The sequence below is a fragment of the Paracoccus sp. SCN 68-21 genome (assembly GCF_001724535.1).
Classification (GTDB): Bacteria; Pseudomonadota; Alphaproteobacteria; order Rhodobacterales; family Rhodobacteraceae; genus Paracoccus; species Paracoccus hibiscisoli.
Genome location: NZ_MEES01000011.1, coordinates 1 through 55111 on the forward strand (window position 1 = coordinate 1; position 55111 = coordinate 55111).

54 protein-coding genes and 2 tRNA genes (1 of these 56 cut by a window edge) are annotated in these 55111 nt (G+C 67.7%); 35 read left to right on the plus strand and 21 right to left on the minus strand.

All coding sequences use genetic code 11. The features are described 5' to 3' along the window. Nucleotides 1–63 precede the first annotated feature (63 nt). Complete coding sequence (locus ABS73_RS05440) at nucleotides 64–870, plus strand: SDR family NAD(P)-dependent oxidoreductase (protein WP_136855826.1); 807 nt, start codon at nucleotides 64–66, stop codon at nucleotides 868–870. A 4-nt stretch (nucleotides 871–874) separates the two neighbouring features. Here the strand turns inward: ABS73_RS05440 and ABS73_RS05445 are convergent, their stop codons facing one another. Next, the gene (locus ABS73_RS05445) at nucleotides 875–1291 is read right to left on the minus strand and encodes a hypothetical protein (protein WP_136855825.1); all 417 of its coding nucleotides are present in this window, start codon (nucleotides 1289–1291) and stop codon (nucleotides 875–877) included. A gap of 63 nt (nucleotides 1292–1354) precedes the next feature. On the opposite strand from ABS73_RS05445, the gene hemF reads away from it, so the two are divergent. Then, on the plus strand, nucleotides 1355–2221 hold the full coding sequence (hemF, locus tag ABS73_RS05450) for an oxygen-dependent coproporphyrinogen oxidase (protein WP_277023517.1): 867 nt from the start codon (nucleotides 1355–1357) through the stop codon (nucleotides 2219–2221). Between the two features lie 6 nt (nucleotides 2222–2227). Here hemF and ABS73_RS05455 read toward each other — a convergent pair whose 3' ends face one another. Then, entirely contained in the window at nucleotides 2228–3772 is a 1545-nt protein-coding gene (locus tag ABS73_RS05455; RefSeq protein ID WP_277023519.1) for an NAD(P)H-hydrate dehydratase, read from the minus strand. Between the two features lie 155 nt (nucleotides 3773–3927). On the opposite strand from ABS73_RS05455, the gene ABS73_RS05460 reads away from it, so the two are divergent. The 3 genes from ABS73_RS05460 (at nucleotide 3928) to ABS73_RS05470 (ending at nucleotide 6158) form a co-directional block, all read left to right on the plus strand. Continuing rightward, complete coding sequence (locus ABS73_RS05460) at nucleotides 3928–4266, plus strand: P-II family nitrogen regulator (RefSeq protein WP_136855822.1); 339 nt, start codon at nucleotides 3928–3930, stop codon at nucleotides 4264–4266. A gap of 78 nt (nucleotides 4267–4344) precedes the next feature. Continuing rightward, nucleotides 4345–5751, plus strand: coding sequence for a type I glutamate--ammonia ligase (gene glnA / locus ABS73_RS05465; protein WP_136855821.1), 1407 nt, complete (start codon nucleotides 4345–4347; stop codon nucleotides 5749–5751). 152 nt (nucleotides 5752–5903) lie between these two features. After that, nucleotides 5904–6158, plus strand: a complete 255-nt coding sequence (locus ABS73_RS05470) for a hypothetical protein (RefSeq protein ID WP_277023520.1) — start codon at nucleotides 5904–5906, stop codon at nucleotides 6156–6158. A gap of 3 nt (nucleotides 6159–6161) precedes the next feature. Here the strand turns inward: ABS73_RS05470 and ABS73_RS05475 are convergent, their stop codons facing one another. After that, complete coding sequence (locus ABS73_RS05475) at nucleotides 6162–7673, minus strand: YifB family Mg chelatase-like AAA ATPase (protein ID WP_277023522.1); 1512 nt, start codon at nucleotides 7671–7673, stop codon at nucleotides 6162–6164. A 105-nt stretch (nucleotides 7674–7778) separates the two neighbouring features. Here ABS73_RS05475 and coaBC point away from each other — a divergent pair, with 105 nt between their 5' ends. From coaBC to uvrB, 10 genes are all read left to right on the plus strand, one after another. Further along, complete coding sequence (gene coaBC, locus ABS73_RS05480; protein WP_277023524.1) at nucleotides 7779–8981, plus strand: bifunctional phosphopantothenoylcysteine decarboxylase/phosphopantothenate--cysteine ligase CoaBC; 1203 nt, start codon at nucleotides 7779–7781, stop codon at nucleotides 8979–8981. Next, nucleotides 8978–10033: a cysteine desulfurase family protein gene (locus ABS73_RS05485; RefSeq protein WP_277023526.1), complete on the plus strand. Its 1056-nt coding sequence runs from the start codon at nucleotides 8978–8980 to the stop codon at nucleotides 10031–10033. Before coaBC ends, ABS73_RS05485 begins: the two co-directional genes overlap by 4 nt. 16 nt (nucleotides 10034–10049) lie before the next feature. Then, complete coding sequence (sufB, locus tag ABS73_RS05490) at nucleotides 10050–11570, plus strand: Fe-S cluster assembly protein SufB (RefSeq protein ID WP_277023528.1); 1521 nt, start codon at nucleotides 10050–10052, stop codon at nucleotides 11568–11570. 75 nt (nucleotides 11571–11645) lie between these two features. After that, on the plus strand, nucleotides 11646–12401 hold the full coding sequence (sufC, locus tag ABS73_RS05495) for a Fe-S cluster assembly ATPase SufC (RefSeq protein WP_136855815.1): 756 nt from the start codon (nucleotides 11646–11648) through the stop codon (nucleotides 12399–12401). Further along, nucleotides 12401–13735 (plus strand): SufB/SufD family protein, encoded by a 1335-nt coding sequence (locus ABS73_RS05500; protein WP_277023531.1) that lies wholly within the window; start codon nucleotides 12401–12403, stop codon nucleotides 13733–13735. The genes sufC and ABS73_RS05500 overlap by 1 nt, the downstream gene beginning before the upstream one ends. Then, the gene (locus tag ABS73_RS05505; protein ID WP_277023533.1) at nucleotides 13708–14226 is read left to right on the plus strand and encodes a hypothetical protein; all 519 of its coding nucleotides are present in this window, start codon (nucleotides 13708–13710) and stop codon (nucleotides 14224–14226) included. Before ABS73_RS05500 ends, ABS73_RS05505 begins: the two co-directional genes overlap by 28 nt. Continuing rightward, nucleotides 14223–14813, plus strand: a complete 591-nt coding sequence (locus ABS73_RS05510; protein WP_136855813.1) for a Yip1 family protein — start codon at nucleotides 14223–14225, stop codon at nucleotides 14811–14813. Before ABS73_RS05505 ends, ABS73_RS05510 begins: the two co-directional genes overlap by 4 nt. Next, nucleotides 14810–16018, plus strand: a complete 1209-nt coding sequence (locus ABS73_RS05515) for a cysteine desulfurase (RefSeq protein WP_277023536.1) — start codon at nucleotides 14810–14812, stop codon at nucleotides 16016–16018. The genes ABS73_RS05510 and ABS73_RS05515 overlap by 4 nt, the downstream gene beginning before the upstream one ends. A gap of 102 nt (nucleotides 16019–16120) precedes the next feature. Next, nucleotides 16121–17338, plus strand: a complete 1218-nt coding sequence (locus ABS73_RS05520; protein ID WP_277023537.1) for an NAD(P)/FAD-dependent oxidoreductase — start codon at nucleotides 16121–16123, stop codon at nucleotides 17336–17338. A 55-nt stretch (nucleotides 17339–17393) separates the two neighbouring features. Then, complete coding sequence (uvrB, locus tag ABS73_RS05525; RefSeq protein ID WP_277023539.1) at nucleotides 17394–19580, plus strand: excinuclease ABC subunit UvrB; 2187 nt, start codon at nucleotides 17394–17396, stop codon at nucleotides 19578–19580. Here the strand turns inward: uvrB and ABS73_RS05530 are convergent. Then, a complete protein-coding gene (locus tag ABS73_RS05530; RefSeq protein ID WP_169306227.1) occupies nucleotides 19577–19867 on the minus strand; it encodes an I78 family peptidase inhibitor in 291 nt (96 codons plus the stop codon). The two genes, uvrB and ABS73_RS05530, sit on opposite strands and share 4 nt — an antisense overlap. 147 nt (nucleotides 19868–20014) lie before the next feature. Here ABS73_RS05530 and ABS73_RS05535 point away from each other — a divergent pair, with 147 nt between their 5' ends. From ABS73_RS05535 to ABS73_RS05555, 5 genes are all read left to right on the plus strand, one after another. Then, complete coding sequence (locus tag ABS73_RS05535) at nucleotides 20015–20326, plus strand: ETC complex I subunit (RefSeq protein WP_277023542.1); 312 nt, start codon at nucleotides 20015–20017, stop codon at nucleotides 20324–20326. 90 nt (nucleotides 20327–20416) lie between these two features. Beyond that, a complete protein-coding gene (locus ABS73_RS05540; protein WP_277023543.1) occupies nucleotides 20417–21337 on the plus strand; it encodes an MYG1 family protein in 921 nt (306 codons plus the stop codon). Between the two features lie 93 nt (nucleotides 21338–21430). Next, nucleotides 21431–22777, plus strand: coding sequence for a voltage-gated chloride channel family protein (locus tag ABS73_RS05545; protein ID WP_277023545.1), 1347 nt, complete (start codon nucleotides 21431–21433; stop codon nucleotides 22775–22777). Continuing rightward, the gene (locus ABS73_RS05550; RefSeq protein ID WP_277023546.1) at nucleotides 22777–23340 is read left to right on the plus strand and encodes a histidine phosphatase family protein; all 564 of its coding nucleotides are present in this window, start codon (nucleotides 22777–22779) and stop codon (nucleotides 23338–23340) included. Before ABS73_RS05545 ends, ABS73_RS05550 begins: the two co-directional genes overlap by 1 nt. A 54-nt stretch (nucleotides 23341–23394) precedes the next feature. After that, nucleotides 23395–23469: transfer RNA gene (locus ABS73_RS05555), tRNA-Val, on the plus strand. 19 nt (nucleotides 23470–23488) lie between these two features. Here ABS73_RS05555 and ABS73_RS05560 read toward each other — a convergent pair. Beyond that, on the minus strand, nucleotides 23489–23617 hold the full coding sequence (locus ABS73_RS05560) for a hypothetical protein (RefSeq protein WP_277023548.1): 129 nt from the start codon (nucleotides 23615–23617) through the stop codon (nucleotides 23489–23491). 264 nt (nucleotides 23618–23881) lie between these two features. Between ABS73_RS05560 and ABS73_RS05565 the strand changes: the two genes are divergently transcribed. Together ABS73_RS05565 and ABS73_RS05570 are read left to right on the plus strand one after the other, a co-directional pair. Continuing rightward, nucleotides 23882–25048, plus strand: a complete 1167-nt coding sequence (locus ABS73_RS05565) for an efflux RND transporter periplasmic adaptor subunit (RefSeq protein WP_277023550.1) — start codon at nucleotides 23882–23884, stop codon at nucleotides 25046–25048. Next, complete coding sequence (locus ABS73_RS05570) at nucleotides 25045–28158, plus strand: efflux RND transporter permease subunit (RefSeq protein ID WP_277023552.1); 3114 nt, start codon at nucleotides 25045–25047, stop codon at nucleotides 28156–28158. Before ABS73_RS05565 ends, ABS73_RS05570 begins: the two co-directional genes overlap by 4 nt. A 57-nt stretch (nucleotides 28159–28215) precedes the next feature. Here the strand turns inward: ABS73_RS05570 and ABS73_RS05575 are convergent, their stop codons facing one another. The 7 genes from ABS73_RS05575 to aptA all read right to left on the minus strand — a co-directional run bounded on the left by ABS73_RS05575 (nucleotide 28216) and on the right by aptA (nucleotide 35936). Beyond that, on the minus strand, nucleotides 28216–29199 hold the full coding sequence (locus ABS73_RS05575) for an ABC transporter substrate-binding protein (RefSeq protein WP_277023554.1): 984 nt from the start codon (nucleotides 29197–29199) through the stop codon (nucleotides 28216–28218). A 50-nt stretch (nucleotides 29200–29249) separates the two neighbouring features. Further along, a complete protein-coding gene (locus tag ABS73_RS05580) occupies nucleotides 29250–30083 on the minus strand; it encodes an ABC transporter permease (RefSeq protein ID WP_277023555.1) in 834 nt (277 codons plus the stop codon). Further along, a complete protein-coding gene (locus ABS73_RS05585; protein WP_277023557.1) occupies nucleotides 30080–30994 on the minus strand; it encodes an ABC transporter permease in 915 nt (304 codons plus the stop codon). Before ABS73_RS05585 ends, ABS73_RS05580 begins: the two co-directional genes overlap by 4 nt. Then, complete coding sequence (locus ABS73_RS05590; RefSeq protein WP_277023559.1) at nucleotides 30987–31760, minus strand: ABC transporter ATP-binding protein; 774 nt, start codon at nucleotides 31758–31760, stop codon at nucleotides 30987–30989. The genes ABS73_RS05585 and ABS73_RS05590 overlap by 8 nt, the downstream gene beginning before the upstream one ends. A 1-nt stretch (nucleotide 31761) precedes the next feature. After that, nucleotides 31762–33213 carry a dihydropyrimidinase gene (hydA, locus tag ABS73_RS05595; RefSeq protein ID WP_277023603.1) on the minus strand — a complete coding sequence of 484 codons (1452 nt, stop codon included), beginning with the start codon at nucleotides 33211–33213 and terminating at the stop codon, nucleotides 31762–31764. Between the two features lie 66 nt (nucleotides 33214–33279). Next, nucleotides 33280–34545, minus strand: a complete 1266-nt coding sequence (locus ABS73_RS05600) for a Zn-dependent hydrolase (protein ID WP_423805191.1) — start codon at nucleotides 34543–34545, stop codon at nucleotides 33280–33282. A gap of 65 nt (nucleotides 34546–34610) precedes the next feature. Further along, entirely contained in the window at nucleotides 34611–35936 is a 1326-nt protein-coding gene (gene aptA, locus ABS73_RS05605; RefSeq protein ID WP_277023561.1) for an omega-aminotransferase AptA, read from the minus strand. A 164-nt stretch (nucleotides 35937–36100) separates the two neighbouring features. Between aptA and ABS73_RS05610 the strand changes: the two genes are divergently transcribed. Next, nucleotides 36101–36694 (plus strand): TetR family transcriptional regulator C-terminal domain-containing protein, encoded by a 594-nt coding sequence (locus ABS73_RS05610; protein ID WP_277023563.1) that lies wholly within the window; start codon nucleotides 36101–36103, stop codon nucleotides 36692–36694. On the opposite strand, the gene ABS73_RS05615 is transcribed toward ABS73_RS05610, so the two are convergent. Then, complete coding sequence (locus ABS73_RS05615; protein ID WP_277023565.1) at nucleotides 36691–37287, minus strand: TetR/AcrR family transcriptional regulator; 597 nt, start codon at nucleotides 37285–37287, stop codon at nucleotides 36691–36693. The genes ABS73_RS05610 and ABS73_RS05615 overlap by 4 nt on opposite strands. 129 nt (nucleotides 37288–37416) lie before the next feature. Continuing rightward, nucleotides 37417–37980 (minus strand): peptidoglycan L,D-endopeptidase MepK, encoded by a 564-nt coding sequence (gene mepK, locus ABS73_RS05620; protein ID WP_277023567.1) that lies wholly within the window; start codon nucleotides 37978–37980, stop codon nucleotides 37417–37419. Nucleotides 37981–38380: 400 nt separating this feature from the next. Here mepK and ABS73_RS05625 point away from each other — a divergent pair, with 400 nt between their 5' ends. From ABS73_RS05625 to ABS73_RS05640, 4 genes are all read left to right on the plus strand, one after another. Continuing rightward, on the plus strand, nucleotides 38381–39910 hold the full coding sequence (locus tag ABS73_RS05625; RefSeq protein ID WP_286693413.1) for a L,D-transpeptidase family protein: 1530 nt from the start codon (nucleotides 38381–38383) through the stop codon (nucleotides 39908–39910). Between the two features lie 70 nt (nucleotides 39911–39980). Continuing rightward, nucleotides 39981–41081: a UDP-3-O-(3-hydroxymyristoyl)glucosamine N-acyltransferase gene (gene lpxD, locus ABS73_RS05630; protein ID WP_277023571.1), complete on the plus strand. Its 1101-nt coding sequence runs from the start codon at nucleotides 39981–39983 to the stop codon at nucleotides 41079–41081. Nucleotides 41082–41093: 12 nt separating this feature from the next. After that, nucleotides 41094–41360 (plus strand): acyl carrier protein, encoded by a 267-nt coding sequence (locus ABS73_RS05635; protein ID WP_277023573.1) that lies wholly within the window; start codon nucleotides 41094–41096, stop codon nucleotides 41358–41360. A gap of 86 nt (nucleotides 41361–41446) precedes the next feature. Further along, nucleotides 41447–42655 (plus strand): beta-ketoacyl-[acyl-carrier-protein] synthase family protein, encoded by a 1209-nt coding sequence (locus ABS73_RS05640; protein WP_277023606.1) that lies wholly within the window; start codon nucleotides 41447–41449, stop codon nucleotides 42653–42655. A 62-nt stretch (nucleotides 42656–42717) separates the two neighbouring features. Here the strand turns inward: ABS73_RS05640 and ABS73_RS05645 are convergent, their stop codons facing one another. After that, nucleotides 42718–43446, minus strand: a complete 729-nt coding sequence (locus tag ABS73_RS05645) for an invasion associated locus B family protein (protein ID WP_277023575.1) — start codon at nucleotides 43444–43446, stop codon at nucleotides 42718–42720. Between the two features lie 510 nt (nucleotides 43447–43956). Here ABS73_RS05645 and ABS73_RS05650 point away from each other — a divergent pair. Then, on the plus strand, nucleotides 43957–45495 hold the full coding sequence (locus ABS73_RS05650) for a helicase HerA-like domain-containing protein (protein WP_277023578.1): 1539 nt from the start codon (nucleotides 43957–43959) through the stop codon (nucleotides 45493–45495). 3 nt (nucleotides 45496–45498) lie between these two features. Here ABS73_RS05650 and ABS73_RS05655 read toward each other — a convergent pair whose 3' ends face one another. Beyond that, nucleotides 45499–45834, minus strand: a complete 336-nt coding sequence (locus ABS73_RS05655; protein WP_136855790.1) for a DUF6477 family protein — start codon at nucleotides 45832–45834, stop codon at nucleotides 45499–45501. A 215-nt stretch (nucleotides 45835–46049) separates the two neighbouring features. Between ABS73_RS05655 and ABS73_RS05660 the strand changes: the two genes are divergently transcribed. From ABS73_RS05660 to ABS73_RS05685, 6 genes are all read left to right on the plus strand, one after another. Next, nucleotides 46050–47207, plus strand: coding sequence for a DUF6456 domain-containing protein (locus tag ABS73_RS05660; RefSeq protein WP_277023580.1), 1158 nt, complete (start codon nucleotides 46050–46052; stop codon nucleotides 47205–47207). A 99-nt stretch (nucleotides 47208–47306) separates the two neighbouring features. Beyond that, the gene (locus ABS73_RS05665) at nucleotides 47307–48215 is read left to right on the plus strand and encodes a hydrogen peroxide-inducible genes activator (protein ID WP_277023582.1); all 909 of its coding nucleotides are present in this window, start codon (nucleotides 47307–47309) and stop codon (nucleotides 48213–48215) included. 93 nt (nucleotides 48216–48308) lie between these two features. Further along, the gene (lipA, locus tag ABS73_RS05670) at nucleotides 48309–49265 is read left to right on the plus strand and encodes a lipoyl synthase (protein WP_136855787.1); all 957 of its coding nucleotides are present in this window, start codon (nucleotides 48309–48311) and stop codon (nucleotides 49263–49265) included. 102 nt (nucleotides 49266–49367) lie between these two features. Next, a tRNA-Leu gene (locus ABS73_RS05675) sits at nucleotides 49368–49451 on the plus strand. Between the two features lie 112 nt (nucleotides 49452–49563). Beyond that, nucleotides 49564–49995: an ElaB/YgaM/YqjD family protein gene (locus tag ABS73_RS05680; RefSeq protein WP_277023583.1), complete on the plus strand. Its 432-nt coding sequence runs from the start codon at nucleotides 49564–49566 to the stop codon at nucleotides 49993–49995. Between the two features lie 10 nt (nucleotides 49996–50005). Beyond that, nucleotides 50006–50662 (plus strand): hypothetical protein, encoded by a 657-nt coding sequence (locus ABS73_RS05685; protein ID WP_277023584.1) that lies wholly within the window; start codon nucleotides 50006–50008, stop codon nucleotides 50660–50662. Between the two features lie 54 nt (nucleotides 50663–50716). On the opposite strand, the gene grxD is transcribed toward ABS73_RS05685, so the two are convergent. From grxD to ABS73_RS05700, 3 genes are all read right to left on the minus strand, one after another. Next, nucleotides 50717–51079 (minus strand): Grx4 family monothiol glutaredoxin, encoded by a 363-nt coding sequence (gene grxD, locus ABS73_RS05690; protein ID WP_136855784.1) that lies wholly within the window; start codon nucleotides 51077–51079, stop codon nucleotides 50717–50719. A 32-nt stretch (nucleotides 51080–51111) separates the two neighbouring features. Continuing rightward, nucleotides 51112–51354 carry a BolA/IbaG family iron-sulfur metabolism protein gene (locus tag ABS73_RS05695; protein ID WP_136855783.1) on the minus strand — a complete coding sequence of 81 codons (243 nt, stop codon included), beginning with the start codon at nucleotides 51352–51354 and terminating at the stop codon, nucleotides 51112–51114. 121 nt (nucleotides 51355–51475) lie between these two features. Continuing rightward, complete coding sequence (locus ABS73_RS05700; protein WP_277023587.1) at nucleotides 51476–51643, minus strand: hypothetical protein; 168 nt, start codon at nucleotides 51641–51643, stop codon at nucleotides 51476–51478. Nucleotides 51644–51900: 257 nt separating this feature from the next. On the opposite strand from ABS73_RS05700, the gene ABS73_RS05705 reads away from it, so the two are divergent. Further along, a complete protein-coding gene (locus tag ABS73_RS05705; protein ID WP_277023589.1) occupies nucleotides 51901–52782 on the plus strand; it encodes a polyprenyl synthetase family protein in 882 nt (293 codons plus the stop codon). Here ABS73_RS05705 and ABS73_RS05710 read toward each other — a convergent pair. Both ABS73_RS05710 and ABS73_RS05715 read right to left on the minus strand, forming a co-directional pair. After that, nucleotides 52758–53687, minus strand: a complete 930-nt coding sequence (locus tag ABS73_RS05710) for a phytoene/squalene synthase family protein (RefSeq protein ID WP_277023590.1) — start codon at nucleotides 53685–53687, stop codon at nucleotides 52758–52760. The two genes, ABS73_RS05705 and ABS73_RS05710, sit on opposite strands and share 25 nt — an antisense overlap. Then, nucleotides 53684–55111: the 3' portion of a phytoene desaturase gene (locus tag ABS73_RS05715; protein WP_277023592.1), read on the minus strand. 78 nt of this gene lie beyond the right edge of the window; 1428 of the gene's 1506 nt are visible here — the last part of the coding sequence; the start codon falls outside the window, past its right edge; it ends in the stop codon at nucleotides 53684–53686. Before ABS73_RS05715 ends, ABS73_RS05710 begins: the two co-directional genes overlap by 4 nt.

The window sequence follows — 55111 nt, forward strand, 5'->3', positions numbered from 1 at the left end:
CAAGGTGATCGAGGCCAGCGCCGCCGGCAAGGGCAGCGCCGCACCCCGCAAGGGCGCCCGCCGATGACCATGTCGATTCAGGGCAAGGTGGCCATCGTCACCGGCGCGGGCAAGGGCGTCGGCCTGGCCATCGCCCGCCACCTGGCCGAGCGTGGCGCCTCGGTCATGTTCGCCGATAGCGACGAGGCCATGCTGCAGTCGGTCGTGTCCGATTACGCCGATGACCAGAGCCAGGTGCGCCATTTCGTCGGCGCCATGTCGGAAAAGCTGGCCATGGCCAACCTGCTGTCGGCGACGCTGGACGCCTTCGACCGGGTCGACATCCTGGTCAATGCGCACCGCTTTGTGCGGGGCAGCGACCCGTTGGAAACCGACATGGACGCGCTGGAGGAGATGCTGCGCCAGAACATGCTGGCCGGTCTGCGCCTGTCGCAGATGGTGGCCAAGCGCATGATCCGGCAGGCGGAAACCGAAGGCCCCTCGGCGCAAAGCGGGGCCATCGTGAACATCTCGACCCTGGCGGCGCGGCGGCCGATTCCCTCGATGCTGGGCTATTCCATCGCCTGCGCGGCGCAGGAACAGGCCACCCGCGGGCTGGCTTTGGCGCTGGCACCGCACCGCATCCGCGTGAACGGGGTCAGCTTCAGCAGCGTGATGTCGCACGAATTGCAATGCGCGCTGAAGGACAACCCCGACCAGCGCGCCCAGATCATCGCGGGCACCCCCCTGGGCCGCATCGCCCCCGCCGATGAGCTGGCCGAGACTGTTCATTACCTGGTCAGCGACGGCGCACGCTTTGTGACCGGCCAGATCATCACCGTGGATGGCGGCCGCAGCCTGGCCGACCCGGTCACCGCGCAGATCCTGTAGGGGCTTAGCCGGTTTCCGGATAGGCGGCGCGGCAGGCGGTGACGGCGGCCTGGGCACTGCGCGACAGGGCGTCGCGGCGCGCGATCAGACCGTCGCGCTTGCGCGCCTCGGCGACCGGGTCGATGGGCACGCGGTAGCGCTCGGAATCGACGTAGTCGCGCCAGCAGCCATAGGTCGAGACCACGGCCCGGCCCTCGCGGTCGCGCGTCACAGTCTCGCATTGCGCGAACCGGGTGCGGACGACCTGACGCTCCTCCCAGGCATAACCGCGCGACAGGTTGCCCTCCACATCGGCCAGCAGGCTGCTGACGGTGCGGAATTCGCTGGTGTTGCGGCTGATGCAGCGTTCCTGGGGCGTGCCGCAGGCGGCCAGGGCCAGGACGGGCGCCAGGCAGAGGGCAAGGGTGGTGTTGCGGCGCATGGCGGCTCTCTTTAAGGACGTCTGCGATGCTAGCCGCGTTGACGCGGCCAATGCAAATCACGAATGAGGCCCGCCATGGACGATCAACGCCGCCGCGCCGCCGACTGGTTCCGAACCCTTCGCGACCGCATCACCGAAAGCTTCGAGGCGCTGGAGGGTCGTGCCCCCGGCGATGCCTCCGCCGGTCGGTTCGAGGTCACGCCGACCGCCCGCGCCGATGATGGCGGCGGCGGCATCATGTCGGTCATGCGCGGCGGGCGCGTCTTTGAAAAGGTGGGCGTCAACTGGTCCGAAGTCCACGGCACCCTGGCGCCGCGCGCCCAGGCCGCGATGGCTGCCCGCGGCGTGCCCGGCATGGCGGATGATCCGCGGTTCTGGGCCTCGGGGATCAGCCTGGTGGCGCATATGCAGAACCCGCATGCGCCGGCGGTGCACATGAACACGCGCATGTTCTGGACGCCGGGCGCCTGGTGGTTCGGGGGCGGGTCCGACCTGAACCCCTGCATCGAATACGCGGATGACACCGCGCATTTCCACGACACGCTGCGCGCGGCCTGCGCGCCGCATGACGACGTCTATTACGACCGGTTCAAGGCCTGGGCGGACGAGTATTTCTTCATTCCCCATCGCGGCCGGGCGCGAGGCGTCGGCGGCATCTTCTACGACGATTTGAACACCGGCGATTGGGAGGCCGATTTCGCCTTTACCCAAGCCGTGGGGGCCGCCTTCCTGCCCGCCTTCCTGCCGCTGGCCGAGGCGCGGATGACCCAGCCCTTCACCGATGCGGACCGCGACACGCAGCTGGTCCATCGCGGGCTCTATGCCGAATACAATCTGGTCTATGACCGCGGCACCAAGTTCGGCCTTGAGACGGGTCACAACGCCGATGCCGTGCTGATGAGCCTGCCGCCTTTGGCGAAGTGGGTCTAGGCGGTCTCAGCGCCAGGCGGCGATGACGGCGGGCAGAGCCTCGACCAGATCGTCGGCGATCAGGCCGGGACCGTGCTGGCGTGCCGCCTGCGCATGCAGGCGCACGGCCAGGCAGGTGGCCGCGAACGGCGGCAGGCCGCGGGCCAGCACGCCGGTGATCAGCCCGGCCAGCACATCGCCCGCGCCCGCGGTGGCCAGCCAGGGGATGGCCGCGTCCGAATGAATCGCCGCGCGCCCGTCCGGGGCGGCGATCACCGTGTCCGGCCCCTTCAACAGCACCACGGCGCCGATTCTCTGCGCGGCGATCCGCAGGACCGCGACCTTGCCCGGACCGCCCGGGCGGGCCAGATCCTGGGCCAGATCGGGGAACAGCCGCGCGAATTCGCCGCCATGCGGGGTCAGCACGCAGGATGGCGACAGCGGATGCGGCGCCTGCGCCAGGGCCGTCAGCGCATCGGCGTCCAGCACCATAGGGCGGGCGGCCTCGCAGGCGGCAGGCAGCAGCGCCAGCATCCGCGCGACCCCGCCGCCCGGCCCCAGGCACAGCGCCATGGCGCGGCGGTCCGCAAGCGCCGTTGCCAGGGCAGGGCCGTCGTCGATGGCGCGGCGCATCAGCGCATCGGGCGGCAGGGCGTGTTCGGCCATCGCGGATGCGGGTGGGGCCAGCGTCACCAGACCCGCGCCCGCGCGCAACGCGGCGCGCGCGGCCAGCCGAGCAGCCCCGCCCGCGCCGGGCCCCCCTGTGACAACCAACGCCGCGCCGTGATCGTATTTATGCGCCCCCGCCGATTGCTGCTTGCGCAGCCAGGGGCCGTGATCGGCCTGCGGCCTGCGGTCGGGAATGGCGGGCCGCGGCCACAGGCCGGTCAGCCGGGGAAGGGTCGGACCCAGAACGCGGAACGGCTCCAGCCCGATATCGGCCACGATCAGGGTGCCGCAGACCGCCGGGCCATGCTCCAGCAGGTGACCGGGGCGGGGGCTGTCAAAGGTGACGGTAAGCGCGGCGCGCAGCGTGTCGCGCGCATGTGTGCCGCGCGGCAGGCCCAGGATCTGGCCGCTGTCCAAGCACAGCCCGCTTGGCCCGTCGACGGCCACCACGGGAATGGGGGACTGCGCCAGATGCCCCAGCAGGGCCGCGACCTCTCCCTCGGGCGGGCGGGTCAGGCCGGTGCCCAGGATCGCGTCGATGTGCAGGTCCGGGGCAGGGCTCTCGCGCAACGCGGCGACCGTCAGCGGATGCACCCCACCCTGCCAGCGCGCGCGGGCTGCTGCCGCGTCGCTGCCGGGGCGGGGCGGGGCGCCCAGCACCCGCACCGACCACCCCGCCTGCGCCAGCGCCTGCGCCACCACATAGCCGTCGCCGCCATTGTTGCCCGGCCCGCACAGCACCAATGCCCGACCCGCGACCGGCCAGCGCAGCCGTATCTGGCCCGCGACCGCCCGGCCCGCCCGCGTCATCAGGTTCAGGCCTGAGATCGCACCACTGCCCATTGCAGCGGATTCCATGGCGCGCATTTGGGCGCAGGTCACGATTTCGGGGCCTTCGATCATGGTGTCTGATTAATCCTTGTGCGTTGTGATTAAATTATCAGCATATGCATGGATCAAACCGCTTGGGGCCTTCCAAGATCGGGCTGGTCCATTTACGCGGTTCATCAAACGCGCCAATCAGTCTTCAGGCAAGCCGCGAGGAAGGATCAATTGCGATGAAGAAGATCGAGGCGATCATCAAGCCGTTCAAGCTGGACGATGTGAAGGAGGCGCTGCAGGAAGTCGGCGTGCAGGGCCTGTCCGTCACCGAGGTCAAGGGCTTCGGTCGCCAGAAGGGCCATACGGAGCTGTATCGCGGCGCGGAATATGTCGTCGATTTCCTGCCCAAGGTGAAGATCGAGATGGTGCTGCCCGACGATCAGGTCGATGCCGCCATCGAGGCCATCGTCGCCGCCGCCCGCACCGAGAAGATCGGCGACGGCAAGATCTTCGTGATGCCCGTCGAACAGGCGATCCGCATCCGCACCGGCGAAACCGGCGACGACGCGGTCTGATCGCGGCCGCCGACCAACAGGACTCCCGCGCGCGGCCGGCTTTGGCCGCCGGGCCGCAACTATGAAGAAAGGGAAGAGATGAACATCAAGGACGTCTTGAAGCTGATCGAGGATGAGGAGGTCGCCTATGTCGACGTCCGCTTTACCGATCCCAAGGGCAAGCTGCAGCACGTGACGCTGGACCGCGACCTGGTCGACGAGGACTTCTTCGAGGAAGGCTTCATGTTCGACGGCAGCTCGATCGCGGGCTGGAAGTCGATCGACCAGTCGGACATGAAGCTGATCCTGGATCCGGCATCGGCCTATATCGACCCGTTCTATGCCGAAAAGACGCTGTGCGTGCATTGCAACGTCGTCGAGCCGGACACGAACGAGCCCTATTCGCGCGACCCGCGCGGCACCGCCGCCAAGGCCGAGGCCTATCTGAAGGCGACGGGCATCGGCGACGTGGCCTATTTCGGCCCCGAGGCCGAGTTCTTCATCTTTGACGACGTGCGCTATTCGGTCACGCCGCAGAAGGTGTCGTTCCAGATCGACGCGGCCGACGCCGCCTGGAACACCGACACCGAATACGAGATGGGCAATACCGGCCACCGCGCCGCCCACAAGGGCGGCTATTTCCCGGTCAACCCGATCGACACCGCCCAGGACATCCGCGGCGAGATGCTGTCCACCATGAAGCGGATGGGCATGAAGGTCGACAAGCACCACCACGAGGTCGCGACCTGCCAGCACGAGCTGGGTCTGATCTTTGGCGGTCTTGTCGAGCAGGCCGACAACATCCAGAAATACAAGTACGTCATCCACAACGTCGCCCACGCCTATGGCAAGTCGGTGACGTTCATGCCCAAGCCCATGAAGGGCGACAACGGGTCTGGGATGCACGTGAACATGTCGATCTGGAAGGACGGCAAGCCGCTGTTCTCGGGCGACAAATATGCGGATCTGTCGCAGGAGGCGCTGTATTTCATCGGCGGCATCCTCAAGCATGCCAAGGCGCTGAACGCGCTGACCAACCCGTCGACCAACAGCTACAAGCGTCTGATCCCCGGTTTCGAGGCCCCCGTGCTGCGCGCGTTCTCGGCCCGCAACCGCTCGGGCTGCGTCCGCATTCCGTGGACGGAATCGCCGAAAGCCAAGCGGGTCGAAGCGCGTTTCCCCGACCCCTCGGCGAACCCCTATCTGTGCTTTGCAGCGCTGCTGATGGCGGGCCTGGACGGCATCAAGAACAAGATCGATCCGGGCCCGGCCTCGGACAAGGATCTGTACGACCTGCCGCCAGAGGAACTGGCCGAGATCCCGACCGTCTGCGGTTCCTTGCGCGAGGCGCTGGAGGAGCTGGAGAAGGACATGGACTTCCTGCTGCAGGGCGACGTGTTCACCCGCGACCAGCTGGAGGGCTATATCGCGCTGAAATGGGAAGAGGTCTATGCCTATGAGCATACCCCGCACCCCATCGAATACGCGATGTATTACAGCTGCTGATCCGTCAGGGATCATCACAGGGGGCGGCCTTCGGGCCGCCCCTTTGTCATGGCGGACACGCTTTGGTGATAGGGTGCAACGGACAGGGGGTTGCCTGCGTGTCTGATGGCATGGATCGCAACGATCCCCCTGTCACCGAAAGGACCTGAGCCATGAAAACCCTTCTGACCGCCGCCGCACTGTTCGGCATGACCGCCATTCCCGCCCTGGCCGCCACCGGCATGAACGAGCGCCCCGAGCTGGCCAAGCCCGAGCGCATGGTCCAGACCGTCGAACGCCGCGCGGGCGATCTGTACGAGACGCGCGACCTGGCGCGCCGCGGCCTGTCGGCCGATGACCGCGTGACGGTCACCGCGCTGCCGCGTTCGGGCCGGGCCGTGGATTACTCCAGCAGCAACGGCGGCTGAGGATCAGCCCCCCGCGACGAAGGGCAGGCGATAGCTGATCGCCTCGGCCAGGTGGCGGGTCAGGACAGTGTCCGACCCGTCCAGGTCCGCGATGGTGCGCGCGCTGCGCAGGATGCGGTGATAGCCGCGCGCCGACAGGCCCAGCTTTTCGGACGCCCTCAGGATCAGCGCGCGCCCCTCGGCATCGGGCGCCGCGATCTGCTCCAGCAGGGGCGGGGGCGCATCGGCATTGACCGTCACGCCGGGATGGTCGCGGAACCGGTGGGCCTGCACCGCGCGGGCCCGGGCCACGCGGGCGGCCACCACCGCCGAGGTGTCGCCGCGCGGCAGGTCCAGATCGGTCAGGCTGACGGCAGGCACCTCCAGCCGCAGGTCGAACCGGTCCATCAGCGGCCCCGATATCTTGCCCAGATAGCTGTCCCCGCAGACCGGCGCGCGCGAACAGGCACGCCCCGGATCGGCCAGATAGCCGCAGCGGCACGGGTTCGCCGCCGCGATCAGCAGGAACCGGCAGGGATAGCGGATATGCGCGCTGACCCGGCTGACAAAGACCTCTCCGGTCTCGACCGGCTGGCGCAGGCTTTCCAGCACCTTGCGGTCAAATTCCGGCAGCTCGTCCAGGAACAGCACGCCGTTATGGGCCAGGCTGATCTCTCCGGGCCTGGCCTTGGGGCCGCCGCCGACAATGGCGGGGGACGATGCCGTGTGATGGGGGCTTTGGAACGGGGCGCGGCGCGAGATCTTGCCGTTCTTCAGCAGGCCCGCGACGGAATGGACCATCGACGTCTCCAGCGCCTCGCGCGCGGTCAGGGGCGGCATCAGGCCGGGCAGGCGCGCCGACAGCATGGATTTGCCCGCACCGGGCGGGCCGACCATCAGCAGGTGATGGCGGCCAGCGGCGGCGATCTCCAACGCGCGTTTGGCGCGCTCCTGGCCGCGCACGTCAGACAGGCACAGGGGCTGGGGGCCGTCGACAACTTCTCCGGGGCGGGCGGGCGTGAGGGGCGCGCGGTCGGTCAGGTGATCGACCACGGCGCGCAGGGTATCGGCGGCCAGCACGGGGACCTGGTCGATCCACGCCGCCTCTGCGCCGCAGGCGCGGGGGCAGATCAGCGCGCGATCCTCATCGGCGGCGGCCACGGCGGCGGGCAGGGCGCCCGCGACCGCGACCAGCCGCCCGTCCAACGCCAGCTCGCCCAGGGCCACGCAGCGGGCCAGTTCGTCCCGGGGCACGATGTCCAACGCCGCCAGCACCGCCAGCGCGATGGGCAGGTCGAAATGCGAGCCTTCCTTGGGCAGGTCGGCGGGCGACAGGTTCACGGTCAGCCGCTTGTTCGGCAGCGCGATGGCCAGCGCGCCAAAGGCCGCGCGGACGCGTTCCTTGGCCTCGCTGACGGCCTTGTCGGGCAGGCCCACGATCGAAAAGCTGGGCAGGCCGGCCGCCACAGCGCATTGCACCTCGACCAGGCGGGCCTCGATGCCCTCAAAGGCCACGGAATAGGCGATGGCGACCATGTATCCCCCGTATCAGACCCCAATGGTTAACGGCCCCGGGCTTAAGAAAAGGTTAACGGGCGGGCTTTCCTTGCGGCAGCGGCCCCGCGTCGCTATCTGGGGCGCATGACGGACGGGGGCGGAATGCAGGGCAAGCGGATATTGCTGATCGTGGGCGGCGGGATCGCGGCCTTCAAGGCGCCGGCGCTGATCCGGCTGCTGCGCGCGACGGGTGCGTCGGTGACGCCGGTGTTGACGGCGGCGGGCGCACAGTTCACCACGCCCATGACCCTGTCCGTGCTGGCCGGAGAGCCGGTGCATGACACCCTGTGGGATCAGGGCGCCGAGGCCGAGATCGGCCATATTCAGCTGTCGCGCCGGGCCGATCTGGTCGTCGTGGCCCCGGCGACCGCCGATCTGATGGCGCGCATGGCGCAGGGGCTGGCGAATGATCTGGCCTCTACCCTGCTGCTGGCGACCGACAAGCGGGTGCTGATCGCGCCCGCGATGAACGTGCGGATGTGGGACCACCCCGCGACGCAGCGCAACCTGGCCACGCTGCGCGGCGATGGCGTGCTGGTCGTGGGCCCCGATGAGGGCGACATGGCCTGCGGCGAATACGGCCCCGGTCGGATGGCCGAGCCGGAGGCGATCATGGCCGCGATCCGCGCGGCGCTGAGCGATGGGCCGCTGACGGGGCGGCATGTGATCGTGACCTCGGGGCCGACGCATGAGCCGATCGACCCTGTGCGCTATATCGCCAACCGCTCCAGCGGGGCGCAGGGGGCGGCGATTGCGGCGGCTTTGCGCGATCTTGGGGCGCGGGTCAGTTTCGTCACCGGCCCTGCATCCGTGCCCGCGCCGCAGGGCGTGGACGTGATCGCGGTCGAGACGGCGCAGCAGATGCGCGACGCGGTCGAGGCGGCGCTGCCTGCCGATGCGGCGGTAATGGCGGCGGCGGTGGCCGATTGGCACGTCGCGAACGGCAGCGACCAGAAGATCAAGAAGACCGGCACGCTGCCCAGCCTGCAGATGGCTGAAAACCCCGACATCCTGGCCTGGATCAGCCGCGATGCGCGGCGGCCGCGCCTGGTCGTGGGGTTCGCGGCGGAGACGCAGGACGTGACGGCCCATGCGACTGCCAAGCGGGTGCGCAAGGGCTGCGACTGGATCGTGGCGAATGATGTCAGCCCGGCCACGGGCATCATGGGCGGCAGCCACAATACCGTCACGCTGATCACCGAAGATGGCCCCGAGGACTGGCCGCGCATGGACAAGCACGCGGTCGCGGCCCGGCTGGCCGCGCGCATTGCAGAGGCACTGGCATGAGAACCTATCTGGACTGGAACGCCACCACGCCGCTGCGCGCGGAGGTCAAGGCCGCGATCATCGAGGGCCTGGAGATTTCGGGCAACCCCTCCTCGGTCCATACCGAGGGGCGGGCGGCCAAGATGGCGCTGGAACGCGCCCGCGAGCAGCTGGCCGTGGCTTTGGGTGCGGATGGGGCAGACGTGGTCTTTACCGCCGGCGCGACCGAGGCGGCGGCCATGGTCCTGGGGCAGGGCGGGTTCCACTGCGCGCCGGTGGAGCACAGCGCCGTCAAGGTCTGGTGCGAGGCCGATCTGGCGGTCGACGGCAACGGGATCGTCACCGTCACCGACCCCGCGCGGACCAGCCTGCAGCTGGCCAATAACGAGACGGGCGTGATGCAGGAGCTACCGCAGGGGCTGCATTCCAGCGATCTGACGCAGGCCTTCGGCAAGGTGCCGATGGCGTTCAACTGGCTGGGCGTGACGGCGGGATTCGTCAGCGCGCACAAGCTGGGCGGGCCCAAGGGCATCGGCGCGCTGATCCTGCGCAAGGGCACCGACCTTCCCCCGCTGATCAAGGGCGGCGGGCAGGAGCAGGGCCGCCGCGCAGGGACCGAGAACCTGATCGGCATCCTGGCCTTTGCCGCCGCGGCCACGGCGGCGCAGCGCGATCTGGACGCCGGGCTGTGGGACGAGGTCGCTGCACGGCGCGATGCGCTGGAGGCGCAGCTCTGCGACATCGCGCCCGGCGCGGTGATCGTGGGAAAGGCGGCGCGACGCTTGCCGAACACGACATGCCTTCTTACATCGGGATGGAAGGGCGAAACCCAGGTCATGCAGATGGATCTGGCGGGCTTCGCGATCTCGGCCGGCTCGGCCTGTTCGTCGGGCAAGGTCCGGGCAAGCGGGGCGCTGCAGGCGATGGGGTTTGACGATCAGCTTGCGCAATCGGCGATCCGGATCTCGATAAGCCCCGCTGTGGGGGACGATCAGATCAACCGATTTGCGGATGCCTGGAAAAAGGCGTATTCACGCTGGCGCGACAGGAATGGACCGATTGCGGCCATTTGAGGAAAAGGACAGAAGGATGACGGACATCACCGATCTTGAGGTGCGCGAGGGCGTTGACCGGGAAACGGTCGAGACTGTCCAGAACATGGGCAGCTACAAATACGGCTGGAACACCGAGATCGAGATGGACTACGCCCCCAAGGGCGTGAACGAGGATATCGTCCGTCTGATCTCGAAGAAGAACGACGAGCCGGAATGGATGACCGAATGGCGGCTGGAAGCCTATCGCCGTTGGGTCACCATGACCGAGCCGAAATGGGCGATGCTGAACTATCCTGAGATCGACTATCAGGATCAGTATTACTACGCCCGCCCGGCCAGCATGACGGAAAAGCCGAAATCGCTGGACGAGGTCGATCCCAAGCTGTTGGCGACCTATGAAAAGCTGGGCATCCCGCTGCGCGAGCAGATGATCCTGGCCGGCGTCGAGGGCGCTGAGGACGCGCCCGCCGAGGGTCGCCGCGTGGCCGTGGACGCCGTCTTTGACAGCGTCAGCCTGGGCACGACCTTCAAGGACGAGCTGGCCAAGGCCGGGGTCATCTTCTGTTCGATCAGCGAGGCGATCCGCGAGCATCCCGACCTGGTCAAGAAGTACCTGGGCTCGGTCGTTCCGCAGTCGGACAACTATTTCGCGACGCTGAACAGCGCCGTGTTCTCGGATGGCAGCTTTGTCTACATCCCGCCGGGCGTGAAGTGCCCGATGGAGCTGTCGACCTATTTCCGCATCAACGCGGAGAATACCGGCCAGTTCGAGCGCACCCTGATCATCGCCGACAAGGGCAGCCATGTCAGCTATCTGGAAGGCTGCACCGCACCCAAGCGCGACACCAACCAGCTGCATGCCGCGGTCGTCGAGCTGGTGATTCTGCAGGATGCCGAGATCAAGTATTCGACCGTCCAGAACTGGTTCCCCGGCGACGAGGACGGCAAGGGCGGCATCTACAACTTTGTCACCAAGCGCGCCGATTGCCGGGGCGACCGGGCCAAGGTCATGTGGACGCAGGTCGAGACCGGATCGGCGATCACCTGGAAATACCCGTCCTGCATCCTGCGCGGCAATGAGAGCCAGGGCGAGTTCTATTCGATCGCCATCGCCAACAACCACCAGCAGGCGGATACCGGGACCAAGATGATCCATCTTGGCAAGAACACCCGGTCCCGCATTGTTTCGAAAGGCATTTCTGCGGGTCATGCGCAGAACACCTATCGCGGTCTGGTGACCATGCATCCGCGCGCCACCAATAGCCGGAACTATACCCAGTGCGACAGCCTGCTGATCGGCGACAAGTGCGGCGCGCATACCGTGCCCTATATCGAGGTCAAGAACACCTCCAGCCGGGTCGAGCACGAGGCCACGACCAGCAAGGTCGATGACGATCAGCTGTTCTACTGCCGCTCGCGCGGGATGGACGAGGAAGAGGCCGTGGCGCTGGTCGTCAACGGGTTCTGCCGCGAGGTCCTGCAGGCGCTGCCCATGGAATTCGCCATGGAGGCGCAGGCGCTGGTCGCGATCTCGCTGGAAGGCTCGGTGGGCTGATATTCCGGCCGGGCCAGGGGGCCCGGCCACCATAGATGCGGCGCCCCGGTGGCGCCTTTGCCGTTTGAGGGAAATATGCTGAAAATCAACAACCTGCACGTCAAACTTGAGGAAGAGGACAAGCAGATCCTGAAGGGTCTGACCCTGGAGGTTCCCGCCGGAGAGGTCCATGCCATCATGGGTCCGAACGGGTCGGGCAAGTCCACCCTGTCCTATGTCCTGTCGGGCCGCGACGGCTATGAGGTCACCGAGGGCAGCGCCACGCTGGAGGGAGCAAGCCTGCTGGACATGGAGCCGGAGGAGCGTGCCGCCGCGGGCCTGTTCCTGGCGTTCCAGTATCCGGTCGAGATTCCCGGCGTGGGCAACATGACCTTCCTGCGCACCGCCGTGAACGCACAGCGCAAGGCGCGCGGCGAGGCCGAGCTGACCGCCGGAGAGTTCCTGAAGGTGGTCCGCGCCAAGGCCGCCGATCTGCAGATCAGCCCCGACATGCTCAAGCGCCCGGTCAACGTGGGCTTTTCGGGCGGCGAGAAGAAGCGCAACGAGATCCTGCAGATGGCCATGCTGGAGCCGCGCATGTGCATCATGGATGAGACCGACAGCGGTCTGGACGTCGATGCGATGCGCCTGGTCAGCGACGGCGTGAATGCGCTGCGCAGCCCGGACCGCAGCTTTCTGGTCATCACCCACTATCAGCGCCTGCTGAGCCACATCCAGCCCGACGTCGTGCACATCATGGCCAATGGCCGCATCATCAAGTCGGGCGGCCCCGACCTGGCGCTGGAAGTCGAAGAGAACGGCTATGGCGATCTTCTGGCGGAGGCCGGCTGATGTCCGAATCTGCCGTTCAGGAATTGCAGACCCCGCAGGTCAGCGGCACGGCGCGGCCTGCCGGGGCGCTGGATGCGCGTCTGGCGCGAATGGATCTGCCGCAGGGCGGGTTCTCGGCCCGCGCACGGGCCGATGCGCTGTCGCGTCTGCGCGCCGCCGGGCTGCCCGGCCCGCGTGACGAATACTGGCGCTATACCGATCCGCGTCCCTTCACCGCCGCCAGCCCGCAGGCCCTGCCGGTCGATGGCGGCCCGGAATCGCCGCTGTTTGCGGCGCGCGACAAGCTGACCCTGGTCTTTGTCGACGGGCTGTTCGATGCCGCGGCGTCCGACGATCTGTCGCTGGAGGGCGTCGAGATCACCACCCTGGCGCAGGCCGATCAGGCCGGTTCGCATTGGGCCGCCGATCTGTATGGCGCGCTGGAGCTGGCGGGGCAGAGCCCGGTCAGCCGCCCCTTTGCCACGCTGAACACCGCCGCCGCCCGCGACGGGGTGCTGATCCGCGTGACGGGCAAGCCCGCGAAACCTGTGCATGTGCTGCACCGGCGCGGTTCGGATGCGTCTGACGCCGTCTGGCACCATGTCATCCGGGTCGAATCCGGGGCCGAGCTGACGCTGCTGGAGAGCGGCGTGGTGGGCGCGCGGTCGAATGGCATGATCGAGGCCGATCTGGCACAGGGCGCCAAGCTGCACCACATCACCGCCAAGCGGGCCAATGACCCCAGGGTCGGCCTGTCGCATCTGTTCGCCCGCGTGGGCGCGGAGGCGGTGCTGAAAAGCTTTGCGCTGGTCGTGAACGGCACCACCATGCGCCACGAGGCGATCGTGGACATGGTCGGCGACGATGCCGTGGCCCATGTCGCGGCGGCGGTTCTGGGCGACGGCAATGTGGGGCCATTCCATCACGACGACACGGTCTTCATCACCCATGGCGCGCTGCGCGGCGAAAGCCGCCAGGTGTTCAAGAAGGTGCTGAAGAACGGCGCGGTCGGCGTGTTCCAGGGCAAGATCCTGGTCAAGAACGGCGCGCAGAAGACCGATGGCTATCAGATCAGCCAGGCGCTGCTGCTGGACGAGGCCAGCCAATTCCTGGCCAAGCCAGAGCTGGAGATCTATGCCGATGACGTGAAATGCTCTCACGGCTCGACCACCGGGGCGATCGACGAGGATGCGCTGTTCTACCTGCGCTCTCGCGGGGTGCCGCATGAGCGCGCGATCGTGTTCCTGGTGCTGTCCTTCCTGGCCGACGCCCTGGAGGAGGTCGAGGATGAGACCCTGCGCGACGAGATCAACGAACGGCTGGACGCGTGGCTGACCGACCGCCCGCGGGGCTAGGGCGCCCACGCGGCGGCATGGTGCTGCGCGTGCTGGAAAGCTGGTGGGCCCCGCGCCGGGTGGTGCGGGGCCTGCAGGCCATGCCGGACAGCGTGCAACTGGTCGTGCTGATGCTGGCGATGCTGATCACGCTGATCGGGCAGGGGCCGGGACTGGCGCGCGCAGCCCAGCTGGACCCCTCCATCCCGCTGGACGCGCGGGTCGGGGGTGCGGCTTTGGGGACCGTGTTCATGATGCCGCTGCTGGCCTATGCCGTGGCAGGGGTGACGGGTCTGCTGTCCCGCCTGACGCCCTGGCGGCTGGAGGCGCGGCACGCGCGGCTGGCGCTGTTCTGGGCGCTGCTGGCGGTGGCGCCCGCGACATTGCTGTCCGGGATGGTGGCGGGGCTGATCGGCCCGTCCCCGGCGTTGACCCTGACCCGCACGGTGGCGGGCGTGGGATTTCTGTTCATCTGGGGCGCCGGGATCGCGGCGCTGGCGAGACGCTCATGACCTTCGACGACTTCAAGGCGCTGGCGCGCCAGACGCTGCGCAACCCCGAACAGGCGGCCCGTTGGCTGATCGGGCAGGGCTGGCCGATGCAGGTCCGCTGGATGGCGCTGGTCCTGGCGGTGTCTCTGTCGGGGGTGCTGGCATTCGTGTCGACCCTGCTGTTCCCGGTGCCTGAGGGTCAGGCTACGATCCTGCCCATCGCGGGCCAGCCGCTGGTCCTGGCGGGGATGCAGCTGGTCGCCATCGTGCTGGGCGCGGGGCTGATGGCGGGCGTCGGGCGCATGTTCGGCGGCCATGGCCGGTTCGAGGACGCGCTGCTGCTGGCCGTCTGGATCGAGGCGATGCTGCTGATCGTGCAGGCCGCCCAGATCGTCGTGTCGCTGATCCTGCCGCCGCTGGCGGGCATTCTGGGCATCCTGGCCATCGCGCTGTTCCTGTGGCTGACCGTCCAGTTCACCAAGGCGCTGCACGGCTTTACCAGTGGCCCCAAGGTGCTGCTGGTGATGTTTGGCACGCTGATGGCGATGGGGTTCGTCCTGTCCTTCTTCATGGCCGCGCTTGGCCTCATGCCGGAGATGCCGCAATGAGTTTCGACGTCGATGCCGTCCGCGCCGACTTTCCGATCCTGTCGCGGCAGGTGAACGGCCGGCCCCTGGTCTATCTGGACAACGGCGCCAGCGCGCAAAAGCCGCAGGTGGTGATCGACGCGATCAGCCACGCCTATGAGGGCGAATACGCCAACGTCCATCGCGGCCTGCATTTCCTGTCGAACCTGGCCACCGAAAACTATGAGCGCGTGCGGGGGATCATCGCGCGGTTCCTGAACGCGCCCGAGAGTGAGATCATCTTCACCTCCGGCTCGACCGAGGCGCTGAACCTGGTCAGCTACGGTTGGGCCGCGCCGCGCCTGCAGGCGGGCGATGAGATCGTGCTGTCCCTGCTGGAACATCACGCCAATATCGTGCCGTGGCATTTCCTGCGCGAACGTCAGGGCGTGGTGCTGAAATGGGTCGAACCCGATGCCGATGGCAGCCTGCCGCCGGAAAAGGTGCTGGCCGCGATCACGCCGCGCACCCGGATGATCGCCCTGACGCATATGTCGAACGTGACCGGCACGGTCGTGGACATCGCCGCCATTCGTAAGGGCACCGACCTGCCGATGGTGGTCGACGGGTCTCAGGCGGCGGTCCACATGCCGGTGGACCTGTCCACGCTTGGCGCCGATTTCTACTGCGTGACCGGGCACAAGCTGTATGGCCCCTCGGGGTCGGGCGCGATCTGGATCAGGGCCGACCGTCAGGCCGAGATGCGCCCCTTTCTGGGCGGTGGCGACATGATCCGCACCGTGTCGCGCGACACCGTCACCTATAACGACGGCCCGCTGCGGTTCGAGGCGGGCACGCCCGGCATCGTCAACCAGATCGGCCTGGGCGTCGCGCTGGAATACATGATGTCCCTGGGGATGGAGAATATCGCCGCGCACGAACGCGCCTTGCGTGATTACGCGCGCGGTCGCCTGCGCGAGCTGAACTGGCTGCAGGTCCAGGGCGATGCGGCAGACAAGGGTGCGATCTTTTCCATGACGATGGAGGGGGCGCATGCGCACGATATCTCGACCATCCTCGACAAGAAGGGAATCGCCGTGCGTGCGGGCGCGCATTGCGCCATGCCCTTGATGGAGCATCTGGGCCTGAACGCCACCGCCCGCGCCAGTTTCGCGATGTACAACACGCAGGCAGAAGTCGACGCACTGATCGAAGGTTTGACCTTCTGCCGAGAGCTTTTCGCCTGAATCTTGCAAAGATTCGGGCAGTCGCCGAAGATTGCCCGATAATTCTTGCCCGACGCCGGGAATGTCTGCATCCCTGACCCATCATCAGCGATGGGGGCGGCAATGGCCGAGGTTCTGGTTCTGGGTGCGGGCATGGTCGGGGTTTCGACCGGATTGGCGCTGCAGGCGCGCGGGCATGACGTCACCATCATCGAGCGCGGCGTGCCGGGGCGCGAGACCAGCTATGGCAATGCCGGCCTGATCCAGACCGAGGCGGTCGAGCCTTATGCCATGCCCTTGTCGCCCGGCGCGCTGTTCCAGATCGCGCTTGGGCGCGGCTATGACGTGAAATGGACGCCCGCGGGGTTGCTGTCGCAGCTGGGCGCTGTCGCGACCTATGCGTGGAATTCGCGGCCCGCCGCGCATAAGCGGGCGTCGGTCACCTGGGGCAAGCTGATCCGCCAGTCGACCGACCGGCACGGGCCCCTGATCGCCGCGGCGGGCGCGGATAACATCATCCGCCGCAACGGCTATATCGAGATCCACCGCACCCCCGCCCGCATGGACAAGGCCCGCCAGACCGCCGAACGCTTCGCCACCGAATTCGGCGTCCAGGCCCGCCTGATGACCGGGGCCGAGCTGCGCGCGATGGAACCGTCGATCCGCATCGAGGTCGAGGGCGCGACCCATTGGTCGGACAGCTGGAACTGCGCCGATCCGGGCGGGTTGGTGGCCAGCTATGCGGCGCTGTTCCAGAAGAATGGCGGGCGCATCGTCAATGGCGATGCGGGCGATCTGCACCGCCACGGCGCGGGCTGGCGCGCGGACGAGGCCGTGGGCGAACACGCGGTGATCGCGCTTGGACCGTGGTCACCGATGCTGACGCAGCGCTTCGGCCTCAAGGTGCCGATGGTGTTCAAGCGCGGCTATCACAAGCATTACCACATGGAGCTGCCGCCCCATCATCCGATCGCCGATTTCGGCAATTCGGTCGTGATGTCGCCCATGCGGCGGGGCCTGCGCATCGCCACCGCGGCCGAGCTGACCCCCCATCCGCGCCTGTCGCCCCCGCAGCTGCGCCATGGCGAAAAGGCCGCGCGTGCGCTGTTCGACATCGGTGCGGCGGTCGAGGCCGAGCCTTGGACCGGGCGTCGCCCCTGCATGCCCGACATGCTGCCCGTGGTGGGCCGCGTGCCGGACCAGCCGAACCTGTGGGCGCATTTCGGGCACGGCCACCAGGGGTTCACCCTGGGTCCGGTCACGGCGGAAATCCTGGCTGATGAGATGTCGGGCGGCGAGGGCTGGGCGGAACTTCAACCCGCGCGCCTGAAACGCGGTTGAAACCGGGCGGCTGCCATCACATCTTGGGTGCAACGCCGAACGGATCAGGAACCCCATGGGTCACAACAACACCAACGCGCCCGTCGCGCGTCCCATCGAAGTGACCCGCCCCAAGCTTGAGGGCGGGAAGCGTTTTGTCCTGCACAGCGAATTCGCCCCCGCGGGCGATCAGCCCACCGCGATCAAGGAGCTGGTCGCGGGCGTCGCCGCGGGCGAGCGTGACCAGGTGCTGCTGGGCGCGACAGGCACCGGCAAGACCTTCACCATGGCCAAGATCATCGAGGAGACGCAGCGCCCCGCGATCATCCTGGCCCCCAACAAGACGCTGGCCGCCCAGCTTTACGGCGAATTCAAGGGCTTCTTCCCCGAGAACGCGGTCGAATACTTCGTCAGCTACTACGATTACTATCAGCCCGAGGCCTATGTTGCCCGCAGCGATACCTATATCGAGAAGGAATCGCAGATCAACGAGGCCATCGACCGGATGCGCCACAGCGCCACCCGCGCGCTGCTGGAGCGCGACGACGTGATCATCGTGGCCTCGGTCAGCTGCATCTATGGCATCGGCTCGGTCGAGACCTATTCGGCGATGACCCAGGACATGGTCGTGGGCGACAGCTATGATCAGCGCGAATTCCTGGGTCAGCTGGTGGCGCAGCAGTACAAGCGGCTGGACACCAGCTTTCAGCGCGGCGCCTTCCGCGTGCGCGGCGATCTGGTCGAGGTCTGGCCCGCCCACCTTGAGGACCGCGCCTGGCGGTTCGATTTCTTCGGCAACGAGCTGGAGGCGATCACCGAATTCGATCCGCTGACCGGGGTCAAGACCGACAGCTTCAAGCAGATCCGCATCTATGCCAGCAGCCATTATGTGACGCCGCGTCCGACGCTGCAGCAGGCCATCAAGGGCATCAAGCAGGAACTGGCCATGCGCCTGAAGCAGCTGACCGAGGAGGGCAAGCTGCTGGAGGCGCAACGGCTGGAGCAGCGCACGGCCTTTGATATCGAGATGCTGGAGGCCACTGGCGTCTGCAACGGCATCGAAAACTACAGCCGCTATCTGACCGGGCGCGCGCCGGGCGAACCGCCCCCCACGCTGTTCGAGTTCATCCCCGACAATGCCATCGTGTTCGCGGACGAAAGCCACGTCTCGGTGCCGCAGATCGGCGGCATGTATCGGGGCGACTTTCGGCGCAAGTTCACGCTGGCGGAACACGGGTTCCGCCTGCCGTCCTGCATGGACAACCGCCCGCTGAAGTTCGAGGAGTGGGACGCGATGCGGCCCCAATCGGTGTTCGTCAGCGCCACGCCCGCGCAGTGGGAGATGGACCAGACCGGCGGCGTCTTCACCGAACAGATCATCCGCCCTACCGGCCTTCTAGACCCAAGGATCGAGATAAGGCCGGTCGAGATGCAGGTGGACGACCTGCTGGACGAGGTGCGCCGCGTCACCGCCGCCGGCTACCGCACGCTGGTCACCACCCTGACCAAGCGCATGGCCGAGGATCTGACCGAATACCTGCACGAGCAGGGCATCAAGATCCGCTACATGCACAGCGACATCGACACGATCGAGCGGATCGAGATCTTGCGCGACCTGCGGTTGGGCGCGTTCGACGTGCTGGTGGGCATCAACCTGCTGCGCGAGGGGTTGGACATTCCCGAATGCGGGCTGGTCGCCATCCTGGATGCCGACAAGGAGGGCTTTCTGCGGTCCGAGACCTCGCTGATCCAGACCATCGGCCGCGCCGCCCGGAACGAGGACGGACGCGTCATCATGTATGCCGACCGCATCACCGGCAGCATGGAACGCGCCATGGCGGAAACGGAACGTCGCCGCGAAAAGCAGATCGCCTACAACGAACTGCACGGCATCACGCCGCAAACCGTCCGCAAGAACGTCGAGGATGTTCTGGCCGGTCTGTGGGCGGGCGACACCGACCAGTCGCGCGTCACCACCAAGGTGAACAAGCCGATGGTGGGCGCGAACCTGGCCGCCCATCTGGACGCGATGCGCACCCAGATGCGAAAGGCCGCCGAGAACCTGGAGTTCGAGGAGGCCGCGCGTCTGCGCGACGAGGTCAAGCGGCTGGAGGCGGTGGATCTGGCGATCTCGGACGATCCCATGGCGCGCCAGTCGGTGATCGAGGAGGCCGCCGAGGCCGCCGTCAAGTCATCGGGCCGCTCGACCGCCGGGCGCGCGGGGCAGCGCGGCGGCAACAAGCGGTCCAAGCGGGGGCGTTAACCGCAGGCGATGCCGGTGATCCAGCCCTTGGCATCCAGGAACATGGTCAGGCGCGCGGGGTTGAAATCGCGCGTCATCACCCGCTCGGGGCCGACCTCGCGCTTGCGCAGGTTGGGGGGCAGCAGAACTTCCCCGATGTTTCGGCCGACCAGGGCCTGGTGGCGTTCGGGGCTGCATTGCGCGCCGTCAACCGTATAGGGGCTTGCGCCGCAGGCCCCCAGGGCAAGGGTTAGCAGCGACGCGCCGATCAGCGTGACGCGCAGGGTAGGGCGGGGGGTGGCTGTCATGGAGGCGCCTCTCTCGTGGTAAAGGGGTGGTGCTGGCAACGGAACCTGCCAAGCGCGTTGCGGTTCCGGCAGGGGCGATGCTGGCGGGGCTTGATCCGCCCGCCGGATTTGGCGATACAGCCTGCAGGCCATTCCGAAGGATATCCCATGATCGTCCGCATTTACCAGCCCGCCCGCACCGCGATGCAATCCGGCACCGCCAAGACCAAGGGCTGGATGCTGGAATTCCCGCCCTCGGACGCGCGCGAGGTCGATCCGCTGATGGGCTGGACCAGCAGCCGCGACACCCAGAGCCAGGTCCGCCTGCGCTTTGACACCCGCAAGCAGGCCGAGGATTACGCCCGCGAGAACGGCCTGGAGTTCATCGTCCAGGAACCGCATCGCCGCGCCCAGAACGTCCGCCCCCGCGGCTATGGCGAGAACTTTGCCACCGACCGCCGGGCACCCTGGACCCACTGACCCCTCCCAATGCCTGACGCCGCCGTGGCGATGGGCTGCGACCCTGTCCCGGCCGCCTTCGGGCGGCCCTCTGCATGTCGGAAGGCGCGCATGACCATCACCCATCTTGTCACCCATTCCGGGGGCTTTCACGCCGACGAACTGCTGTCCTCGGTCGTCCTGACGCGGCTGTTTCCCGATGCCCGCATCATCCGCACGCGCGACGCCGACTGGATCACGCCCGCGCCGGACCGGGTGATCTATGATGTGGGGCGCGACCACGACACCGCGCGGCTGATCTTTGATCACCACCAGAAGAACCCGCCGCTGCGCGCGGACGGCCAGCCCTTCAGCAGCTTCGGTCTGATCTGGCAGCAATTCGGGCAGGACTATCTGCGGGCGCTGGCCGTCCCGGAGGATCACGTCGCGTCGATCCATACGGGCTTCGACGCCGATTTTGTCCTGCCCATCGACCTTGTGGACAACGGCGCGCTGTCGCCCGAGGGGCCGCTGGCCGACCTGTCCCTGCCGCTGCTACTGGAGAGCCTCAAGCCGGTGTTCGACGACCGCGACCCGGAAGCCGAGGATCGCGCCTTTGACCGCGCGCTGACCATCGCCCGTGCCTTTGTCGAGGCCGCCTTGGCGCGCAAGGCGGCCAAGCGGCGCGCCGAAGGGGTCGTCCTGCAGGCCATCGCCGCCGCCGGGACGGGCGCGGTGCTGGAACTGCCGATGGGCATGCCGTTCCGGGGCGCCATCGACAAGGCAGGCGCCGATCACCTGCTGTTCGTGGTCAGCCCCCGCGATACCGACTGGTGCGTGACCGGCATCCGCCGCGACGCGGAGGGCTTTGCCCTGCGCGCCGATCTGCCCGAGGCTTGGGCCGGGCTGACCGATGCCGCGCTGGAGGCCGCGTCGGGCGTGCCGGGCGCGCGGTTCTGCCACAACGCGCGTTTCATCGCGGTGGCCGCCGACCGCGACGCGGCGCTGCGCCTGGCGCATCTGGCCGTGGCCGCCGCGCAACCGGAGCCCTGATCCGGCCGCCCGCGGGGGGTTGCACCCGTCCGTGGCTGGGCTAGGACTGAGGACACCGCGCGCCGCGGTCACGGCTCCGCAGGAGGTCGATCCATGCCCGATCACGCGATGCTGCGCCGCCAATGGCGCAAGGTCCGGCGGACGGCCTTCTGGCTGGCGCTTCTGGTGCCCCTGTCCGTGGCCATCGGCTCGGCGGTCGCCCTGTTCCTGTGGTCGCTGGATCGCGCGACGCAGGCGCGGTTCGATCTGCCTTGGCTGATCTGGCTGATGCCGGTCGCGGGCTTTGTGATGGTCTGGGCCTATCAGCGTTTCGGCGGGACCTCCGGGGCAGGCAACAACCTGATCGTCGATGAGATCCACCAGCCCGGCGGCGGCGTGCCCCTGCGCATGGCGCCGTTCATCCTGGTCTCGACCGTGCTGACCCATCTGGTCGGCGGATCGGCGGGGCGCGAGGGGACGGCCGTGCAGATCGGCGGCGCGTTGGCCGGGGGGCTGGGGCGGCGGCTGGCGCTGGACCCGGCCTCGCGGCGCATCCTGCTGATCTGCGGGATCGCTGCGGGGTTCGGCGCGGTCTTCGGCACGCCGCTGGCAGGCGCGATCTTTGCGCTGGAGGTGCTGATGATCGGCCGCATCCAGTACGACGCCCTGCTGCCCGCGCTGGTCGCGGCGTTGATCGGCGACTGGACGGTGCTGGCCTGGGGCGTGGGCCATGTGCATTATCAGATCAGCTTCATCCCCACCGATGTCGTCGGCTGGTTCGGTGTGGACCTGCTGCTGCTGGCCAAAGTGGCGGTGGCCGGGCTGGCTTTCGGCCTCTGCGCGCGGGCCTTTGCCGAGGCGTCGCACGGGCTGACGGCGCTGTGGACGCGCTTTGTGCCCTATGCGCCGCTGCGCCCGGTGATCGCGGGGGTGCTGATCCTGGCGCTGGTCCATGCGCTGGACACACGCGCCTATCTGGGCCTGGGCGTCTGGAGCGCAATCCCCGGCGATCCGACGCTGGTGGGGTTCCTGCAGTCGGGTCAAACCGACTACACCAGCTGGTTCTGGAAATTCCTGTTCACGGTCATCACCCTGTCCGCGGGCTTCAAAGGCGGAGAGGTGACGCCGCTGTTCTTCATCGGCGCGGGCCTTGGTGTGGCCTTGGGGTCGCTGATGGGGGTGCCCACGGACCTGATGGCGGCGATCGGCTTTGTCGCGGTCTTTGCCGGGGCCACCAACACGCCTCTGGCCTGCGTCGTCATGGGGATCGAGCTGTTCGGCGCCACCCATGCCGTGCCCCTGGCCATCGGCTGCTTTACCGCCTATGCGGCCTCGGGGCACGGCTCGATTTATGGCGCGCAGCGGGTCGCGGTGCCCAAATCCGCCGATGCCGCACCGGGCGATCCGCAGCTGCCGCTGCATCGTTGGCGGCAATCGCGCCGCGATAAGGGGCAGGGCTGATGCGCCGCCCCCCCGACCTCTATCTGATGCGCCACGGAGAGACCGCCTGGAACCGGGAGGGACGCCTGCAGGGTCGCGGCGATTCGGCCCTGACGGCGCGGGGTCGGCAGCAGGCGGCATGGCTGGGCGATCTGACGCGCGACGTCGCGGGCGCGTGCCTGTCCAGCCCGCTTGGCCGGGCCGATCAGACCGCGCGGATCGCGTTCGGTGCCGCCGTCCCCCTCGACCCCCGCCTGGCCGAGATCTGCGTCGGCCACTGGTCCGGCGCGTTGGAGCATGACCTGCGCTGCGCCCATCCCGACCTGTTCGCGGGCGGTCCGCTGGACTGGTACGACCGCTGCCCCGGAGGTGAGGGGCTGGCCGCGCTGCGGGCGCGGTGCCGGGCGTTTCTGGACGACCTGACCGGCCCCACGCTGGTTGTCACGCATGGTATCACGCTGCGCATGCTGCGGCTGCTGGTCCTGGACCTGCCCGATCTGGCCTGCGGGACGGTGTGGCAGGGCGGCGTCCATGTCCTGCGCGGCGGGGCCGAGACGGTGCTGCGCCATCCGCAGGACATTTAGTCGCGCATCAGGGCTTGCAAACCCGGCGCGGCGGGGGTTTATTCCCGCCGGGCTGGCCCGTTAGCTCAGTGGTAGAGCGTCCCGTTTACACCGGGCCGGTCGGGAGTTCGAATCTCTCACGGGCCACCATCGACCCGCACTGCGCCGGTTACTTCTTGCGCGCCGCGACCGCGTTCGACACGACATCCTTGGTGCTGGGCGCCGATGCGTTTGTCTTGGGCTTTTCCTTCTTCGGCTTCTTCTCGTCGCGCTTGCGCTTGTCCATGCCCTTGGCCATGTCTCAACTCCTGATGGACCGCCGGAAAGAGAGCGGATGCCCCAGCATAGCGCGTTTCGGGGCGGGCGACAGACAAATCCCCGGCATGCCCCGTCCCTTGGCAGAGGCCCAATGCCGCCTGCCTCACGCGCACCATGACGCAGGTGTCAGCGGCCGGGGCGGTTGACCTGCGGGCCGCAAGAAACCATCTAGGGCACAGGTTCAGGGCGCGCATGCAGCCCGACGGTCGCTGCATGGCCGGTTTTTATTGTGAATGGGACGGTCATGGCGCGGTATCTGTCTTCCTCCACGCTGGTTTTTCTGGCGATCCTGGGGTTTCTGGCCTTCTGGATCGGCGGCGGCATGCTGAACCGCCAGCCCCCCGAACAAGCCGCCCCCGTTGAGGCGGCGGTGCCGCATGTCGCGGCCAGCCTGTCGGTCGCCGAAGAGATCGTGCCGCGCACCGTGCTGTTCGGCAATGTGGTGCCCGACCAGACCTCGATCCTGCGCGCGCGCACCGCAGGCATCGTCGAGGAGGTCGTCCGCCAGGGCGACACCGTCACTCAGGGCGATCAGCTGGCGCGTCTGTCCGCCGATGACCGCGAGGCGGGCGTGGCCCGCGCCCAGGCCGCCGTCGGATCGGCCGAGCGCGACTATGACGCAGCCCGCCAGCTGCGCGAACGCGGCGTGACCTCCGAGGCCGAGCTGCAGTCGCGCTTTGCCCAGCTGGAATCCGCGCGGGCCGAGCTGCGCGCCGCCGAGCTGGAGCTGCAGAACACCCGCCTGACCGCGCCCATCACCGGCACCGTCAGCAATGTCATGGCCGAGCTGGGCAGCTTCGTCGATGCCGGCGGCGAGGTCCTGGAGATCGTCCGGAACGACCCCCTGGTCGCCCAGATCGAGGTCCGCCAGTCCGAGATCACCGCGATCCGCCAGGGCCAGGAGGCCGATGTCGTGTTCCAGGGCGGTCACGAGGCCGTGGGCCGCGTGCGCTTTATCTCTCCGGTGGCGACGGCGCAGACCCGCACCTTCCGGGTCGAGCTGGAGGTGCCGAACCTCAATGCCGCGATCCCCGCGGGCCTCAGCGCGCAGATATCGCTGGCGCTGGAGGGGGTGCGGGCGCATCGCCTGTCGCCCGCGCTGATCCGGCTGGACGATGCCGGGCGCATCGGCGTCTTCGTGGTCGACGGCGACGACGAGACGCTGCGCTTTGCCCCGGTCGAGATCGCCCAGGCCCGCGCCGAGGCGATCTGGGTCACCGGCCTGCCTGACCGCGCGCGCATTGTCACCATCTCTCAGGGTGCGCTAAGCGATGGGCAAAAGGCCCGCATCAGCGACACCCCCGAGGCCTATCGCGACGTGGTGGGGGCGGGCTCTGCGGAACCCGCACCCCCCGGTTCGGCGGCCGATCTGATCGGTGCGGCCAATGCCGCGCCGGTGGCCGCGCCATGAATGCGCTGATCGCGGCGGGGTTTTCGCGCGCCCGCACGGTCCTGCTGATCATGGTCGCGCTGATCGGGTCGGGGTTCATGGCCTATGTGACCATCCCCAAGGAATCGATGCCCGAGGTCGATATCCCGATCTTCATCGTCAACGTTACCTATAGCGGCGTCAGCGCCGAGGATGCCGCCACCCTGCTGGCCGAGCCGATCGAGCGTCAGGTGAACGCGCTGGACGGTCTGCGCCGGATGGAGACCGTGGCCAGCGAGGGTTTCGCCTCGGTCACGCTGGAGTTCCGGCCCGGCTTTGACCAGGACAGCGCGCTGCAATCGGTCAAGGACGCGGTGGACGACGCCGCCCCCGACATCCCGCCCGAGGCCGACGGCCCCTTCGTGCGCGAAATCGACATGGCGACCTTTCCCATCCTGACCGTGGCCCTGTCCGGCCCGGTCCCCGAGCGCGAACTGATCCGCCTTGGCCGCCAGCTCAGCGACCGCATCGAGACGGTCAGCGGCGTGCTGCAGGCCGACCTGACCGGCGAGCGCGAGGACCAGCTGGAGATCCTGATCGACCCCCTGGCGCTGGAGACCTATGGCATCTCTCCGGACCAGCTGTCGCAGGCGATTCGCGCCAACAACCAGCTGATCGCGGCGGGGTCCTTCGACACCGGGGCGGGGCGGCTTGGCGTGTCGATTCCGGGCACCGTCGTGCGACTGGATGAGGTCATGTCGATCCCGGTGCTAGTCGACGGGGCGACGGTGCTGCGCGTGCAGGACGTGGCCGAGGTGCGCCAGACCTTCAAGGACCCGATCAGCTTTGCCCGCATCGACGGCCAGCCCGCCTTGGCGCTGGATGTGCGCAAATCGGCGGGCGCCAACATCATCGACACGGTCGAGGCCGTCCGCGCGGTCGTGGACGAGACCCGCGCCGACTGGCCCGAACAGGTCAATGTCGTCTTCATGAACGACCAGTCCGAAGAGATGCGGACCCTGCTGTCCGACCTGCAGAACAACGTGATCGCCGCGGTCGTGCTGGTCATGCTGGTGACGGTGCTGTTTCTGGGGGTGCGCGCCTCGCTGCTGGTGGCGGTGGCCATTCCGGGGTCGTTCCTGGGCGGCATCCTGATCATCTGGGCGCTTGGCTTCACGCTGAACGTGATCGTGCTGTTCGCGCTGATCCTGGTGGTGGGGATGCTGGTCGACGGCGCCATCGTGGTGGTCGAGCTGGGTGAACGGCTGATCGCGCAGGGCCATTCGAAACGCGACGCCTTACGCATGGCTGCGCAGCGCATGGCCTGGCCCATCACGTCGTCGACCGCGACGACGCTGGCGGTGTTCTTTCCGCTGCTGTTCTGGCCGGGGCTGGCGGGGCAGTTCATGTTCTATCTGCCCGCGACGATGATCGCGACGCTGCTGATGTCGCTGCTGATGGCGCTGATCTTTGTGCCGGTCTGCGGCAGCGTGCTGGGCGGCGCGCCCGACATGCCGGCTGAACCCGACCATCGCGACCGGTCCGGTGTCATGGCGCGCGTGTCGGGCTGGACCGTGGCGCGGCCCGGCGCGACGCTTGGGCTGTCGATCCTGGCGGTGCTGGTGGTGTTCTATGCCTATTCGCTGCTGGGGCGCGGGGTCGAGTTCTTTCCCGAAACCGACGCCGAACGCGCGCAGGTCCAGATCACCGCGAACGGCAACCTGTCGGTGCAGGAAAGCGACCGCCTGGTCGGCCTGATCGAGCAGCGCATCCTGGGCTTTGAGGGGATCGAGCGGGTCTATTCCCGCACCATCGGCAGCGTCGAGGAGCGGGTCCGCTCCAGCCTGTCCAGCGACGTGATCGGCCAGATCCAGGTCGAGTTCACCGATTGGCGCGGCCGCGCCCCTTCGGGCGAGGTCATCGACCAGATGCGCGCCGCCACCGCCGAAGTGCCCGGCCTGGGCATTCAGATCGAGGCCGCGGCCTCGGGCCCCGGTGCCACGCGCCCGGTCCAGATCGAGATCTCGGCCACCAACCGCCCCGCGCTGCAACAGGCCGCCGCCGAGGTCGAGCGGCTGATGCAGGCGCAGGGCAGCTTCGTCGACATCGCCAACGACACGCCGCGCCCCAACCCCGAGATCCGGCTGATCGTCGATCGCGAGGAATCGGCCCGATATGGCATCGACATGAACACCATCGGCACGGCGGTGCAGCTGCTGACCACCGGCGTGAACCTGGGCACCTATCTGCCCGATTTTGCGGATGACGAGGTGGACATCGCCCTGCGCTATCCTCCCAGCCAGCGCAACCTGGAGAACCTGTCGGCGCTGCGCGTGGCGGGGCCGTCGGGGGCGCAGGTGCCGATCTCGAACGTGGTGCAGATCGTGCCCGCGCCGGCGCCCGCGGCCATCACCCGCATCGCCTCGCGCGAGACGCAGACGCTGACCGCGGACCTGGCGCCGGGGGCGACGCTGCAGGCCGAGCTGGCCCGCATCCAGGCGGCCATCGACCAGGCCGAGATGCCCGAGGGCGTCGAGGTCACCTTTGGCGGCGAGATCGAGGACCAGGAGGAGGCGATGACCTTCCTGATGGGCGCCTTTGTCGCGGCGATCCTCTTGATGTCCACGATCCTGCTGACGCAGATGAACAGCTTTTTCCAGGCGGGGCTGGTGCTGACGGCGATCATCTTCTCGATCTCGGGGGTGTTCCTGGGGCTGATGATCCGGCAAGAGGCGTTCTCGATCGTGATGAGCGGCATCGGCATCATGGCCTTGGCGGGCGTGGTGGTGAACAACAACATCGTGCTGATCGACGCCTATAACGAACATCGCGACGCGGGCCTGTCGGCGGACGAGGCCGCCCTGCGCGCCGCATCCGAGCGCACGCGGCCCGTGCTGCTGACGGCGGGGACCACCGTGATCGGTCTGATCCCGATGGTGCTGGGCATGACCATCGACTTTACCGGGCGGGACCTGTTCTTTGGCGCGCCGTCGGGGCAGTTCTGGATCCAGCTGTCGACCGGCATCGCGGGCGGTCTGGTCGTGGCGACGGCGGTGACGCTGTTCCTGACGCCCACGCTGCTGGCCTGGGACGGTCGCCGCCGGCTGCGCCGCGAGGAGCGCCGCATGGACAAGGCCCAGCCCGCGGAATAGCGCATGAGAAAAGGGCCGCCCCCGGGGGCGGCCCTTGGTTGTCGGCGACGGCCTTGATCAGTCGAAGGCGCGGTCGGTGATGGTCGACACCCAGGCCCCTTCGGGCGCCGCCTGGATCACCGGGTCGGACCCACCGGCCAGCAGGATGTCCACGGTGCGCTGGTAATCGGCCTCGGCCAGGGTGCCGTCGGACCCCTCCAGCAGCTTGGCGATCTCGGTCATCATGCGGGTCTGATGCTCCAGGGTCTGGGCGCCGGTCTCGTCGTTGTCCAGGACGATCTGGGCGGCCTCCTCGGGGTTCTCGGCGGCGTATTGCCAGCCGCGCATGCTGGCGCGCACGAAGCCCACCAGATCGGTCACCTTCTCGCTGTCCTCCAGCGTGCCTTCCAGCACGTAGAGGCCATCCTCCAGCGTCGCCACGCCCTGATCCTCATACTTGAAGGTGATCAGGTCGTCTTCGGAAATGCCCGCGTCGATCACCTGCCAGTATTCGTTATAGGTCATGGTGCTGATGCAGGCGGCCTGCTTTTGCAGCAGCGGATCGACGTTGAAGCCCTGCTTGAGCACCGTCACCCCGCCTTCGCCGCCCTCGGTCGACAGGCCAAGCGTGTTCATCCAGGAAAGGAACGGATATTCGTTCCCCGAGAACCAGACCCCCAGGGTTTTGCCCGCGAAATCGGTGGCCGGATCGGTGATGCCGCTTTCCTGCAGGCATGTCAGCATCATGCCCGACGCCTTGAAGGGCTGGGCGATGTTGACCAGCGGCAGGCCCTTTTCGCGCGCGGCCAGGGCGGCGGGCATCCATTCGACGATCACATCGGCGCCGCCGCCCGCCAGAACCTGGGTCGGCGCGATGTCGGGCCCGCCGGGCAGGATCGTCAGGTTGACGCCCTCCTCCTCATAGAAGCCCTTTTCCAGCGCGACGTAATAGCCCGCGAACTGGGCCTGCGTGACCCATTTCAGCTGCAGCGTCAGATCGCCCGCCTGCGCGGCCCCGGTCATCAGCGCAAGGGCCGCAGCCCCGGTCATCAGTCGTGTCATTCCCTGTCTCTCCTGTTGGTGGGGCCCACCGGATTTGGATGCGGCCCCGGTTAGTTGCGCTGCGACGGGTGCCAGAACGTCACCTTCTTTTCGATCAGCGCGACAAGTCCATAGAACAGCGTTCCCGCCAGCGCCGCCACGACAATCTCGGCCCAGACCAGCGGCAGGTCCAGACGCCCCACGGCGGTCGAGATGCGGAACCCCATGCCGCGCGTCGGGCTGCCGAAAAATTCGGCAACGATCGCGCCGATCAGGGCCAGCGTGGTGGTGATCTTCAACCCGTTGAACAGAAACGGCATCGCGGCGGGCAGGCGCAATTTCCACAAGCTGGCGCCATAGGGCGCGGCCCAGCTGGCCATCAGGTCGCGCTGCATCGCGTCGGTGGCCTTCAGCCCCGCGACCATGTTCACCAGGATCGGAAAGAACACCATCACCACGACCACGGCGGCCTTGGACTGCCAGTCAAAGCCGAACCACATCACCAGGATCGGCGCGATGCCGACGATGGGCAGGGCGGCAACGAAATTCCCGATGGGCAGCAGCCCGCGCTGCAGGAACGGGCTGCGGTCGATGGCAATGGCGGTCAGCACCGCGGCCGCAGCCCCGATCAGCCAGCCGGTCAGCGCGCCCTTCAGGATCGTCTGGACAAAATCGGTCCAGAGGATGCCGGTATTGGCCGCGAAACTGACTGCTATCTGGCTGGGCGCGGGCAGGATCACCGTGGGGATGGCATAGGCCCGCACGATCATCTCCCACAGGGCGATGATCGTCGCGCCGAAGATCACCGCGACCAGCACCCGCGTCAGCCGCGTGTCGAACCGCGACAGCCAGATGTTCAGCGCCCAGCCCCCCAGCCAGACCCCCAGGATCGGCAGCGCGCTCATCGGGCCAACCCCATGCGGGTCAGGGTGCGGCGCTCAATTACGCTGACGATGGCGACCAGTGTGGCGGCCAGGATGGCGGCCACGAACAGCGCCGACCAGATCTGCACCGTCTGCCCATAATAGCTGCCCGAGAGCAGCCGCGCCCCAAGCCCCGCCGTGGCGCCCGAGGGCAGTTCAGCCACGATGGTGCCGACCAGGGCTGCGGCGATCGCCACCTTGAGGCTGGCGAACAGGTAGGGCAGGGACGAGGGCAGCCGCAGGCGCCAGAACTGCTGGCTGCCGCTGGCGCTCCAGGATCGCATCAGGTCCGTCTGCATCGCATCGGGCGTGCGCAGGCCCTTGACCATGCCGACCAGCACCGGAAAGAACGACAGCCAGGCCGCGATGATCGCCTTGGGCAGCAGGCCCGTGATGCCCGCGCTGGACATGACGACGATCACCATCGGCGCGATGGCCAGGATGGGCACGGTCTGGCTGGCGACGGCCCAAGGCATGATCGACTGGTCCATGCTGCGGCTGTGGACGATGCCCACGGCCAGCAGGACGCCCGCCCCGGTGCCGATGGCGAACCCGGCCAGCGTCGCGGACAGCGTGACCCAGGCATGCCAGACCAGGCTGCGGCGCGAGGTGACGGGCTGTCCGGCCACCCCCTCCCACAGGCCGGCGGCAACCTGATGGGGTGCGGGCAGGACGGGGCGGTCTTGGGTCAGGGTGCGGGTGATCAGGTCGGGCAGGGTCAGCTCGACCCCCGCGCGGGCGGCCTGGTCGCGCTCCCACGTGGCGTTCATGCGCATCGCGGCCAGGTACCAGACCGCGACGATGACCAGCAGAACCGTCAGGATCGGCAGCAGGTTGCCCGTGGACAGCCGCCAGCGCCGTGCTGTGGGCGCGGTCAGCACCGCGTCAGTCATAGCTGTGCCCCTCGCGCAGGCCCTCGCGGACCTCTTGGGCCAGGGCGATGAATTCGGGCGTGTCGCGGATCTCCAGCGGGCGATCCGGGGGCAGGGTGCTGTCGATCACCCGGGTGATGCGGCCCGGACGCGGCGACATGACGACGATCTTGGTCGAGAGATAGACCGCCTCGGGGATCGAATGGGTGACAAAGCCGATGGTCTTGCCGGTCTTGCGCCACAGCGCCAGCAGGGCCTCGTTCAGGCGGTCGCGTACGATCTCGTCCAGCGCGCCGAAGGGCTCGTCCATCAGCAGGATATCGGCGTCAAAGGCCAGCGCGCGGGCGATGCTGGCGCGCTGCTGCATGCCGCCCGACAGCTGCCAGGGGAACTTGCCGCCAAAGCCCGACAACTCGACCAGGTCCATGACGCGGGCGATGCGCTCGGCCCGGTCGGCCTTGGAAAACCCCATGATCTCAAGCGGCAGCGAGATGTTCCCCGAAATCGTCCGCCACGGATACAGCCCCGGCGCCTGAAAGACATAGCCATAGGCCCGCGCCCGGCGGGCCGCATCCGGCTCCATCCCATTGACGCGCAACGTGCCGCCGGTGGGCGTCTCCAGCGCCGCGATGGAGCGCAGAAAGGTCGTCTTGCCGCAGCCCGACGGCCCGATAAAGCTGACGAATTCGCCGGGCGCGACGGTCAGATCAACGTCCTTGAGCGCATGGACCGGCCCATCGGCGGTCTGAAAGGTCAGGCTGACGCCCCGTGCCACGATGGTCTGCACCTCAGACCCCGCTTGCCGGAATGCCGGAACGCTGGACCGGGCGCGGCGCCGTCAGCTCCTTCCAGGCGGTCAGGGCGCGGTTCACATGGCCGCGCGGCTCGCGAGCCACGAATTCGCCATGCCCCTCACGGCTTTCGACCTTGCCCTCAGTCACGGCGACGACGCCGCGGGTCAGGGTGAAGCGCGGCAGGCCCTTGATCCGCTGCCCCTCGAAGACGTTGTAATCGATGGCCGATTGCTGGGCGCCCGCGCTGATGACCTTCTCGGCCTCCGGGTCCCAGACCACCAGATCGGCGTCGCTGCCGACCAGCACCGCGCCTTTCTTCGGATACATCCCCAGCACCTTGGCGATGTTGGTCGAGGTGACGGCCACAAATTCGTTGGGCGTCAGCCGCCCCGTGCCCACGCCTTGCGTCCACAGGACCGGCATCCGATCCTCAAGACCACCGGTGCCGTTGGGGATCTTAGTGAAATCGCCCATCCCGGTGCGCTTCTGCTCGGTGGTAAAGGCACAATGGTCGGTCGCCACAACAGACAGGCTGCCCGATTGCAGCCCGGCCCACAGACTGTCCTGATGCAGCTTGTTGCGGAAGGGCGGCGACATGACCCGCCGCGCGGCATGGTCCCAATCGACGTTGAAATATTCGGATTCGTCCAGCACCAGATGCTGGATCAGCGGCTCTCCCCAGACCCGCTTGCCGGCGGCGCGCGCGCGGCGGATCGCCTCATGGCTGTCCTCGCAGCTGACATGGACGACATACAGTGGCACGCCCGCCATGTCGGCGACCATGATGGCACGGTTCGTGGCCTCGCCCTCGACCTGCGGCGGGCGGGAATAGGCATGGGCCTCGGGGCCGGTATTGCCCTCGGCCAGCAGCCGCGCGGACAGTTCGGCCACCACATCGCCGTTCTCGGCATGCACCATCGCGATGCCGCCCAGATCGCCGACCCGGCGGAAGGACGCGAACAACTCGTCGTCATTCACCATCAGCGCGCCCTTGTAGGCCATGAAATGCTTGAAGCTGGTGATGCCCCGGTCCACGACCGCCTGCATCTCATCGAAAACCTGCTGCCCCCACCACGTCACCGCCATGTGATAGCTGTAATCGCAATGCGCGCGGCCCGCCTTGTTGTCCCACATCTGCAGCGCATCCAGCAGGCCCTGACCCGGCGAAGGCAGGGCGAAATCCACCACCATCGTCGTCCCGCCCGCCAGCGCGGCCCGCGTCCCGCTCTCGAAATCATCGGCGGAATAGGTGCCCATGAAGGGCATCTCCAGATGCGTATGCGGGTCGATCCCGCCCGGCATGATCAGACAGCCGCTGGCATCCAGAATCGTATCACCGACCAGCCCCTGACCGATGGCCGCGATCCGGCCCCCCTCGATCAGCACATCCGCCGCATAGCTCAGATCCGCCGTGACGATCGTGCCGCCTCTGATGACCGTGCTCATCGCATCCCTCTTCTTCATTCAAATATCCTGGGGGTCCGGGGGTGAAACCCCCGGTGGTGGTCCGCTTCAGCGGACGATCTCGGCGGCGTCCAGCACGGCGTGCAACAGGACATCGGCCCCGGCCCGCGCCCAATCAGGGGTGATCGCCTCGGCCTCGTTATGGCTCAGGCCGCCCTCGCAGGGGCACATGATCATCACGGTCGGCGCGACCTTGGCGATCCAGCAGGCGTCATGCCCCGCACCAGACACGATATCCATATGGCTATAGCCCAGCCTCTCGGCCGCGCCCCGCACCTTGCCGACCAAGCCCTCGTCAAAACTCACCGGGTCGAAATGCCCGACCGGATCGATCTCGATGCCAAGCCCCAGATCGGCTGCGATATCAGCCGCTTCCGCCTCTAGCCTTGACCGCATCGAGGTCAGTTTTTCCAGGTCCGGCGATCGAAAATCGATGCAGAAGACCGCCTTGCCGGGGATCACGTTGCGGCTGTTGGGCGACAGAAAGGCCTGACCCACCGCACCCACGGCGTCGGGCTGGTGATCCATCGCGATGCGATGCACCGCCTCGATGATCCGCGCCATGCCCAGGCCCGCATTCACGCGCAGATGCATCGGCGTCGATCCGGTATGCGCATCCTTGCCGGTCAGCGTCACCTCCAGCCACCACAGGCCCTGGCCGTGGGTCACGACGCCGATCTGCTTGCCCTCGGCCTCCAGGATCGGACCCTGTTCGATATGCAGCTCGAACATGGCGTGGATGCGGCGGTCGCCCGGCGCCTCGGTCCCGCGCCAACCGATGCGGTCCAGCTCATCGCCAAAGCGCTTGCCGTCGGCATCCTGTCGGCTGTTGGCGTAATCCTCGGTCAGCACCCCGGCAAAGACCCCGGAGGCCAGCATGGCCGGAGCAAATCGCGCACCTTCCTCGTTGGTCCAGTTCGTCACCACGATGGGCCGCCGCGTGCGGATGCCCAGGTCGCGGATCGAGCGCACGACCTCCAGCCCCGCCAGCACGCCCAGAACGCCGTCATAGCGCCCGCCGGTCGGCTGCGTGTCCAGGTGGCTGCCGATGTAGACGGGGTCCAGATCGGGCTCGGTCCCTTCGTGGCGCATGAACATGCTGCCCATCCGGTCGACTGCCATGGTCATGCCGGCATCCTCGCACCAGCGCTGGAACAGGGCGCGCCCCTCGGCATCGGCATCGGTCAGGGTCTGGCGGTTGCAGCCGCCCGCGATGCCGGGACCGATCTGGGCCATCTGCTCCAGGCTGTCCCACAGCCGATCACCATCGACCGTCATGTTCGCAGCCGTCATCATGCCACTTGCGTCGCTCATTCGTCAGTCCTTCCTGTCGGGCCGCCCCGTTCTGTCGCGGGGTCGGCTGGATGGGTCAGGGCCGCTTACGCGGCCGTCTTCAGCACCTCGCCAAGCGTGCCGATCAGGTGGTCGATCTGGGCCTCGCTGATGATCAGCGGGGGCGACATGGCGATGATGTCCCCGGTCACGCGGATCAGGATGCCCGCCTCGAAGGCGCGCACGAAGATATCGAAGGCGCGCTTGCCGGGCTGTCCGTCGATGGGGGCCAGTTCGACCGCGCCGATCAGGCCCATGTTGCGGATATCGACCACGTTCGGATGATCGCGCAGCCCGTGGATCGCCTCCTGCCAATAGGTTTCCAGGCTGGCCGCGCGGGTCAGCAGACCTTCCTCGGCATAGGTGTCCAGCGTGGCAATGGCGGCGGCGCAGCTGATTGGATTGCCCGAATAGGTATAGCCGTGGAACAGTTCGATCAGATGCTCGGGGCCCTGCATGAAGGCGTCGTGGATTTCGGCGCTGGCCAGCACCGCGCCCATCGGGATCACGCCGTTGGTCAGGCCCTTGGCGCAGCAGATCATGTCCGGCGTCACGCCGAAATGCTGGGCGGCGAAGGGGCTGCCAAGGCGGCCGAACCCGGTGATCACCTCGTCGAAGATCAGCAGGATGCCGTGCTTTTTCGTGATCGCGCGCAGCTTTTCCAGATAGCCCTTGGGCGGCATCAGCACGCCGGTCGATCCGGCCATCGGCTCGACAATGACGGCGGCGATGGTCTCGGCGCCGTGCAGGGCCACGATCCGCTCCAGCTCATCGGCCAGATGCGCGCCATGTTCGGGCTGGCCCTTGGTGAACACGTTCTCGGGCAGATGAGTGTGGGGCATGTGGTCCACGCCCGCCAGCAGCGTGCCGAAATGGCGGCGGTTGTTGACGATGCCGCCCACGGAAATACCGCCGAAGCCCACGCCGTGATAGCCGCGCTCGCGCCCGATCAGCCGGGTGCGGGCCGCGTCGCCCCGCGCGCGGTGATAGGCCAGCGCGATCTTCAGCGCGGTGTCGACCGCCTCGCTGCCCGAGTTGCAGTAGAACACATGCTCCATCCCGTCGGGCGCGATGTCCACGATGCGGTTGGCCAGCTCGAACGCCAGCGGATGGCCCATCTGGAAGGCGGGGGCATAGTCCAGCTCTCCGACCTGGTTCTGCACGGCTTCGGTGATCTTCGGGCGGCAATGGCCCGCGTTGCAGCACCACAGGCCCGCCGTCCCGTCCAGGATCTGACGGCCATCGGCGGCGGTGTAATGCATGTCCTTGGATGCGACCAGCATGCGCGGCGCCGACTTGAACTGGCGGTTCGCGGTATAGGGCATCCAGAAGGCGCGCAGATCATTCGGGGCGGGCTTGCGGTCCAGCGGCATGGGTACGTCCTCACGGAATATTGACCAATCGGTCAGGATCAGGCTAGCACGGGTCCATGGGCAGTCAAGCGTCCTGACAGGGCCATTGGCAATTCCCGTGCAACTGCCCATTTTCAGATCATGCCAGAGCCGGAGCATCGATGACAGACGCAAGCGCACCGCCGATGACCCGAATCCAGCAGAAGAACCGCGACCTGATCCTGCAGGGCGCGCTGGAGGCGTTCTCGGCCAACGGCTTTCGCGGTGCCACGATCGACCAGATCGCCAAGGCCGCGGGCCTGTCCAAGCCCAACGTGCTGTACTACTTCGGCTCCAAGGACGAGATCCACAAGGCGCTGCTGACCACGCTGCTGGACATGTGGCTGGCGCCGATGCAGCAGATCGACCCCAAGGGCGACCCGCTGGACCAGGTGTTGGGCTATGTCCGCGCCAAGCTGCTGATGTCGCGCGATTATCCGCGCGAGAGCAGGCTGTTCGCCTATGAGATCCTGCAGGGCGCGCCGCATCTGACCGAGATCCTGGGCGGTGGCCTGCGCGAGATTGTGGACCGCACCGTCGCCGTGCTGGAGGGCTGGATGAACGAGGGTCGGCTGGCGCAGGTCGAGCCGCGCCACCTGATCTTCTCGATCTGGTCGATGACCCAGCATTACGCCGATTTCGAGATCCAGGTCCGCGCTGTCCTGGGTGAGGGCCGCGACCCGGTGGCCGAGGGCGCGGCCTTCCTAGACGACCTCTATCGCAAGCTGCTGACGCCTTAGGCAGGCCCCGGGGAGGGCTTGTCCAACATTTCGGCGGCGACCAGAATCAGCGACAGATTCTCATGCGCGGCGGCGATGAAATCCAGCCGCGTTCCCGCCACCCAGTCCTTGGTCGCGGCATGGGTGCAGGCGATGATGGCGGCGGCCAGGATCTCGATCACGCGCTCGTCCGATCCGGGCAGGCGGCGGTGCAGCAGGGCGCGCATCTGGGCGCGGCGCGACAGCATCGCGCTATTGCGCAGGGCCTCCAGCTTGGCGTCCTTTTCGGACAGGGCCAGCAGGGCGCCGATCATCTCGCGCTCGCCCAGATAGCGGGCCAAATGCGCCTCGATCAGCAGACCCAGATCGTCGATCAGGCGTCCCTTGCCGGTCGCAAAGGCCTCGGACGCCTCGGGCGGATAGTCGGGGGGCGGGCCCATCAGGGCCGCTTCCTTGTAGGGATAGTAGTTGAAGAACGTGCGCGTGCTGATTCCGGCATGGCGCGCAATCGCTTCGGTCGTGACATTCGCCAGGCCGTCGCGGACGGCCAGTTCAACGGCCGCAGCCTGGATTTTCTTGGCGGTACGGAAGCGACGCGTCTGGAGGGGGCTCATGCAGGTCCGTTCATCTGGTGTGGCTGCGGGCAAGGTGGCAAGCGCCGCGCCCGAGGGCAAGCCGGAAAACGCGGAAAACGCCGTCTGCCGGGGCAGAGGGCGCTTGCGCGGCGGGCATGCCTGCGAGGATCAGCTGCCCCAGGTGCGGACCGGACCGCAATCCATATGCACGAAGTTCGACCGGCTGTAGCGACCGACGCCGCCCGCGCGGCAGGCCACCGCCGCCTGATACATCTGCCCGACCGAACGCGATTTCAGCCGCAGATCGGCCGCCCTGCCGGTCAGGTGCAGCGAGTTCTGGGCCACTCCGCCCGACTGGCGGCGCAGCATGGCGTTGGTGCGCGGCGAGCGATAGCCCGACAGCATCATGTAGGGTTCGTTGGTCTGCAGCAGGCGTGCCGACGCGGCGGCCACGTCCACCATGCGGGGATCGATGCCGATCACCTCTCCGGTGCGCCAGTCGCGCATGAAGACGTTGATCTCGTTCAGGGCCTCGCGGATGTACTTGCCGTCGACCCAATAAACGGTGTCGATGCTTTCGCCGGTGCGCCCGTTATACATCTTGACCCGCCGCATGTCGCCTGCGTTGCCGCGCAGAAAACCGAAGGCGTTGGCCATCACGGGGGTCGCCGCAACAGTCGTGGCCGCGAACACACCCAGAATGCCGCGACGGGAGATAAGGTCCATTGTCATGTCAGATCGCCTGTCCTGCTTCGTTTTTCGTCGGCCATCAGTGAGAGCCGCCTGTCGTGGTTTATCCCCGACCTGATTAACAATATGTCAAAAGGGCGTGCGCCACGAAACAGATTCTGGGCGTTGAAACCACCATAGCGCGAATTTCGGCGGGAACTTGCCGATATCACGGAGAGTTGCAAATCGGTTCCGCCACTGTGGCGCGCGCGACACGCCCTGTTTCCGCCTTTCAAACAGGGGGATGGGCCATGGCGCGCCGGGGGCTGGTGTGGGATGATCGGGCAGGTTCCGGGGGTGCAGGATGATGGATCGGTGGGTTGCGGGCGTGCTGTCGCTGGCATTTGCGGGGCTTTTGCCCGGGGTCGTGCCGCGTGCTGCGGCGCAGGAGGCTCTCTTTCCCGTGAGCGTGTCCGTTGCGCCACGGCTGGATTTCACCCGCGACCAGATGGCCTTGGCGATGGCCGTGTCCGATGACCCCGACCTTGCCGCGTTTTACGGCAGCAACGGCCTGCGGCCCGTGTTTCAGGGCCCCGAAGGGGCCGCGCGACGGCAGGCGGCGCAGGCGGCCATCGCGGGCGCGCCGCGTCACGGCATCCCGGCGGCGCGCTATCGCCCGGAAACGCTGGATGTGGGCGACGGGCTTGCCTCCGAGGTGGCCCATGCCCGCGCCCTGTCGCGCCTTCTGCGCGACCTGACCGGCGGCGTGCTGAACCCGGCCCGCGTCGATCCCGAAATCAAGCGGCAGCCGCCCCGTGACCGCGTGGCGGGTCTGCTGATGCGGTTCCAGCAGGCGGCGGACCCTGCGGCGGTCCTGGCGGGTGCGGCGCCCAATCACCCGGCCTATCTGACCCTGCAGGAGGCGCTGGCGGGTCGTGCCGACCTGGCCGTGCCTGCGGGCCTGCCGCGCATCCCCGAGGGCGTGTGGCGGGCGGGCGTGCGCGATCCGGCGGTGGCGGCGCTGCGCGCGCGGCTGGCGTCGATCGGGATGGCGGGGCAGGCGGGCGACGATGCCGTCTTTGACGCGGGCCTGACCGAAGCGGTGGTGACCTATCAGCGGGCGGCGGGTCTGCCCGATGACGGCGTGGCGGGGCCGCGCACCATCGCGGCGCTGAACGGCGACGGCGCGACCGGGCGCGATGCCCGCCAGCGCGCGATCATCGTTGCGCTGGAGCGGATGCGCTGGATGGGGGCCGAGGATCTGGACCGTCGCCATGTCTGGGTGAACATCCCCGAATTCAGCACCACCATCGTCGAGGGCGGGACCGAGCTGTTCCGCACCCGCAGCGTCATGGGCAAGGATACGCCCGAGATGCGCACCCCCGAATTTTCCGAGATGATGGCCAATGTCGTCGTCAACCCCAGTTGGAACGTGCCCCGGTCCATCGCGGTGCGCGACTACCTACCGCGACTGCAGGCCAACCGCCATGCGGTGTCGCATCTGGATGTGGTCGACGGGCGGGGTCAGGTGCTGTCGCGCGACGGCATCGATTTCAGCGCCTATACGGCCGCGAATTTCCCCTTTCGCCTGCGCCAGAAGCCAAGCGATGACAATGCCCTGGGCGTGGTCAAGTTCATCTTTCCCAACCCGTGGAACATCTATCTGCACGACACGCCGTCCAAGCATCTGTTCGCCAACCGCGTGCGCGCGGATTCGAACGGCTGTATCCGCATCGGCGACCCGGTCGATCTGGCCCATGCGCTGCTGTCGCGCCAGACCGACAGCCCCGCGGCAATGTTCCAGCGCGCCCGCGACAGCGGCCGCGAGACCTGGCTGAAGCTGACGCCCGCGGTGCCGGTGCATCTGGTCTATTTCACCGCCTGGCCGGGGATGGACGGGCGGGTGCGCCTGTTCAACGACATCTATGGCCGCGACGCCCGCATCTGGGCCGCGCTGGAGGCGGAGGGCTTTGGCGCACCCTCCGGGTTGTGACCGGGCGGGGAACGCAGGCACTGGAAGCAGCGACCCAAACAGGCTAAGCCCTTGCGCGAAAGGGGGGACCATGGTCCTGACGATGGGTGAGCTGGCGCGGGCTCTGGACGCGCAGTGCTGGGGCGATGCGACGATCCGGGTGACCGGCGCGGCGGAACCGTCCGCCGTGGAACCCGCAGGCCCCCAGGGTGGCCAGCTGGCCATGGCCATGGCCCCGAAATACGCAGACCAGCTGCGCCCCGGCAGCATCGCCATCCTGGCGCAGGGCATGGACCCCGAGGCCTATGGCCTGAAGGCCGCGATCTTTGCGCCGCGCCCGCGCCTGGTGATGGCCGGGCTGACGCGCGCCTTTGATCCCGGCCCCGACATCGCGCCCGGCATCCACCCCACGGTGGTCATCCACCCCACCGCGCAGCTGGCCGAGGGGGCCGCCGTCGGACCCTTTGTTGTCATCGGCGCGGATGTAGCGATCGGGCCGGGGGCGCGGATCGGCGCGCATGTCAGCATCGGGCGCGGCACGCGCATCGGGCAGGGCGCCCTGATCCATCCCGGCGTGCGCATCGGTCATGGCGTGACGGCGGGCGACCGGCTGATCGTGCAGCCCGGCGCGGTGATCGGCGGCGACGGCTTTTCCTTTGTCACGCCCGAGGAATCGGGGATCGAGGAGATCCGCCGCACCCTGGGCACCCGCGCGGACATCCGCCAGCAGCACTGGACCCGCATCCATTCGCTCGGCGGGGTCGAGATCGGCGACGATGTCGAGATCGGCGCGAATGCCACCATCGACCGCGGCACCATCCGCGCCACCCGCGTGGGCCGGGGCACCAAGATCGACAACCTGGTGATGATCGCGCATAACGTGGTCGTGGGCAGCGACTGCCTGCTGTGCAGCCAGGTGGGCATCGCCGGATCGTCGGTGATCGGCGACCGGGTGGTGCTGGCGGGCCAGGTGGGCGTCAGCGACAACATCCAGGTGGGCTCCGACGTGATCGCGGGCGGCGCCACCAAGATCTATTCCCGCGTTCCCGCAGGCCGCGTGATCCTGGGCAACCCCGCCGTCAAGATGGAGACCCAGATGGAGATCCAGAAGGCGATGCGGCGCCTGCCGCGTTTCGCGCAACAGTTGTCAAAGCTTCAGGAATCCGTGACACGCCTGTTGGAAAAGGGCTGAACAGGAGGCGACATGACAGACGACATCACCACGCGCATTCGGGCCATCATCGCCGAACAGGCCATGCTGGACCCCGACCAGATCACCGATCAGGCGACCCCCGCCGATCTGGGCATCGACAGCCTGGGTCTGGTCGAATCGATCTTTGCCATCGAGGAGGAGTTCGACATCTCGATCCCGTTCAACGCGAACGAGCCGGAAAAGTCGGAATTCGACATCTCGAACATGGGCACGATCATCGCGGCCGTGCATCGCCTGGCCGCGGACAAGGCCGGATGAGCAAGCCGCTGGACGAGGCGCTGATCGACGCGGGCCGCGCCGCCCCCGCGATCCAGGGCGGGCGCGATCTGGCCGGGCGCGGCGGGCTGCGCCGGGTGGTCATCACCGGGGCGGGCACGATCAACGCGCTTGGCCATGACGTGGCATCGACGATGCAGGCGTTCCGCGATGGCCGCTGCGGCATCACCCAGCTGGAGTTCCGCGATGTGGACCGCCTGTCGATCCAGATCGGCGCGCAGGTCCATGACTGGACCCCCGAGACCTATTTCAACCGCCAGCAGATCCTGCTGTATGACAAGTTTACCCAGTTCACGCTGCTGGCGGCCAAGCAAGCGGTCGAGCAGGCGGGCCTGCATTTCCAGGGCGCGCTTGGGTTGCGGTCGGGGGTCGTGCTGGGCACGGCGGGCGGCGGGCTGAACACCTGGGACGAGAATTACCGCGCCGTCTATGAGGAGGGGAAGAACCGCGTTCACCCCTTTGTCGTGCCCAAGCTGATGAACAATGCCGCGGCCAGCCATGTCAGCATGGAGTTCGGCCTGCGCGGTCCGGCCTTTACCGTCGCCACCGCCTGCGCCAGCAGCAATCACGCGATGGGGCTGGCCTTCCAGATGGTGCGGTCGGGGGCGGCCGACGTGATGCTGTCGGGCGGGTCCGAGGCGATGCTGTGCTTTGGCGGCGTCAAGGCCTGGGAGGGGTTGCGCGTCATGTCCAAGGACGCCTGCCGCCCCTTCAGTGCCAACCGCAACGGCATGGTCCAGGGCGAGGGTGCGGGCGTCTTTGTCTTTGAGGATTACGAACACGCCCATGCCCGCGGCGCCGAGATCCTGGCCGAGGTCGTGGGGTTCGCCATGTCGTCTGATGCGCAGGACATCGTCATGCCGTCCGCCCAGGGGGCCGAGCGCGCGATCACTGGCGCGATGATGGATGCCAGTCTGAACCGCGAGGATATCGGCTATATCAATGCCCACGGAACGGGCACCGCGGCCAATGACAAGACGGAATGCGCCGCCGTGGCCCATGCCTTTGGCCATCACGCGGACCGGCTGATGATCTCATCGACCAAGTCGATGCACGGGCATCTGATCGGCGGCACCGGCGCAGTCGAGCTGCTGGCCTGCATCATGGCACTGCGCGACGGGGTCATCGCGCCCACGATCGGCTATCAGGAACCCGACCCGGAATGCGCGCTGGACGTGGTCCCGAACGAGGCGCGCGAGGCGCGGGTCGATGCGGTTCTGTCCAACGCCTTCGCCTTTGGCGGGCTGAACGCGGTCATCGCGCTGCGCCGGGTCTGACACGGGCGACCCATGCAAAAAGGCCGCGCCCCAATGGGCGCGGCCTTGTCATGTCAGGCTGATCACTCCGCCGGCGCGGCGTCTTCTTCGGCCTCGGCCTCGGGCGCGGGTTCCGCGGCATAGGCGGTCAGGTCGTCAAAGGCGGCCGTGAACCCGGTCAGCGAGATCGGCAACTGCACCGGAGAGGACGGATCGCCCCCAAAGGGCAGCAGCTGGATGGTGGCTGTGCGGCCCCGCTTCATGCCGGCCAGCTCGTCCGGGGTGAAGCCCAGACGCGACACGCAGCCCACCGGCGCGCAGAAGCTGAACGGATAGCCGCGGAAGTCCGCCTGATCGAGGCGAAAGCCTAGACCCTCGATCAGGTCGGTCTCCAGCGGCGCGACCAGGGTGGCGCCGGCGGCGACGTCGCCATTCTCCAGCGGCACCAGCGTCAGTTCGGCGACCGCGTTGTCATCTTCGTCGGTCAGCAGCTTGTACATCTCGCAGGGGTCCTTGCCCTGACCGGCGCGGATGCAGCGGATGGTCCAGTCGCCATGCTCGGTCTTGGCGTAATAGGTGCCCGGTCCCTCGGGGTCGCGCGCCGCAGGTGCCGCAGGGGCATCGGCATCGGCGGTTGCCGCGTCGGGGGCGGTGGATTCGGTGGCCTCCGCCGCGGGTGCCGGGGTCGCGGCGTCCGTTTCCGCCTCGGTCTGAGCTGCGGTTTCGGGCTGGGCGGGGGCATCCTGCGCAAAGGCCGGGCCAGCAAGCAGTGCCAGAGCCGCGATCAGCGCGTGCGAGGATTTGATGGACATGGATGTTTCTTCCTTTTGCTCAACGCATTGCGGCTGATCTAGCATGCCGCCCGGCGCTTGTCAGTCCCCCCGACGCTGGCGGTTCTGTCACCTTGGCTTGATCCGCGCCCGCGCGGCATGCCCACCGGCAGCCCGCCGCCGCGCCTTGGGCAGGGTTCCGCGCAATCGGTCACGTCGCGGGGAACCGGGACGGCGCATCGGGCGTCTGTCCCATACGCGAAGGGCCGTGGTCTGAACCACGGCCCCCGACGCGTTGCGTAGTCTCCCTGCCGGACTGGCCGGTCATCATTGCTGGGCACGCTAGTCGCGCGACCGTGATCCGTCAACTGTCCTTGGTCGCTGCCCTCATCACAAAAAAAAGCCGCGCCCGGGGGCGCGGCAGTCCAACAGGGAGGAAGGTCCGGGTCACAGGAGGTGAACCGGACAGGTGAACATTGCCACACAATCGTTAAGATAGCGTTTTCAGGGCGAACGTTGCGCCGCAGGGCGCAGGCAATGGTGAGGGACATGATGACGCGAGCGATTCTGGACGCGGATGCGGGCACGGTGACGGTCGGCGGCGCAGGGGCAGGGCATGCCACGCCCGAGACACTGCTGCTGCGGCTGGCGAACCGGCATGGGCTGATCGCGGGCGCTACCGGCACCGGCAAGACCGTCACCCTGCAGACCCTGGCCGAGAGCCTGTCCGAGGCTGGCGTTCCGGTCTTTCTGGCCGATGCCAAGGGCGATCTGGGCGGGATATCTCAGCCGGGATCGGATCAGCGCAAGATGCACGACGCCTTTCAGGCCCGCGCCGATCAGATCGGGCTGGATCTGACCTATCGCGCCTTTCCAGTGACTTTCTGGGACATCTGGGGTCGGCAGGGCCATCCGGTGCGCACCACCCCGGCCGAGATGGGGCCGCTGCTGCTGTCGCGCCTGCTGGGACTGACCGATGTGCAGGAGGGGGTGATGACCATCGCCTTTCGCGTCGCCGACCAGCAGGGGCTGCCGCTGCTGGATCTGAAGGATCTGCGCGCGATGCTGGTCTGGGTGGGTCAGAACGCCGCTGCCCTGTCGCAGGAATTCGGCAATGTCGCCCCGGCCAGCGTCGGCGCGATCCAGCGCGCGTTGCTGGTGCTGGAGACCGAGGGCGGCGACCGTCTGTTTGGAGAGCCCGCGCTGGCGCTGTCGGACCTGATGCGCCGCGACGCGGATGGTCGGGGCATGATCAACATCCTCTCGGCCGAGCGCCTGATGACCGCGCCGCGCCTTTACGCGACGTTCCTGCTGTGGCTGCTGTCCGAACTGTTCGAGCAGTTGCCCGAGGTGGGTGACCCCGACCGCCCGCATCTGGCATTCTTCTTTGACGAGGCGCATCTGCTGTTCGACGGGGCGCCCAAGGCGCTGGTCGACAAGGTCGAGCAGGTCGCGCGGCTGATTCGCTCCAAAGGGGTCAGCATCTGGTTCGTGACGCAGAACCCGGCCGACATTCCTGACGCCGTTCTGGGTCAGCTGGGCAACCGCGTGCAGCACGCCCTACGCGCCTTCACCGCCAAGGATCAGAAGGCCTTGCGCGATGCGGCGCAGAATTACCGCGCCAATCCTGATTTCGACATTTCCGAGGCCATCCAGCAGGTCGGCACCGGAGAGGCGGTGACCTCGTTCCTGCAGCCCAAAGGGGTTCCGGGCATCGCGCAGCGCACGCTGATTCGGCCGCCCTTCAGCCAGGTCGGGCCGATCACCGACGACCAGCGCGCGGCGGTCATGGCGGCATCGGGGATGGCCGCGCGCTATGACACCGCGCTGGATCGCGATTCCGCGCATGAAATGCTGGCCCGTCGCACCGAACAGGCGGGCCGCGGCAGCGATGCCGATCTGTTCCAGATGCCGGGCGGCAGCCGTGGCAAGCCTTGGCCACCGGCGGCTAAACCCGCGCCAAAGACGGGGCCTGCGCGGTCCGACAGCATCGCGCAGACCTTTGGCAAAAGCTTGGCGCGGCAGTTGGGCACCCGGACCGGGCAGGCGCTGGTCCGGGGCGTCCTGGGCTCGCTGGTCCGCAAACGCTGACCCCTACAGCGCGACGGCGGTGACCGGCATGGGCGCCGCCTCGATCGCGGCGCGCATCTCGGCCAGGATCGCGATCATCAGCAGGACATGGCGGCGCAGGTCGTATTCGGCGGCCTGCGTCTGACGCATGTCGTTCTGAATCTCCTCCTCGGCCCGCAGGCGGGACAGGACCGCGCCGGGCGCGGGGCAGCGGTCGCTGCGCAGCAGGCGGGGCAGATCGCGGTCGCGCTTCCACGACTTCTGCCCTTCGCGGGCGGCGCGGATCAGCGTGGCAGGACGGTGCAGGCCCTGATTCGCAGGGCGGGGCCGAAAGAGGATCACGTTCGAAGCTGCGGTCATGGGGCGGGTCCTTTGCGTTTGCCACGCGGTCACCATCACACAACCTTGACGTGCGTTGCCAAAAGCCCCGTCGCAGCGCGCGGTGGGACAAGGCTTCTTTAGGAATTGTTAGTGAATGTTGCGGCTATGTGCAGAAACACCCTGTTAACCACAGGGAAACATTCAACCCAGGGTAGTCATCTGCCGGGCTACCCGAGGACGACAAGGGACCTGACATGACCATATTGACCGGTGATTTCGCAAACCACTCGGGCGTCGCGGAGCACCGTTCGCAGGTGCAAGGGCCGGATAACGGGCCCGACCACACGCCCGATGACATGACACAGGACGCACAGCTATATCTGCGCCATGTCGAACAGGGCGTGACCATCCGTGCCCTGGCCCGCGAGGCGGGGTGCCACGCCTCGACCATCATGCGCCGCATCCGCCGCTTTGAGGCGCGGCGCGACGATCCGCTGGTGGATACCGCGCTGGAACCCCGCCCGGACGGGACCGCGCGCCCCGATGAACGCCAGATCATGCGCGTGCTGCGCCGCCTGGCCGAGCCGTCCGCCGTGATGGCCTCGGCGCCGGGCATGAACAAGGCCATCGTGACCCGCGACGACATCCGCACCGCCGTGCTGGAGCGGGCCTTGGCCGAGACGCTGGCCCTCAAGGGATGGGTCGTGCAGACCCGGGGCGGCGGGCGCATCCAGCGCTATGTCATCTCTCCGGCCGGGCGCGAGGCGCTGCGCGACATGCTGCGCTCGCCGCGCCAGCGGGGTGCGGTGCCTCCGGGTCCCGCGGCCTTCGTCGATGCCAAACCGGTCACCGATGAGCAGCCCGTGATGGGCATGGCCGAGGCGCAGGCCGGGTTCGATCACGCCGATCGCCACCGGGTCTGGGAGGACCGCGTCATCGACGACCCTGAGGACGGGCGCCGCCGCCATGCCCGCGTCAACATCGCCGAAAGCCCGCTGCTGGTGCTGGCGCGCCGGCGCGACCATGACGGGCAGGCCTTCCTGACGCCGGGCATGGTGACCGCCGGGGAACGCCTGCGCGAGGATTTCGAACTGGCCCAGATGGGGCCGCGCGTCACCCAGAACTGGGACGGGTTCATGACCTCGGGAATCGACGTGTCGCGCGGGGGCGGCGGCTATCGTGGCGGGTCGGAATCGGCGCGCGACCGGGTGGCGCTGGCGCTGCGCGATCTGGGACCGGGCATGGGCGACATCGTGCTGCGCGTCTGCTGTTTCCTGGAGGGGATCGAGATGACCGAGCGTCGTCTCGGCTGGTCCGCCCGTTCGGGGAAAATCGTGCTGCGCCTGGCGCTGATGCGGCTGGAGCGGCACTATGCCGAAACCTATGGCAAGGGGTCGCGTCTGATCGGCTGATCCGACCCCGCGCGCTGGCAGGGCCATGCCCTTGCCAGGCGCACCCGCGATCCGATAAGGTCGCGTGATGAGATCCCTACGACACAGTCAGGTGTTCTGATGAACATCACCCTGCGCCAGCTGCGCTATTTCCTGGCCCTGGCGCAGCATCTGCATTTCACGCGCGCCGCGGAATCGATCAATGTCACCCAGCCCGCCCTGTCCATGCAAGTCCGCGCGCTGGAGGATTCGGTCGGCGCGCGGCTGGTCGAACGCACGCCCCAGGGCATCGTCCTGACGCCCCAGGGCCGCGCACTGGAACGCCACGCGCGCCGTGTGATGGGCGCGATGACCGATCTGGAACAGGATCTGCGCCAGCCGGGGCAGGGCGGTCGGCTGATGCTGGGGATGATTCCCACCGTCGCGCCCTATCTGCTGCCCGAGGCGCTGCCGGTCCTGCGCGCCCGCGACATCGGCCGCAACCTGCACCTGCGGGAGGCGCAGACCGACCGCCTGCTGGAGGAGCTGGCGGCGGGGCGGCTGGATGCCGTCGTCGTGGCCAGCCCGCCCGAGGGCGAGGACATGCGCGCGGTTCCGCTGTTCACCGACCGCTTTCTGTTGGCGGGCAGCGCGGCGCGCATCGCCGATCTGCGCCACGGCACGCTGTCGCCCGACGCGCTGGACCCCGGTCAGCTGCTGCTGCTGGACGAGGGGCATTGCCTGGGCGACCAGGCGCTGGAGGTCTGCGGCCTGAACCGCCGTGCCGCGCGGCTGGACCTGGGGGCCGCGTCGCTCTCTACGCTGTGCCGACTGGCCGCTCAGGGGATGGGCCTGACCTTCCTGCCCGAGATCGCCCGCCGGCAGGAGCTGGCGGCCGCCCCCGGCCTGACCGCGATCCGCTTTCCCGATCCGCAGCCGTCCCGGCAGGTGGTGCTGATGCGCCGCGCGACGACGCCCGCGCAGGGCTGGTTCGACGATCTGGCCGGCGTTCTGGCGGCGACCGCGCGCCCGTTGCTGACCTGTGCGTGACCGCAGGTCTGCCATGCGGATGCGGTCGCAGGCTGTGCGTTGCCAAACCGGCACAAAGGCCCTATTTTTGGCCGAACCGCGATTGAAAGGACCATGACCTTGCGCGACCTCAGGATCCCGGATCAGCGCCACCCGGAAAAGGCGCACCGACCCGACCAGGCCCAGCCCAAGAAGCCGGACTGGATCCGCGTCAAGGCGCCGACCTCGGCGGGCTACAAGGCGACGCGCGATCTGCTGCGCGAGAACCGCCTGTCCACCGTCTGCGAGGAGGCCGGCTGTCCCAATGTCGGCGAATGCTGGAGCCAGGGCCACGCCACCATGATGATCATGGGCGAGATCTGCACCCGCGGCTGCACCTTCTGCAACGTCGCGACCGGCAAGCCCCAGGCCCTGGACACGTTCGAGCCGGGCCGCGTCGCCCATGCCGTGCAAAAGCTGGGCCTGAACCACGTCGTCGTCACCAGCGTCGATCGCGACGATCTGGACGATGGCGGGGCCGAGCATTTCGCCCAGACCATCCGCGCGATCCGCCACCGCTCTCCGGGTTCGACCATCGAGGTGCTGGTCCCCGACTTCCTGAAATCGGCCCCCGGCGCGCTGGAGACCGTGGTCGCGGCGCGGCCCGACGTCTTCAACCACAATCTGGAGACGGTGCCGGGCCTCTACCCCGAGGTGCGTCCGGGTGCGCGCTATTTCCATTCGCTGCGCCTGCTGCAGCGGGTCAAGGAACTGGACCCGACCATGTTCACCAAATCGGGCATCATGGTCGGCCTGGGCGAGGATCGTCAGGGCGTCCTGCAGGTCATGGACGACATGCGCGCCGCCGATATCGACTTCATCACCATCGGTCAGTACCTGCAGCCGAGCCCCAAGCATCACCGCGTCGACCGCTTTGTCACGCCCGAGGAGTTCGCGGGCTATGAGAAGGCCGCCTATGGCAAGGGGTTCCTGATGGTCTCGGCCACGCCGCTGACGCGGTCATCCTATCACGCGGGCGACGATTTCGCGCGTCTGCGCGATGCGCGTCTGGTCAAGCTGGGTCGCGCCTGACAGCGGGCGCATTGCGCCTCTTGCAAATCGCCGCGGGGGGATTTACGCCTCGGCCATCGGTTCCGCAAGGAACCCCGCCGGAAGGGCGCCTGACGCAGGTCGGGGGGCGTGGCGGAATGGTAGACGCGACGGATTCAAAATCCGTTTCAGCAATGAGTGCCGGTTCGAGTCCGGCCGCCCCTACCACGCCCTTTCGCCGCATTCCCTGTCAAAGAATTTGCAGCGATGCGGGAACAATCATCCCCCTGTGACGGTTTGTCCGACGAAGGTGACAAGACACCGATGAAAGGATCTTACCATGGCACAGAACCCGACCCTCGACGACGCCAAGCGTGACGCCCAGAGCGCAGCCAACGAGGCCAAGCGCGACCTGAATGACGGCGCCCGCCGCGTTGCCGACGACGTGCGTGACACGGCCCGCAACCTGGCCGACAACTCGGGCGCGGCGCGTCTGAAGGACCGCGCGGCGGATCTGTCGGACGAGGCCATCGAGACCGGCCGCCAGTATGCCGAGCGCGCCAAGGAAGTGACCCACGAGTACGCCGACAAGGCCCGCGTCGAGGCCGAGCGCCTGTACGAGGCCGGTCAGCAGAAGGCGACCGAGGTCGCGCATTATGCCGAAGAGCGTTACGACGAAGTCTCTGAGATGGTTCGCCGCAACCCGGCCCAGGCTCTGGGCATCGCGGCTGGCATCGGCTTCCTGGTCGGTCTGCTGATTTCGCGTCGCTGAGGTCGGACACATGTTCGATTTCGCCCGACGCGCACAATTGGCTGTCGGCGATACGGCACGGCGCGCGGCCCTCAAGGCCGCCGCCGCAGTCGTGGGCCTGGTGGCCGGCGGCTTTCTGACCGCCGCGCTGTGGTCGTTTCTGGCGACGGAACTGGGCTGGGGTTCGGCGATGGCATCGCTGGTCATCGGTGGCGCGCTGCTGGCGATCACGGTGATTCTGGTGGCCGTGTCGGCACGCAAGAAGCATCGCATGCCGACGACCGAGGACCTCAAGAACGAGGTTCAGGCCCGCGTGTCACTGGCGACCGAGGCCGCCGTGCTGCGCGCCCGGTCCGAGGCCACGCGCATGGTCGAGCTGGCCGAGACCAAGGCCACGTCGATGATGGATCAGGCGGGCAACCGCGCCTCCAAACTGGCCAGCGACGCCGAGGACAAGCTGTTCGGTTCGGTTCGCAAGACCGCATCGGCGGTGGGCCTGACCTCTGCCAACCTGCACGCCGCCGAGCGTGCGGTGAAAAGCGGTAGCCGTCAGGTCCGCGAGGCGTCCGACAGCAATGCGGGCAGCATGGCCAAGCTGATCGGCGCCTTTGCCGTCGGTGTGACCTTGGCCGCCGCGATCAAGGAAAGCCGTAGCCGCGACCCCTATGATCCCGACGATCTGATGTAACGAACGAAAAAAAGGGCGCCGAAGCGCCCTTTTTTATTGTCCGTATCAGTGCGTTCAGGCGTTCGCTTCGCGGATCTTGTCCGCCGCCGCCTGATCAAAGGTCACGCCCTTTTTCGACAGCAGCTGGTCCAGCTCTCCCGACAGGGTCATTTCGGTGATTATGTCGCAACCGCCGACGAACTCACCCTTGACATAAAGCTGCGGAATCGTCGGCCAGTCCGAGAAATCCTTGATGCCCTGGCGGATATCGGCGTCGGACAGGACGTTGATCCCCTCATAGGGCACCGCCATGTAGTTCAGCACCCCGGCCACGCGGCTGGAGAACCCGCATTGCGGCATCTCCTTGGTGCCCTTCATGAACAGCACGACGTCGTTGCTGTCGATCAGGTCCTGGATGCGAGTGGTTACGTCGCTCATCGTGGCAATCCTTATCTGGGGCAGGGGGCGCGTCAGTCCGGCGCCTTAGTTGTCAGGGCAAGGGCGTGCAGCTCTCCGGCGGGGCCGTCCATCTTGCCCTTGAGGGCGGCATAGACGGCGCGCTGCTGCTGCACGCGGTTCAGGCCACGAAAACTTTCGTCGATGACCTCGGCCGCGTAATGGTTTCCATCGCCCGCCAGATCGGTGATCGTGATGCGGGCATCGGGGAACGAAACCCGCAGCAGGGCCTCGATGTCATGCGCTTCCATGGCCATGGGGTGATCCTTGTCGTTGTCGGTCCAGATGTAGGGGATGGCGGCACGACCCGCAAGACCGCCACGAAAACAGCCGCGCCCCAAGGGGACGCGGCTGACGCGGGCATTCCTGGACGCGTGCTTATTGCGTGGCGCTGACGGCACCCACGGTGCCCCCCACGATCGCGCCTGCAGGGCCCGCCACGGCCGCGCCGCCCAAGCCGCCGGTGGCCGCGCGCTCTCCGACGGTGGTGCCGCAGGCGGCCAGGGTCAGAACGGCGCCGCAGAATGCAACTTTAACGAATTTCATGCTCTCTATCCTTTGATGTTCGGTCCTTGGAACAGACGCTGTCAGGGGGCATCGGGTTCCCTCATGTGCAGGCGAATGGCTCGCGGTGGCCCTGCGACACCGGGCGGACAAATTGCCGCGCGACGGCGCGTCGCTGTCGAAAAGGCGTGCATTCGGCCCCGAACCGTACCAACATGGCGACCATTGCCGGTGGACGTCGGGTCGGGCGGCAGGCTCCGCTCTCCCCGCCAGACCAGAACCCAAGCGCGAAGGCCCTGATGAGACCAGACGTCAATCATTCCATCCTGTTGCAGACCAGAGTTGAAGAGATCTCCGACGGTTTCGGGGCGGTGTCCCAGCCCCTGGGCGCGGCGATGAGCCATGCGGCGCTGTCCTCGGGCAAGCGGTTTCGCGGCATGCTGCTGCTGCTGGCGGCCGAGGCGTCGGGCGGGGTCTGCGACACCATGGTCGATGCCGCCGCCGCGGTCGAGATGGTGCATGCCGCCTCGCTGATCTTCGACGACCTGCCCTGCATGGACGATGCCAGCCTGCGCCGCGGCCAGCCCGCCACCCATGTGGCGCATGGCGAAAGCCGCGCCGTGCTGGGCGGCATCGCCCTGATCACCGAGGCCATGTCGGTCCTGGCGACCGCACGCGGTGCCACGGGTGCGGTGCGCGCGCAGCTGGTGCGCATCCTGGCGCAGTCCCTGGGGCCGCAGGGCCTGTGCGCGGGCCAGGATCTGGATCTGCACGCCGCCAAGAACGGCGCGGGCGTCGAGCAGGAGCAGGATCTCAAGACCGGCGTGCTGTTCATCGCGGGCCTGGAGATGCTGGCCGTGGTCAAGGATTTCGACGATGAGGAAAAGGCCCAGATGATCGCCTTTGGCCGTCAGCTGGGGCGCGTGTTCCAGTCCTATGACGACCTGCTGGACGTGATCGGCGACCGCGCGGCCCTGGGCAAGGATGTGGGCCGCGACGCTGCCGCCCCGGGTCCGAAGCGCGGGCTGCTTGCGGTGGCCGACATGCAGCAGGTGTCGCGCCATTACGAGGCCAGCCGCGCCCAGTTGGACGCGATGCTGCGCAGCAAGCGCCTGCAAGCCCCCGAGATCGCCGCGCTGCTGGAACGTGTCCTGCCTTACGGCGTACGCGCCCAGACGTGATGCGGCCGGGTCCACAGGCCCTGCCGCGTCACGCCCGCCCCCGGCAGGCGTGACCGCGCGACATCCCAGCCTCCGACGCCCAGCAGCGCGACCTTTGTTGCCTTTGACGTGCTGATGCGCTGGCGATAGGCCGCAGGCCCGCCCTTGCGAATGCGCAGCCCGATGGCGCGATAGATGCGCAGGGCGGCGGCGATCGACCAGGCGCAGCGCGGTGGCAGGTCCGCCAGCCCCACGCGGGCCGAGGCGTAATAGGGCTCCGCCGCGTCCAGCAACCGCAGGATCACCGCGTATAGTTCGGGCGAGGGCAGCGGCCCGTCGACCTTTGCCCCCGCCTGATCCAGCCAGTCGCCGGGCAGATAGCTGCGCCCGATGGCGGCATCGTCGATGACGTCGCGCGCGATGTTGGTGAGCTGAAAGGCCAGCCCCAGATCGCAGGCGCGGTCAAGGACGTGATCGTCACGCACACCCATCACACGGGCCATCATCACGCCCACGATGCCCGCGACGTGATAGGAATATTCCAGCACGTCATCCAGCGTGCGGTAATCGCGCGCCTCGACATCCATGGCGAAGCCTTCGATCAGGTCCATGGGCCAGGCCTGTTGGAAATCATGCCGCCGCGCCACTGCGCGCAGCGCCGCAAAGGGTGCGCTGACCGGACCGTTGCCCTGCAGGGCCTCCAGGGTGTCGGTGCGCAGGTCGTCCAGCCGCGCCTGCGGATCGCCCACGGCCTCGGGGCGGCTGCCCAGGGCCTGACCGTCGATCACGTCATCGGCGTGCCGGCACCAGGCATAGAGCATCACCGTGTCGTCGCGGATGCCCGGCGGCATCAGCTTGGCCGCCGTGGCAAAGCTTTGCGAGCCTTGGGCGATGGCTTGCGTCGAGGTCAGGACCAGATCGCTCATGCGCCCGCCAGGTCGGACAGCATCACCTGCGCCGTGGCCTTGGCGGACCCCACGACGCCGGGGATGCCCGCGCCCGGATGGGTGCCCGCGCCGACCAGATAAAAGTTGCGGATCGTCTTGTCGCGGTTATGCGGCCGGAACCAAGCCGATTGCGTCAGGATCGGCTCGACCGAAAAGGCGCTGCCGTGATGGGCGTTCAGCTCGGTCGAGAAATCGGCAGGGGTGAAGATGCGCGTCGTGGTCAGGTTGGCACGCAGGTTCGGGATCAGCCGCTCCTCCAGGCTGGCCAGGATGCGGTCGGCATAGCGCGGCCCCTCGACCGCCCAATCGATGTCGGCGCGGCCCAGATGCGGCACCGGGGCCAGCACGTAATGCGTGGACATGCCCGGAGGCGCCATGTCCGGGTCCGTCGTGCAGGGCGAATGCAGATACAGCGAGAAATCCTCGGCCAGGTTCGGCCCCTTGAAGATCTCGTTCACCAGCTCCTTGTAGCGGGGGCCGAACAGGATGGTGTGATGAGCAATGTCCTTGGGCGCCTCGCGCAGGCCGAAATGCAGCACGAAAAGCGACATCGACCAGCGCTTGCGTCCAAGCGAGCGGGCCTGCGACTGGCCGCGCTTGGTGTGCCCCAGCAGATCGCGATAGTTGTGCATGACATCGCCGTTGCTGGCGACCATGTCGGCGGCCACATGGCGGCCATCGGCCAAGGTGACGCCGGTGGTGCGCGCGCCCTCGGTCTCGATCCGGGCGACCTTGGCGTTCAGCATGACCTGTCCGCCTAGCCGCTCGAACAGGGCGACCATGCCCGCGACCAGCTGGTTGGTGCCGCCCTTGGCGAACCAGACGCCGCCGCGCCGCTCCAGCGCGTGGATCAGCGCATAGATCGAGCTGGTCGAGAAGGGATTCCCGCCCACCAGCAGCGTGTGATACGAAAACGCCTGCCGCAGATAGGGGTCCTTGATGAAGGTCGCGACCTTGGCATGGACCGACTTGTAGGCCTCCAGCCGCATCAACGCGGGCGCGGCCTTGAGCATCTGGCCCAGCTTGAGGAACGGCACGGTGCCCAGCTTGACATAGCCCTCCTGATACACCTCCTCCGCGTAGTCGCGGAAGCGGCGGTATCCCTCCAGATCGTCGGGGTTGAACTGCGCGATCTGTTGCTCCAACTGATCCGCCTCGTTCACATAGTCGAACACCTTCCCGCCCGGCCACATCAGCCGATAGAAGGGCGATACCGGCATCAGCGTCACGTCGCGCGCCATGTCCTGGCCGGTCAGCGCCCACAATTCGCGCAGCGCGTCGGGGTCGGTGATGACCGTTGGGCCCGCGTCAAAGACATGCCCCTGATCGTGCCAGACATAGGCCCGCCCGCCCGGCTTGTCGCGGGCTTCGACCAGGGTGGTGGCGATGCCGGCCGATTGCAG

What these genes read in the sequence shown, in the direction of transcription:
- ABS73_RS05565 (WP_277023550.1), top strand. Translation starts at nt 23,882, where the DNA reads ATGGCGCGGTATCTGTCTTCCTCCACGCTGGTTTTTCTGGCGATCCTG.
- ABS73_RS05665 (WP_277023582.1), top strand. Translation starts at nt 47,307, where the DNA reads ATGAACATCACCCTGCGCCAGCTGCGCTATTTCCTGGCCCTGGCGCAG.
- ABS73_RS05685 (WP_277023584.1), top strand. Translation starts at nt 50,006, where the DNA reads ATGTTCGATTTCGCCCGACGCGCACAATTGGCTGTCGGCGATACGGCA.
- ABS73_RS05515 (WP_277023536.1), top strand. Translation starts at nt 14,810, where the DNA reads ATGAGTTTCGACGTCGATGCCGTCCGCGCCGACTTTCCGATCCTGTCG.
- ABS73_RS05585 (WP_277023557.1), bottom strand. Translation starts at nt 30,994, where the DNA reads ATGACTGACGCGGTGCTGACCGCGCCCACAGCACGGCGCTGGCGGCTG.
- grxD (WP_136855784.1), bottom strand. Translation starts at nt 51,079, where the DNA reads ATGAGCGACGTAACCACTCGCATCCAGGACCTGATCGACAGCAACGAC.
- ABS73_RS05710 (WP_277023590.1), bottom strand. Translation starts at nt 53,687, where the DNA reads ATGAGCGATCTGGTCCTGACCTCGACGCAAGCCATCGCCCAAGGCTCG.
- ABS73_RS05575 (WP_277023554.1), bottom strand. Translation starts at nt 29,199, where the DNA reads ATGACACGACTGATGACCGGGGCTGCGGCCCTTGCGCTGATGACCGGG.
- ABS73_RS05500 (WP_277023531.1), top strand. Translation starts at nt 12,401, where the DNA reads ATGTCCGAATCTGCCGTTCAGGAATTGCAGACCCCGCAGGTCAGCGGC.
- ABS73_RS05600 (WP_423805191.1), bottom strand. Translation starts at nt 34,545, where the DNA reads ATGAGCGACGCAAGTGGCATGATGACGGCTGCGAACATGACGGTCGAT.
- ABS73_RS05705 (WP_277023589.1), top strand. Translation starts at nt 51,901, where the DNA reads ATGAGACCAGACGTCAATCATTCCATCCTGTTGCAGACCAGAGTTGAA.
- uvrB (WP_277023539.1), top strand. Translation starts at nt 17,394, where the DNA reads ATGGGTCACAACAACACCAACGCGCCCGTCGCGCGTCCCATCGAAGTG.
- ABS73_RS05645 (WP_277023575.1), bottom strand. Translation starts at nt 43,446, where the DNA reads ATGTCCATCAAATCCTCGCACGCGCTGATCGCGGCTCTGGCACTGCTT.
- ABS73_RS05560 (WP_277023548.1), bottom strand. Translation starts at nt 23,617, where the DNA reads ATGGCCAAGGGCATGGACAAGCGCAAGCGCGACGAGAAGAAGCCGAAG.
- ABS73_RS05455 (WP_277023519.1), bottom strand. Translation starts at nt 3,772, where the DNA reads ATGATCGAAGGCCCCGAAATCGTGACCTGCGCCCAAATGCGCGCCATG.
- ABS73_RS05635 (WP_277023573.1), top strand. Translation starts at nt 41,094, where the DNA reads ATGACAGACGACATCACCACGCGCATTCGGGCCATCATCGCCGAACAG.
- aptA (WP_277023561.1), bottom strand. Translation starts at nt 35,936, where the DNA reads ATGCCGCTGGACCGCAAGCCCGCCCCGAATGATCTGCGCGCCTTCTGG.
- ABS73_RS05470 (WP_277023520.1), top strand. Translation starts at nt 5,904, where the DNA reads ATGAAAACCCTTCTGACCGCCGCCGCACTGTTCGGCATGACCGCCATT.
- ABS73_RS05545 (WP_277023545.1), top strand. Translation starts at nt 21,431, where the DNA reads ATGCCCGATCACGCGATGCTGCGCCGCCAATGGCGCAAGGTCCGGCGG.
- ABS73_RS05680 (WP_277023583.1), top strand. Translation starts at nt 49,564, where the DNA reads ATGGCACAGAACCCGACCCTCGACGACGCCAAGCGTGACGCCCAGAGC.
- ABS73_RS05535 (WP_277023542.1), top strand. Translation starts at nt 20,015, where the DNA reads ATGATCGTCCGCATTTACCAGCCCGCCCGCACCGCGATGCAATCCGGC.
- ABS73_RS05610 (WP_277023563.1), top strand. Translation starts at nt 36,101, where the DNA reads ATGACCCGAATCCAGCAGAAGAACCGCGACCTGATCCTGCAGGGCGCG.
- hemF (WP_277023517.1), top strand. Translation starts at nt 1,355, where the DNA reads ATGAGGCCCGCCATGGACGATCAACGCCGCCGCGCCGCCGACTGGTTC.
- coaBC (WP_277023524.1), top strand. Translation starts at nt 7,779, where the DNA reads ATGACGGACGGGGGCGGAATGCAGGGCAAGCGGATATTGCTGATCGTG.
- ABS73_RS05615 (WP_277023565.1), bottom strand. Translation starts at nt 37,287, where the DNA reads ATGAGCCCCCTCCAGACGCGTCGCTTCCGTACCGCCAAGAAAATCCAG.
- ABS73_RS05580 (WP_277023555.1), bottom strand. Translation starts at nt 30,083, where the DNA reads ATGAGCGCGCTGCCGATCCTGGGGGTCTGGCTGGGGGGCTGGGCGCTG.
- ABS73_RS05650 (WP_277023578.1), top strand. Translation starts at nt 43,957, where the DNA reads ATGACGCGAGCGATTCTGGACGCGGATGCGGGCACGGTGACGGTCGGC.
- ABS73_RS05570 (WP_277023552.1), top strand. Translation starts at nt 25,045, where the DNA reads ATGAATGCGCTGATCGCGGCGGGGTTTTCGCGCGCCCGCACGGTCCTG.
- ABS73_RS05485 (WP_277023526.1), top strand. Translation starts at nt 8,978, where the DNA reads ATGAGAACCTATCTGGACTGGAACGCCACCACGCCGCTGCGCGCGGAG.
- ABS73_RS05550 (WP_277023546.1), top strand. Translation starts at nt 22,777, where the DNA reads ATGCGCCGCCCCCCCGACCTCTATCTGATGCGCCACGGAGAGACCGCC.
- lpxD (WP_277023571.1), top strand. Translation starts at nt 39,981, where the DNA reads ATGGTCCTGACGATGGGTGAGCTGGCGCGGGCTCTGGACGCGCAGTGC.
- ABS73_RS05460 (WP_136855822.1), top strand. Translation starts at nt 3,928, where the DNA reads ATGAAGAAGATCGAGGCGATCATCAAGCCGTTCAAGCTGGACGATGTG.
- ABS73_RS05530 (WP_169306227.1), bottom strand. Translation starts at nt 19,867, where the DNA reads ATGACAGCCACCCCCCGCCCTACCCTGCGCGTCACGCTGATCGGCGCG.
- ABS73_RS05510 (WP_136855813.1), top strand. Translation starts at nt 14,223, where the DNA reads ATGACCTTCGACGACTTCAAGGCGCTGGCGCGCCAGACGCTGCGCAAC.
- ABS73_RS05660 (WP_277023580.1), top strand. Translation starts at nt 46,050, where the DNA reads ATGACCATATTGACCGGTGATTTCGCAAACCACTCGGGCGTCGCGGAG.
- ABS73_RS05520 (WP_277023537.1), top strand. Translation starts at nt 16,121, where the DNA reads ATGGCCGAGGTTCTGGTTCTGGGTGCGGGCATGGTCGGGGTTTCGACC.
- ABS73_RS05700 (WP_277023587.1), bottom strand. Translation starts at nt 51,643, where the DNA reads ATGAAATTCGTTAAAGTTGCATTCTGCGGCGCCGTTCTGACCCTGGCC.
- glnA (WP_136855821.1), top strand. Translation starts at nt 4,345, where the DNA reads ATGAACATCAAGGACGTCTTGAAGCTGATCGAGGATGAGGAGGTCGCC.
- sufC (WP_136855815.1), top strand. Translation starts at nt 11,646, where the DNA reads ATGCTGAAAATCAACAACCTGCACGTCAAACTTGAGGAAGAGGACAAG.
- ABS73_RS05445 (WP_136855825.1), bottom strand. Translation starts at nt 1,291, where the DNA reads ATGCGCCGCAACACCACCCTTGCCCTCTGCCTGGCGCCCGTCCTGGCC.
- mepK (WP_277023567.1), bottom strand. Translation starts at nt 37,980, where the DNA reads ATGACAATGGACCTTATCTCCCGTCGCGGCATTCTGGGTGTGTTCGCG.
- ABS73_RS05695 (WP_136855783.1), bottom strand. Translation starts at nt 51,354, where the DNA reads ATGGCCATGGAAGCGCATGACATCGAGGCCCTGCTGCGGGTTTCGTTC.
- ABS73_RS05475 (WP_277023522.1), bottom strand. Translation starts at nt 7,673, where the DNA reads ATGGTCGCCATCGCCTATTCCGTGGCCTTTGAGGGCATCGAGGCCCGC.
- sufB (WP_277023528.1), top strand. Translation starts at nt 10,050, where the DNA reads ATGACGGACATCACCGATCTTGAGGTGCGCGAGGGCGTTGACCGGGAA.
- ABS73_RS05440 (WP_136855826.1), top strand. Translation starts at nt 64, where the DNA reads ATGACCATGTCGATTCAGGGCAAGGTGGCCATCGTCACCGGCGCGGGC.
- hydA (WP_277023603.1), bottom strand. Translation starts at nt 33,213, where the DNA reads ATGAGCACGGTCATCAGAGGCGGCACGATCGTCACGGCGGATCTGAGC.
- ABS73_RS05540 (WP_277023543.1), top strand. Translation starts at nt 20,417, where the DNA reads ATGACCATCACCCATCTTGTCACCCATTCCGGGGGCTTTCACGCCGAC.
- lipA (WP_136855787.1), top strand. Translation starts at nt 48,309, where the DNA reads ATGACCTTGCGCGACCTCAGGATCCCGGATCAGCGCCACCCGGAAAAG.
- ABS73_RS05655 (WP_136855790.1), bottom strand. Translation starts at nt 45,834, where the DNA reads ATGACCGCAGCTTCGAACGTGATCCTCTTTCGGCCCCGCCCTGCGAAT.